Consider the following 55,068-nt stretch of genomic DNA (forward strand, 5'->3'; position numbering starts at 1 on the left):
CGCAAGCTGCTGCGCATTGCCTTTGCCGTGTGGCGATCGGGCAAGCCGTTTGATGCTCATCGCATCACCCCAAGCGCTTGACTCGAACCATAGAACCTTCGCCAGGCCACCGGTGTCGTCCCCCTTCCCGAATCGCGCAGCGATTCGAGAGAAGGGGGAAGCCGCAAAGCGGCTCAGGGGGATGGTCCCTATCTAGGAGCGAGGATCGCCATGGTCAGCCGCGACACGCAGGTCAGCTCGCCCGCGTCGTTGACCATGTCGATGTGCCACACCTGGGTGGTGCGCCCGATGTGGATGGGCCGCGCGGTCGCCGTCACCCAGCCGCTGGTCGCAGAGCGCAGGTGGTTGGCGTTGATGTCCAGGCCCACGGCGTTGTGGCCTTCGGGGCTGGCGTAGTAGGCGCCCACCGATCCCAGCGATTCGGCCAGGACCACGCTCACGCCGCCATGCAGCAGTCCAAACGGCTGCTTGGTGCGCTGGTCCACGGGCACGCGGCCGCGCAGGAAGTCGTCACCCAATTCGATGATCTCGATGCCCAGGTGCGAGGCAGCGGTGTTGTGGTGGTCGGCGTTGAGACGGGCCAGATCGACAGGCTTTTTCCAGATGGGCATGGTGGCTTCGGTCCGCAGTGGGAAGAAACCGTCCATTGTGCCCATCCCGCATCTGCCTGCCACTGCGGCCGGCGCATCCGTGGCCAGCCCGGTCGCCCGCGTAGTCGGCGCTGACCGTGCAGGCGCGTGGCGCCTGCTGGTCTCGGTGATTTATCCCACGAATTTCCCGTTGGCGCCCATCACGCCCAGCTCCAGAAAGCGCGAGCCCACATACGGCGCGCTGCCTGCGTAGTCGATCATCAGGCCACCCATGTCGTTGCTGCGGATGCCCGCCAGTGCGTTGCGCAGCTTGCCGCGGGTCAGCTCACGGCCGGTGCGCTCCAGGCCTTCGGTCAGCACGCGGGCGTTCACATAGCCTTCGAAGCTGCGGGCCGAAAATTCCTGAAAACCTGCGGCCTTCATGGCGCGCTGGTAGTCGCGCACCAGGGCCACGCTGGTGCGGCTCGCGTCGGGCAGCACCATCGACAGGGCCAGGCCGGAAGCCTTGCCGCCCAGCTGGCGCAGGTTGTCGCCCGACAGCGCCACGCTGGTCGCGGCCAGCGGGGTGCTGGGCGACACCTTCTTGAACTCGCTGATCAGCGATGCCGACACATCGCCCGCGGTGCCCAGCAGCACCGTGGTGGGCTTGGCGGCCACGGCCTGCTTGACCACGTCGGCCACCTGGGCGCCCTGTGCGTCGAGCTTGAAGGCCTTGGGTGCAGGCTGCTTGGCGGCCTTCATGGCGTTGTTCACGTCGGCCAGGAATTCGCGGCCGAACGCCGTGTCCTGGTACACGATGGCCAGGTCGGTGATGCCCATGGCCACCAGCTTTTGCGTCAGGCGCTGGGCCTCGTCGGAGTAGCTGGCACGCACGTGGAACACCGAGCGGTAGTCCGCCTTGCGCAGCGACGTCGCGCCGCTTTGCGGGGCCACGTAGGGGATCTGCGCTTCGTCCACCAGCGGCAGGATGCGCTGGTTGTTGGCCGTGCCCATGCACGACAGCAGCGCCACCACGCCGCCGTCGGCGATCAGCTTGCGCGCGTTGGCTTCGGAGCGCGCTGCGTCATAGCCGTCGTCCAAAACCACCAGCTTCAGTTCACGGCCGTGGATGCCGCGGGCGTTCGCCTGGGCGATGCCTGCGTCCAGCCCCTGCTTGAGCTCCTTGCCCAGGCTGGCCAGCGGGCCGGTGAGGCCGATGGAGCAGCCGATGGCCACGCTCTTGGCGTCCATCGGGTCCTGCACGCCCACGGCGCGCGAGGGGTTGGCAAACAGCAGGCCGGTGCTGGCGGCGACAAGGGATTGGGTGAACTGGCGACGTTGCATGGTGAAAAAGCTCGCAGACAAAAAAGAACCAGCCCCGGATGGGGGCTGGTGGGGGCAGACACGGGAGAGGTCCATGGACCTAGGGAAAACCCTTATTTTATCTAGCGATGCTGGCAATTGGCTGTCGAAGGTCCCTGCCGTGCACAGAGCATGCCCCTGATACGCCAACAGGGGCGATGCCGAGTCCTCGCGTTGTGCTGCCTGTGCCCGCGCGCCGGCCACATCGACAGGCCATGGCCAGGCAGACGATGGGAGGGTGATGACAAGGCCCCCCAATTTTTGACGCGGCGACGCTGGCCTGGTCTCGCGTTGGTTTCTGCCTAGAATTCGACGGCGAGCATCGCATAGGGCGCATACAGCGGCCTGCGGTGGTCATCCATCAAGGGGCATGAACACATGACCGGACAACCAGCGGCAGAATTTCGGCGACGTGCATGGCTGTGTATCGCCGCAGCGTCCGCCGCCTTGGCAGGGACCGCACAGCAAGCCCGTGCGCAGGACGTGGCATCCAAACCCTGCGCTGTGATCCTGATGCACGGCAAATGGGGCAGCCCGCAGTTCATCGGGCACTTCGGGCGCCGGTTGGAGCCCTACTGCGCCGTCAACGCCATCGAAATGCCGTGGTCCCAGCGACGCAACTACGACATCCCTTACCCCCAGGCGCTCAAGGAAGTCAGCGCACAGGTGCAGGCCTTGCGCGCCAAGGGCTACCAACGCGTGGTGGTCATGGGGCAAAGTTTTGGCGCCAATGCCGCCATGGCCTACATGGCGCAAGAGGGCGATGCCGATGCCGTGGTGGCGCTGGCGCCTGGGCATGTGCCTGCTTTCACGTATTCCAAAGGCATCGGCAAAGAAGCAGTGGACAAGGCGGGTGAACTGGTGAAGGGGGGCCAGGGCAGTGAAAAACTGGCGATGGAAGACTTCAACCAGGGCAAGCGCCAGAGCATTCGCATGCCGGCCGATGTGCTCTGGAGCTACTTCGATCCCGCAGGGTTGGGACACATGCCGCGCACGGCCGCGGCGTTCAAAAAGCCGGTGCCGTTTCTGTGGGTCATCGGCACCAACGACCCGCTGTATGCCGCCGGCGAAGACTTCGCTTACCGAAAGGCCCCTGAACATCCCGCCAGCAAGCACCTGGTGGTGACTGCGGGCCACATCGACACCCCGGATGTCGCTGCGGCCCAGGTGCTGGACTGGTTGAAAAGCCTGCCCTGAGGCAGGCCCTGCAACCGGCTGCCGTTAACGACTGCTGCCGCGATTGAGCAGCGCGTACAGCAGGATGGCGCCGAATGTGGCGGTACCGATGCCGCCCAGCGCGAACTGGCCGAACTTGAGCGTGAAGTCGCCCGTGCCCAGGATGAGGGTAATGGCCGCCACGATCAGGTTCTTGTTCTGCGAGAAGTCCACCTTGTTGTCCACCCAGATCTTGGCGCCGGCCACTGCGATCAGGCCGAACACCACGATGGAGACACCGCCCATCACCGGCAGCGGAATGGTCTGGATCAGCGCGCCGAACTTGGGGCTGAAACCCAGCACCAGCGCGAACACGCCCGCCAGCAGGAACACGGCGGTCGAGTAGATCTTGGTCGCGGCCATCACGCCGATGTTCTCGGCATAGGTCGTCACGCCCGTGCCGCCCACGCCGCCGCTGACCATGGTGGCCACGCCGTCGCCGATGAACGCGCGGCCCATGTAGCGGTCCAGGTCGCGCCCGGTCATGGCCGTGACGGCCTTGATGTGGCCCAGGTTCTCGGCCACCAGGATGATGGCCACCGGGGCGATCAGCAGCATCGCGTTGCCGTCGAACACGGGCGCGGCGAAGTTGGGCATGCCCACCCACGCCGCGTTCGCCAGGATGGACAGGTCGATGGGCTTGCCCAGGCCCAGGCCGTTGGTCAGCACCGCATAGATGATGCTCGCCACGATCAGCCCCACCAGGATCAGCAGGCGCTGCACCATGCCGCGCGTGAGCACCGCCACCAGGCCCACGCTCACGAAGGTCACCACCTGCATCCAGCTGTCGAAGTTGCTGGCCGCCATGTTCTTGATCGGGATGCCGGCCAGGTTCAGGCCGATCACCGCCACCACCGAGCCCGTGACCACCGGCGGCATGAAGCGCTCGATCCAGCCTGTGCCAATGGCCTGCACCAGCGCGCCGATCAGCGTGTAGAGCAGGCCGCAGGCGATGATGCCGCCCAGCGCCACGGCGATGTTGGCGTTGGGCCCCTTGCCCGCGTAGCCTGTGGCCGCGATCACCACGCCGATGAACGCGAAGCTCGAGCCCAGGTAGCTGGGCACCCGTCCGCCCGTCACGATAAAGAAGATCAGCGTGCCCACGCCGCTCATCAGGATGGCCACGTTGGGGTCAAATCCCATGAGGATGGGCGCCAGCACCGTCGCGCCGAACATGGCGATCACGTGCTGCAAACCCATCACCGCGGTCTGGGGCCAGGGCAGCCGCTCGTCGGGCGCTATCACCCCGCCTTGCTGCAGCACGGCAGCGCTTTTTTCTTGCCAGTTCATGAATCCCATGGATGTTCCTTGTACTTTGTAGTTCGAGGCGCGAATGCTAGTGGATGAATCCACCCGCGGTCCATGGAATGCAGGGAAGACCCGGGCCTGGGGCCGGGGGGCGACAGGGCGCACTGCGGGTGCAGCACAGCGGCACAGCGGCACAGCGTTAGGATGCGGCCATCGGCGGGCGAGGGGGCCCGCCGTCATCACCCACAACGACAACCATGATGCCATCCGCACCGTCCTGCCCATCGTGCCGCCAGCCCATGCAGGCCCACCTGTTCACCAGCAACACCGGGCACGAACTGGAGCTGGATATCTGCTACGGCTGCCAGGGCATCTGGCTCGACCGGTACGAGAACCTCAAGCTATCGCCCCAGGCCGTGGTGGACCTGTTCCGGCTGCTGCACGAACACCGCACCGATGAACACCGCCCGCTGGAGTCGCGCATGTCCTGCCCCCGCTGCAGCTGCTCGCTGGACAAGGGCTTCGACGTGGTGCGCAGCGGCCGCTACATGACCTACCGCTGCGCGCGCCAGCACGGCAGGTTCAGCACGTTCTCGTCGTTCATGGTCGAGAAAGGCTTCGTGCGCCACCTGACGCGCCCCGAGATCGACGACCTGGCCAAGCGCGTAGGCGCCATCTACTGCACCAGCTGCGGCGCGCCGGTGGACATCCGCAAGGACCACGCGTGTCCTTACTGCCGCGCAGCGTTCTCGCTCATCGACCCTGATGCCGTGGTGCGGGCCATGGAAGGCTACGCCCGGGCCAGCGCCCGCCCGGCCCACGCCGCACCCGGCACGCACGCCGCCGCGGTGGACATCGGTGACGCCCTGGTGGCGCTGGAGCGCGACCGCAGCCGGGCCGAGCGGGAGCGGCAAAAAAGCGCGTTCAGCGGCAGGCGCGATAACGACGACGACTCCTTCACCGGTGACCTGCTGGCCGCGGGAATCTCGCTGGTGTGGGACGTCTTGATCAAAAGGGTGTGAACCAACGCGCGCTCTTTTCCAAGTTTTCTTATACCCCTGCGCTGCGGCTCGGAATGGCCGCGTGGCCCCGGGGTTGGCGCCACAATGGGCAAGGCACTGGCCCTTGCGCCCCGGCCGTCCAGGCGGCTCAGCGTCCGCGGTGGCCCGCCACAGCGCGCGGACCGCAGCCCGGGCCGTTGCGGGGCCCACCCGCTTGCTTTCGCCGATGCATCCCGCCCACCGTGGCGCCCCTGCGACCCCAGGAGGAGACGATCTTGCCGCTGCAGCCATCATCCCCCACCCGACGCCGTACCAAAGCATCCGCGCCCCGCACCGTGGCGCCCCGCCGCGCAGTGCCTGGCGCTGCTGCATCCCGCAGCGCGGCCGCCGCCGCCACACCGGGGCACGCAGCGCTGCCCGCCGTGCCCAGCACTTTGCTCATCCCGCTGGCGGCACGGGCGCGGGGCGACCATTATTTTCCGTGGCTGGCGTGCGGCGATGCGGTGGCTGCCGAGCTGCTGGAGCGCCTGGGCGCCGACGTGGAGGCCTACCTCAACGACCTGCCCACGGTGCTCAACGTGCTGTGGCGCACGCGGTTCATTCGCGACACGGCGCAGGGATTCTTCCTGATGCACCCCGGGGCCCAGGGCGTGAACCTGGGCTGCGGCTTGTCGCACCATTTTCAGTGGCTGGACACCGGTGCCAACCACTGGCTGGACGCCGACCTGCCCGAGGTGATGGCGCTGCGCCGCCCCTTGCTGCCTGCGCAGTGCCCGCGCGCCCGCCTGGCCGAGGTGGACATCACCGAGCCCGGCTGGTGGGGCCGCCTGGGCCTGCCGACGCGTGATGCCGCCGCCGGCGAGCCGCCGCCGCAGCCCGTGCTGGTGCTGTGCGAAGGCGTGCTGATGTACCTGGAGCCCGCGCAGGTCGAGGCCGTGCTGACCGAGTTCGCGCAGTGCGCGCCCGCGGGCTCGCGCCTGGTGCTGGATGTGCTGACCCACCGCGCAGTGGGCACGGCGGCCCGCCATGCGAGCGTGGGGCCCACCGGGGCCGAGTTCCGCTGGGGCGTGGCGCGCCTGTCCGACCTGGCCGCCGTGCACCCGCGCCTGGAGCTGCTGCACGAGCACAGCGTGGCGGAATGCTATGGCTGGGCGGGCCTGGCGCTGGAGACGCTGTGGTGGCCCTGGCTGGGCGCGCCGCTGTACGGCATGGTGACGCTGGGGGTGCACGACTCCCCCTGAGTCGCCTTCGGCGCCTTCTCCCGCAGGGGGACGCCACCCGTGGCCTGGCGGAGCCAGTTCCACGGTGGCACTGGCTTTGGGGTGCGCCAGTTGCAACGGCAGCGTGCTATTGAAAATATAGCTGGTGGCACTTGTCGGATTTGGGTTGCAGTGCAAATGCGGCTGCAGGCTAATCCAGGCGGGCGCTGGCGGCTATGTTTTTTGAAGTGGTGCAGGGTTGCGGCCCGCTGCCAGTGCCTGTATCCATCCGGGCGGCTTGCCGGTCAGCTGGCCCACGATGGCGGCTTGCAGGGGAGGCAGGCGGCGTGCGCCTTGCAGCACCAGTTGGCGCAGCAGGCGGGGCAGGGGGCGTGCGTCGGTGTACAGCCGCACGATGGCGTTGGTGCCTTCGTAGATCGGCCATGCATGGTGGTGGTGGGCGCGCGCGTAGGCGGCCAGCACGCGGCTGTCGCCGATGTCGCGGCCCCGGCGGCGCGCGGTCTGCAGGGCGGTGGTCAGGCGCTCCACGCCGGCCAGGCCCAGGTTGTAGCCGTGGGCCGTCACCGGGTGCATGCCCACGGCGGCGTCGCCCAGCAGGGCGCAGCGGTGGGCGGCAAAGCGGTCTGCGTACACGGCCACCAGCGGGTAGGCGTGGCGTTCGCCGTCGAGCTGCATGGGCCCCAGGCGGCCGCGGAACTGCGCCTGCACCTGGGCGGCAAATTCGCAGGCGGGCAAGGCCATCAGAGCGGCTGCATCTGCAGCGCCCGCGGTAACGACGACCGAGCAGAGATGTCGGCTGCCGGCGGAGTCGGTTGCATCCAACGTATCCACCGCATCCGGCAGAGGCAGTATGGCCAGCGTGCGCTCGTAGCCAAAACACTCGTGCGCCACGCCACCGTGGGGCAGGGCATGGTGCATGCGGCAGACGATGACGGTGCGGCCGAAGTCCGTCATGCGCGCGCCGATGCCCAGCTGTCGACGCGTGGCCGAGAAGCGGCTGTCGGCCGCCACCAGCAGCGGTGCCTGCAGCCGCTCGGTCGGCGGTGTCGCGCTGTAGATGCCGGGGCGCGCCGCGGGGTCGGACGGCAGGCGGTATTCCAGCTCGGCATGCGTGGCCAGGGTGGCGACGCGTGTCACCTGCGCGCCGGTCACGATGCGCACTCCAGGCGTTTGCGCAGCCACTGCATGGGCCGTGCGGCGCAGCGCGTGGTTGGGCACGATGAAGCCCAGGGCATCATGGCCCGCGCGCCGGGCATCGAGCTGCAGCGCGCTGTGTTGGCCGAGCGGCCCGTCGTGCACCTGCGCCGTGCGGATGGCACCGGTCTCGTGCGACGCGAGCAGCGCCCAGGTGCCCAGCCGCTGCAGCGTGGCGCGGCTGGGGTGGGTCAGCGCGATCTCGCGGCCGTCGGGCGCGGGGTCCGCCAACGCAGCTTGCGGTTGCTGCTCGACCACGGTGGCGGTGAACCCCGCCTGGGCGAGCGAGATGGCCAGCGACAGGCCCGCAGGCCCCGCGCCGACGATGAGGACGTCGCTGTGAGAAAGGGAGGTGGCGGTGGATGTCATGGCCGAGGAGCGGGTGCACCGCCCGGTACGCAAGCCCCTGCAATCGGAGGGGACCGCCTGCCATTGTGGATGCGCCCGTGGCGGCCGGGTTTGCCCTGCATCAAGCCTGACGAGGTGCTGGCGGCTGGCCGCACATTGGCAACGCACGGGCCATGCGGTGGCGATGGGGATCTGTGGAGGCTGTGGGCAGCATGACGAAGCCACCCAGATGGCCCGTCAAAGTAATTGCTATCAAATAAATAGCTGCTGACGCCCGCCCATCCAGCGGTAGGCCGTCAAAAAACTAAAAAAGTGCCTGATAGAAGCTGTGCTCAGGCGCGTGCCGACTTGCGGGCAGAGGCTTTGGCGGGCTTCTTCTTGCGGGCACCGCCTGCGGGCTTGCCGCGCAGGTGCAGCGCCCAGGTGACCAGCAGCCACAGGTACGCGGCCAGCACACTGTAGGCGGCCACGGCGGCCAGCGACAAGGGCTGCGCTGAGATGGAGCGTGGGTTGGCCATCGTCTCCAGCAACTGGCGGGTGCCCATGCCCAGCACGGCATCGCGGCTGCCCGAGCGGGCCATGCGCGCGGCCATGAAGATGAAGAACTCCATCAGCAATGCACCGATCAGGAAGCACGCCAGCAGCGCCATCAGGTGCGCCAACGCACGCCTGTCTCCCTTGGCCAGAAAGTAGATGGCAGACACCAGCACCAGCGCGGGCAGCAGGTAGGCCAGTGCAGGCCAGGCGGACGTGAGAAAGTGCATGGGAGAAGCGTGGCGGACGGCCGTGGGTTGTCGTGCAGCGCGCGGGGCTGCGGACCGTGAATCATAGAGGAGGGCCCGGCCGGGGCGGCACCGCACGGCAGAGCCCGCCCACGCCGTGGCTACGGCTGTGACGGGACCCCGAAAGCTTCGCCCTGCGGGAGCCCCCGGAAGGCGTTCGGCGTGCAGCCGAGCAGCGCGCGGAACGAAGCGATGTACGCGGCGGGGCTCTCGAACTGCATAGCGTGCGCGATGGCCTTGACCGGCCGGCCCGAGGCCAGCAGGTCCAGCGAGGCAATGATGCGTGCACGCTGGCGCCAGACGCGAAAGCTCACACCTGTCTCTGCCGTGAACCGCCGGGTGAACGTGCGGTCCGACACGGCAGCTTCGGCCGCGAGATCGTGCAGCGGAAGCTGCCACCGGTGGGACTGCAGCAACAGCGCAAGCGCGCGCCGCAGCCCTTCGCTGGCGGGCATCGGCAGGTGGGTGGGCAGGCAAGGGGTGTGCTGCAGCGTGTGCAGCAGCAAAGACACCATCAGCTGCCGCGTGGGGTGGTCGAAGCCGCTGTTGAAGAGCCCCAGCACCAGTTGCTGAATCAGCGGCGACGCGACCACCGCGTGCACCTCGTCCCGGCGCTCAAACGATGCGCACTGCGCCACCAGCGCTGGCTGGCAGTACACGGTGCGCAGGTCGGTGGCAGACAGGACTTCAATCGCATGGGCATGGTGCGCAGGCACCCACAGCGCCCGCTGCGGCGGCACGGTCCAGCGCGCCTGCGGGGTTTCCACCAGCATCACACCCCGCGTAGCAAACACCAGCTGGCCGCTGCGGTGCTGGTGCACGGGCAACCGGGTGCCCGCCGCATGCGTTTTGGCCAGCGTGGCCCACAGCCCGGCGTCTTGGCGTTCTGGCGATGTTTGTTGGCGTTCTGGTGCTGACATGCACTTCTATTATGAAACCGCCTTCTCGCAATACCTCCGTACCTCCGCGCACCTCGCCAACACACTCACGCAGCCTATGCACACCACCACCTTCCTTGTCCATGCAGGCCGCGAGACGGCCCGCGCCGCCCAAGCCATCAACCCGCCGCTGGTGCGGGCCTCGACCGTCGTGTTCGACACCCTGGCCGACTACAAACATGCGCACCACCAGACGGTGTTCGATTCGCCGCGCTACGGCCGCTCGGGCACCGCGACCACGTTCGAGCTGCAGCGCTGCATGGCCGCGTTGGCGGGTGCTGAAACCTGCCTGGCCACTGCCAGCGGGTTGGCGGCCATCGTGGCCGTGCTGAGCGCCCACGCCGGGCCGGGTCGCCACCTGCTGCTGAACCAGGGTGTGTACGGCCCCACGCGCATCTTCTGCGACCAGGAACTGGTGCCGCAGGGCACCGCGGTGGAGTACTTTCCGGAAGGGGCCGACATCACGCCCTACCTGCGGGACAACACGAGCCTGGTCTACATCGAGACCCCCGCGTCGCTGACCATGGAGATGCTGGACGCGCGTGCCGTGTGCGCAGCGGCGCGCCAGCGGCACATTCCGGTGGCGGTGGACGCCACCTGGGGCACGCCGGTTTTCCTGGATGCCCACGCCCTGGGCGTGCACATCGCCATCCATTCGGCCACCAAATACATCAACGGGCACTCCGACCTCATGCTGGGGCTCATCACGGGGTCGCACGCAGACCTGGCCAGCACGCGGCGCTTTTGCGATCGCAGCGGCGCGCATGCGGCGCCCGATGTGTGCTGGCTTGCGCTGCGCGGCCTGCGCACGCTGGCAGTGCGGCTCGAACGACACCAGCGGACCGCCCTGGCGATGTCCCAGTGGCTGCAACAGCAGCCGCAGGTGCGGCGCGTGCTGTTCCCCGCGCTCCCCTCCGACCCGGGCCACGCGCTCTGGCGCGCGCAGTTTTCAGGCGCTGCCGGGCCCTTCACCTTCGAGCTGGCGCCGTGCAGCGAGGTCGCATTCGGCGCGTTCATCGATGCGCTGGAACTCTTCAGCCTGGGCACGAGTTGGGGCGGTTACGAAAGCCTGGTGCTGCCCGCCGTGCCCTACCACCTGCGCACCCTCGCCACGCTGCCCGACGCGGGCCGCCTGGTGCGCCTGCATGTGGGGCTGGAAGACGCCGCGGATCTGCGCGCGGACCTCGCACAAGCGCTCAGCGTTCTGGGTTGACCGCAGCCGATGGGGCCACGAAGTCCACCACGGCCTGCAGCACCTCGGCGTGTTGCAGGATCTTGCGGTGCCCCAGCCCTTCGGTGGGCATCAGCGTGGCGCCCGCAATGCAGTCGCGGTAAGCCTCGCCGTCGGCAAAGCGGTTGATGCGGTCGCCCCGGTCGTGCACCACCAGCGTGGGCAGGGCGATGCGCGGGCCCACGGCGGGGGGCTCGAACTGGCCCATCAGAATGCCTTCGCGCGCCTCGATGCGCCGCTGCATCGCGGCGCGGGTGCGCTCCGACAGGCCGAACACCTGCGCGAACAGGCGCGTGTATTCATGCGGCGATGCGGGCGGCGCCAGCAGCACCAGCCGACCCGTGGCTAGGCCGCGGCTGGCCGCATGGGCGGCTGCGTTGGCCGCCAGCGAATGCGCCACCACCGCGGTGGGCGCCGAGTCCTGCGCGTGCAGGCGGGCCGTGGCGTATTCGATGGCCCGGGCGAACTGCGCCAGGTTGCTCACGCGGCCCCGGCTGCCGCCGTGCGCGGGCAAGTCCACCAGCACCGGGCGCAGGCCCCGCGCGGTCAGTGCGTCGGCCAGCGGCAGCATCTGGCGCGCATGTCCGCCCCAGCCGTGCAGCAGCAGCACAGCGGGGCCGTGGGGCTGCGCCTGGGGCGTGTAGAGCGTGATCTCGGCATCTTCAAACGGCCAGCGCTCGGTGCGCCACGCACCGGTGGGCAGGGCGTTGGTGCCGGGCCTGCGCAGGGGCAAGGGGGTTCCGAACAGGCGGTAGGCCGCGCGCACGGCCAGGGCGGGCCACAGGCGCTCGGCAGCGCCCAGGGCGGTGCGCAGCAGCCGCATGCCGGCATGTCCGCCGTAGAAGTGGGTGGTGGCCTGCAGGGCGTTGGAATGGCTCATGGCGGTGCTCCGGAAAATCAACAACACAGGGGGGATGAGGTGGTTGGCGCGGCGCGGCCTGGGGCCGGGCGCGGGCGTTGAGGGCGGGCCACACAACGGGGCAAAGCGGTTCTGGCCATGCGCTGCGTTGCAGGCAGTGGGGTGGTATGACCAGCGCGCGGCAACGGCGCCAGAAGCGTGTGGGAGCCGCGCTCAGTAAAAAATCCAGTCGCGGTTGCTGCGCGGCAGCCGGGCGAGTGTGTCGCGCAGCGCCTGCACGGCGCGCGCAGCGGCGATGGCAACCGCCAGTATCAGAAAGATCAACATGGCATTTCCTTTCTTCGCACGGTTGTGCGAAATTGGGGCAAAACAAAGCAAGAGATTCCATGGCGCAGCAGTTTTCAGGCAGCCGTCGGCTGGTAGCTCTTGAGGAGGCGCGCCCACGACGCCTCCACGCGTTGCACGGCCTGCGGATCACGCAGAAAGCGCACATCGTGCAAAAGACCCATGATCATCGAGTAGATCTCACCCACCAGCTGGTCCGCGGGCGTGTCGGCCGGCAGGTGTCCGGCCTCGATGGACTGCAGCACCGTGCGCCGCAGGGCAGCGCGCCAGCGCGTGATCTCGCCATGCAGCTGATCGCGCAGCTCGCCGTCGCAGTCGTCCAGCTCGAAGGCACCGGCGGTGTAGATGCAGCCGGTGAAGGCTTCGACATCGCGTGTGCGGGCGATCCAGCGGCGCACGATCTCGTTCAGGCGCGGCAGGCCCTTGGGGTGCTGCATGGACGGCACGAACACATCGGCCAGAAAGCGGCGGCCGAACTCTTCGATCACCGCCTTCTGCAAGGCCTCACGCGAGCCGGCGCGCGAGAACACGCCGCTCTTGGACAAGCCCACGCGGTCGGCCACGGCCTGCAGCGTGATCGATTCCAGCCCCTCGGCCGCAGCCAGATCCAGCGCAGCGCCGACGATGGCGGCACGGGTGAGCTCTGCTTTTTGGGTCTTGGCGTCCATGGATCAGAATTTAGCACACTTGTGCTAAAGATGGGATGACAGTCTGCGTGGCTGCAAAAGCCAGCCATTGCTCTCGCCAGTGCTTGCTGGGAGTCCTTGGAATTGTTAGTGCATGTAAGTCGTCTGCCAATGGCGGGCGGCTCTTGCAACCGAGCTCCAGATCACAGTCGCTGAACTGCCTCGGCGGTTGAAACGCGCCACATGATTGCTTTGCACAGGATCACCGTGATGTCGTTGGCGCTTTGGTCTGCCTCCTGGTGCAGGCCTCGATGCCCGCGGCGACGATACGAACGGTTGCAATCGCGGCCTTCAGCCAAAAAATCGCCGGTAGCTGCATGAAACAATCGCCCGCCATTTGAAACAAGCCGCTGCAGCGGTTGCAAATGCGTCACCAGGCCTGTGCGCCTGCGCCGCCAGAGCGGCGCGTTGCTCCATCGCAAATTCATCCAAAGAGGGAAACCATTCTGTGAAACGACTGACTTACATCGCCATGGCGTGCGCGCTGTGCCTGACCGGCTGTGCAACCACCGACGGTGGCTCCGCCAGCGGACTGTCGTCCGTTTCTTCGGCGCTGGGCTCGACCAATTCCGGCGGTTCCGGCGCCAGCAAGTCAGAGAACAAGGTAGGGGCTGTGCTGGACGTGTTCAAAGCCGCCACTGTGTCGGACGACGAACTCAAGTCCGTGGCGCTGCAATACCGCGCCTATGGCGACCGCACGGAAAAACTCGCACCCCCCGGCAACAAGCATGCAAAGCGCCTGGCCCGCCTGACAGCCAAGCATGTCAATGAAGACGGCATGAAGCTCAACTTCAAGGTGTACCTGAGCAACGAGGTGAACGCCAACGCCACGGCCGACGGCTCAATCCGGGTGTACGCGGGCCTGATGGACATGATGAACGACCAGGAGCTGCTGGGTGTCATCGGTCATGAGATCGGCCACGTCAAGCACGCGCACACCATGAGCGCCATGCGCACCGCCTACATGGCATCGGCCGGCCGCAAGGCCATGGCCGCTTCGGGCGGCGCAGGGGCCAAGCTGGCTGACTCGGACCTGGGCGAGCTGGGCGAGAAGATGCTCAACAGCCAGTTCTCGCAAAGCCAGGAAACCGAGTCGGACGACTACGGCCTGGCCTTCATGCAAAAGCACAAATACAACGTCAAGGCGATGGAAGGCGCTTTCCGCAAGATCGCTTCTTTGAGCGGCAAACAAGGCGGCATGGACCAGATGCTGTCGTCGCACCCCGACCCAGGCGCCCGCGCCGACCGCATGCGTGACAAGGCAGCCGGCAAGAAGTGATGCTATTGAAAGCATAGCTGCTGGCGCTCCGCAGACAAGCGGCAGGGCCAGAAATCATCAAAAAATGGGCGTCGCATTGCGAGGCCCATTTTTTTGATGGGCAGCGTTCTGGGAGCCCATGGCCGTGGTGGATGTCCAACAGGTGACTGTCCGCGGTGGCGCCTGCACGGATGCGCTGCTACCTTGCAGGCGATGGAGACAACAACACCCCCCGTCGGCCCAGGTACCTCGGCCGAGGGCGCACGACCGCCCTACATCCCCCAGATCCGCCTGTACCAGAACTGGCTGCGCGACGAGCGCGGCATCGCGTTCGACAGCTACGACGCGCTGTGGCGCTGGTCCACCACGGAGCTCGACGCCTTTTGGCAAAGCGTGTGGGACTACTTTGATCTGCAGTCGCCCACGCCGCACACCGCCGTGCTGGCACACAACACCATGCCGGGCGCGCAGTGGTTCCCGGGCGCGCAGGTCAACTACGCGCGGCAGGCGCTGCGGCATGTAGATGCCGCGCACGCTGCCGGACTGCCGGCCATCATCAGCCGCAACGAAAAAGGCCACCACCGCGAAATGAGCTGGCCCGAGCTGCGCCGCCAGGTCGCATCCCTGGCGCTGCATCTCAAGGCCCAGGGCATTGAACCCGGCGACCGCGTGGCCGCCTACCTGCCCAACGTGCCCGAGGCGATGGTCGCCTTTCTGGCCACGGTGAGCATCGGCGGCGTGTGGAGCATCTGCGCGCCCGACATGGGCACGCATGCGGTGCTCGACCGGTTCCGGCAGATCGAGCCCAAGGTGCTGATCGGCGTGGACGGCGTGAGCTACGGCGGCCGCGACCACGACCGCACGGCTGTGCTGGCAGAGCTGCGCGCCACGCTGCCCAGCGTGCAGCACGGCATCATGCTGGGCAACCTGGATACATCGGTGTCCATGGCTGGCTGGGAAAGCTGGACGAGCGCTACCGCCCGCAACGATGCTGACACCACTGCCTTCGAGCCCCTGTGGCTGCCCTTCGACCACCCGCTGTGGATCGTCTACTCCAGCGGCACCACCGGCCTGCCCAAACCCATCGTGCACGGCCACGGCGGCACGGTGCTGGTGGCGCTGCAACTCAAGGTGCTGCACAACGACATCGGCTGCAGCTACGAGCCCAACAGCTTCGGCGAGCGCTACCACTGGTACAGCTCCACCGGCTGGGTGATGTGGAATGCGCAGCTCTCGGGGCTGCTGTCGGGCACCACCTGCGTGATCTACGACGGCAACCCGGGCGGCAGCAAGGAGCACCCGGACTGGGGTGTGCTGTGGCGCTTTGCGGCCGATACCGGCGTGACCTTTTTCGGCGCGGGTGCCGCGTTCTTTGCCAATTGCATGAAGGCAGGCATCACGCTTGCGGACTATGGCGACCTGACCCGCATCCGCGCTTTGGGCACCACGGGCTCGCCGTTGTCGCCCGAGGTGCAGGAGTGGGGGACTGCGCAGTTCGAGGCGCTGGGCACATCCGGCATCTGGTGGAACAACATCTCTGGCGGTACCGATTTTTGCGGCGCCTTCATCGGCGGCCACCGCGAACTGCCCCAGGTGCCCGGCGAGATGCAGTGCCGCATGCTGGGCGCGGCGGTGGAGTCCTGGAACGCCGAGGGCCTGCCGGTCATGGACGAGGTGGGCGAGTTGGTGTGCGCGCAGCCGATCCCGTCGATGCCGCTGTACCTGTGGGGCGACGTGAGCACCGCCGGGCCGCCCCAAGGTACGAAGGCCCCCCTGGGGGGCAGCGACCCACACGCAGTGGGGAAGCGTGGGGGCGATCCGTTCGGGTCGAGGTATCTGTCGAGCTACTTCGACATGTACCCCGCAGGCCACGGCCGCAAGCCAGGTGGTGGCGACGGCCCCGCCAGCATGGGCGCGGTGTGGCGCCATGGCGACTGGCTCAAGATCGGCGCCCACGGCGGCTGCGTCATCTACGGCCGCAGCGACGCCACCATCAACCGCCACGGCCTGCGCATGGGCACGAGTGAGATCTACAGCGCAGTCGAGTCCTTGCCCGAGGTGCTCGACAGCCTGGTGGTGGACCTGGAGTACCTGGGCCGCGAGAGCTACATGCCGCTGTTCGTGGTGCTGCGCGCTGGCAGCGTGCTGGACGATGCCCTGCGCAGCCGCATCAACGGTGCGGTGCGCACGGCGCTATCTCCCCGTTTTGTGCCAGACGACATCTTTGTGGTGGCCGAGGTGCCGCGCACCCTGAGCGGCAAGAAGCAGGAGTTGCCGATCAAGAAGCTGCTGCTGGGGCAGCCGATAGAGAAGGTGGTCAACAAGGATGCGATGGCGAACCCGGGGTGTCTGGAATGGTATGTGGCGTTTGCGGCGGAGCGGGCTGCGAAGCTACAAAATGCATAGCTGCTAGGGCAGATGGAGTAAGCGGTAGCGGCCGTTTGGACTTGGTTTTACGCGAGTGCGCGAAGACCTTGTCGACCCCAGATCTACCAAGCATTAGCGGCGCCCGGTTTTAGCTCCCTCTCCCCTCGTGGGAGAGGGTTGGGGAGAGGGGGCTTGTGCGAGGCGCCGTGCCTTATCACCCCTCTCCCCCGCCCTCTCCCGCAAGGGGAGAGGGAGTTTCGGGGCGTTATCGGCGATGTGGTCAGGGCGACAGGCCCCCAGTCATCCACGCCTCAATCCAGCTTCGCCCCAGACGCCTTGATCAACCGCTCCCACACTGGCCGCTCCTTCGCAATCGCGGCGGAAAACAACGCGGGCGAGCTGCTCTGCACGTCGAACCCCATCGCCGCGATGCGCTGGGCCACATCGGGCAGCTGCGTGGCCTTGCGCACTTCGTCGGCGATCCGCTCCAGGATGGCCGGGGGCGTGCCTGCAGGGGCGCCAAAGGCCAGCCAGCCCGCCACGCGGTAGGCCTCGTCGTTCAGGCCCTGCTCGGCCAGCGTGGGCACGTTGGGCAGGGTGCCCATGCGGCGCTCGCCGCTCACGCCGATGGCCTTGAGCTTGCCGGCCTCCAGGTGGGGCTTGACCTGCAGCGCGCTGGCGAATGCGATCTGGATCTGCCCGCCCAGCAGGTCCTGCACCATGGGCGCCTCGCCGCGGTAGGCCACGTGGCTCATGTCGGCGTTCTGCGACTGGCTCATGTACGCGCCGGCCAGGTGCGGGTAGGCGCCCGTGCCGTACGAGCCGTAGGCGACCTTGCCCTTGTTCGCCACCACGTACTTGAGCAGCTCGGGGCCCGTGGCCACGGGCACGCTGGGGTGGGCCACCAGCACCAGCGGCGCGATCGCGATCTGGTAGATGGGCGCGATGTCCCGCTCGGGGCTGTAGGGGAGCTTGGTGTACAGGAACTGGTTGGTGAGCATCGAATTGCTCAGGCCCAGCAGCAGCGTGTAGCCGTCGGGCGGGGCCTTGGCCACCGCGTCGGTGCCGATGATGCCGGCCGCGCCGGGCTTGTTGTCGATGACCATGGGCTGGCCCAGGCCCACGGCCATCTTCTCGGCCAGCACGCGCGCCAGCACGTCGGTGGCGCCGCCTGCGGCGAAGGGTACGACCACCTTGATGGGCTTGCTAGGGTACGGCGCGGCCTGCGCGAACGCAGCCGTGCCGCTGCCGGCGGACAGCGCCAGCGCCGCGGCGCCGAGCCAGGCGCGGCGGTTCATCGCGTTGATGTTCTTCGTTGTCATCGTCGTCTTCGGGGCCGGTGTGGTCATGCGGTGTCTCCTGGAATGGTTATGGACGGAAAAGCAGCAAAGCAGAACGCAGCGAAAACAGCAAGATCAAAAAGGAAGCAACGGGTGGGCGCAACCCGGCTGGTCAGCCGGCCGGATCAGGCCTTGGCCTGCACCACCTGCACCGTGGTGCGCACCGGCAGCGGCGCCAGCATCGCGTCCAGGCGCGCCTGCAGGGCCTCGGCCGCGTCGGGCGTGCCGTCGGTGGCGATCACCACGCGCACGGCGTTGTCCCCGTCGGGCAGCACATCGCGCGCGCCGTCGGCACCCAGCTCCGCGCAGGCTGCATCCACCAGCGCGGCCACCGTGTGGCAGGCCGCTCGCAGGCGCAGCTCGGGCTTGAAGATCTTGCCCACATTGGTCACCGGCATGCTGCCCAGCACCTGCACCCAGCGCGGGCGGGCCACGGCTTCGTCCACGCGCCCGGCGGTGAAGGCGAGCAGCTCGGCCGCGGTGGCCTCGGCGCCCGGCACCAGCGTGGCGTAGACCACGGGCAGCTCGCCCGCATAGGCATCGGGCGCGCCCACGGCGGCGCACAGCTGCACGGCGGGGTGGGCGCCCAGCGCATCTTCGATCACCTTGGGGTCGATGTTGTGGCCGCTGCGGATGATGAGGTCCTTGGAGCGGCCGCTCAGGTGCAGCCGCCCCTCGCCATCCACAAAGCCCAGGTCGCCCGTGGCCAGCCAGCCGTCGTGCGTGAAGGCGCGGGCCGTGTCGGCCGCGTCCAGAAAGCCCGAGAACAGGTTGGGCGACTTGAAGAGCACCATGCCCGCCTCGCCGGGCGGCATGTCCTGGTCCGACGCATTGCCGTGCGCATCCAGCGCCACGATGCGCAGCTGCGTGTACGGCAGCCGCCAGCCCACGCAGCCTGCGGGGGCCTCTACGCCCGGCGGCGTGATGGTGGAGATGCCGGCCATCTCCGTCATGCCCAGGCTCTCGTGCACATGCAGGCCGAACAGCCGCTCGAAGCGCGCCGCCAGTTCGGGCGCCAGGATGGCCGCGCCGGTGCGGCAGTAGCGCAGCGAGCGGATGTCGGCGCCATCCAGCGGCACGTTGGCCAGCGCGGCCAGCACCGTGGGCACGGCCGAGAGGTAGGTGCAGCGGTAGCGCTCGGCCAGGCGCCAGTAGTTGGCGATGACCTCGCGGTTGCGGAACAGGCCGGTGGTGGGGATGATGGTCTCCACCCCCGCAGACAGCGCGGCCAGCGAGCCCGGCAGCACACCCGCCACGTGGAACAGCGGGTAGCCGTTGATGCCCACGTCGCCCGGCGTGATGCCCTGCATCTGCACGCTGCCCCAGGCGGTGAACACCTGCGCGCCGTGGCTGTGGCGCGCGAGCTTGGGCGCACCCGTGGTGCCGCCGGTGTGAAAGTACGCGGCGATGTCGGTGGCCGCGATGCGCCGGCGGCTCACCAGGTGGTCTGCGGGTTGCGCGGTGCGTGCCGCGAAGTCCATCACGCCATCGGGCAGCGCGGGAGTCGCGCCCTTTACGTCGCCCTGCGCCTCGTCATGCGGCGCCACGCGCAGCACGGTGGTCAGCGTCGGCACCTGGCCGCGCAGGCGCAAGGCCTTGGCCCACAGGCCTGCGTCGCCGTCGGTGCGCTCGTCGCCCCAGGCGATCAGTACCTTGGCGCGTGCCAGGGTCATCATGGCCGCGATCTTCTCGTCGGTGAGCATGGGGTTGAGCGGCTGCACGATGCCCGCCGCCTCGCCGCCCCACAGGGCCAGGTGGTATTCCAGGCAGCCGGGCAGCAGCACGGCCACAGCGACCTCGGGACCCACACCCAGCGTGTGCAGCAGGTTGGCCGTCTGGTGGATGCCGGCCAGCAGCTGGTTGAACGACCAGCGCATCGGTGTGTCGTCCGGGTTGGCAGTGGGCAGGAAGGTCAGCGCGGTCTTGTCGCCGAACGCGTGGGCTGCGTTGCAGAAGATCTCGTAGGTGCTTTGCACCGGCAGCGCCTGGGCCAGGGGCCGGGCCTCCAGGCGCTCGACGTCGGCCAGGCTGCGGATGCTCGCCACCCGGGAGAAGGGCGGGTTCAGGGGCGGTGCGGAGGTGGTGGTCATGGGGTCGGCAGTGGACGGATCAGGCATTGTTGGGCCGGCGGGCCGTCCTGACAATCTCGGGGCGTCCCCAGGGGGACCCCCACCGCGCCATGCGCCCGCGGCGGGCGTCGCCGCTCTGCCGGGCGGGCGGTGTGCCTACAGAAAACGCCGCGCACAGCCGCTCATAATGCGGCGTCCTGAGAACGTAACCGCGTTCTTGCCCACCACGGCGTGAACGGAGCCCTCGACATGAACACACCTCAACATCCCAAGCGTTTCTCCATGATCCGCGAATTCCACCTGGCCGACTGGTTCACGCTGGGCAATGCCGTCTGTGGCGTGGGCGCGCTGTTCTCGTCCATGACCTACCTGGAAACCGGCGACGTGGTGCACGTGTACTTCGCCGCCGCCCTGGTGCTGGCCGCGCTGATCTTCGACGTGCTCGATGGCCGCATCGCCCGCTGGCGCCAAAAGAGCTCGGCCATGGGCCGCGAACTCGACTCGCTGGCCGACGTGATCTCGTTCGGCGTGGCGCCCGCCATCATTGCGTATGCCTGCGGCATGCAGGGGCTGTTCGACCGCATCGTGCTGGCGTACTTCGTGGCCTGCGGCGTGTCGCGCCTGGCGCGCTACAACGTCACGGCCGAGACGCTGTCCGAAGGCACGGGCAAGGTGAAGTACTTTGAAGGCACGCCGATCCCCACCTCCATCGTGCTGGTCGCCCTGATGGCCCTGGCCGCCTGGCTGGGCGCGGTGCGTGAGAACCTGTGGTTCGGCAAGATGCTGATTGGCGGCTTCACGCTGCACCCGCTGGTACTGATCTTCGCGGTGTCGGGCTCGCTGATGATCAGCCGCATCCGCATCCCCAAACTCTGATTGCTACTAAAAACATAGCTGCTAGCGCTTGCCAGGCAAGCGGTAGCAGCTTTTTTTATTCAAATCTCAGCGTGCCGCGGGCTTGCGGTTGACCAGCACGATGCCGGCGGCCACCAGCACCAGCGCGGTCACCAGCCCCGGCGTCACCGGCTCACCCAGCCACAGCGCGCCGAACAGCAGGGCGAACACCGGGGTCAGGAACACGAACACCGAGATCTTGGTCGCCGGGTAGTGCGCCAGCATCCACATCCAGGCCAGGTAGCTGGCAAACGCCCCCACCAGCGCCTGCGTCAACAGCGACCCCCAGGCAAAAGCGCTGAACTGCCAGACCCAGGGTTCGCCCAGCACCAGCGAGATCACCGGCAGCACCGCCGTGCTCACGCACACCTGGTAGAGCAGTTGTTTGGCAGGCGGCACGGCGGCAAGCGGCGTGGTGCGGATGACCACGGTGGTCAGGGCCCACATCAGGCCCGCGGCCAGCCCCAGCAGGTCGCCCAGCCAGGCGCGGGGCAGGGCCGCGTTGGCGGGGCCCATCAGCCCGTCGCCCAGTGCCAGCCCCACGCCGACGAACGCCGCCGCCAGGCCCAGCCATTGCCAGCCCTGCAGGCGCTCGCCGGGAATGAAGCGCGGCAGCAGCAGCGCCACCCAGAACGGCGATGCGTACAGGAACACCGTCAGCCGCGAGGCGCTGGTGTACTGCAGGCCCAGGTAGATGCACGCAAACTCCCCCGCGAACAGCGCGCCGGCCAGCAGCCCCCCGCGCGCCGCCCCGGCGGGCTCGGCCGCCGCGGACAGGCGCACGCCGCGCCACAGGCACCAGGCCACCACCGCCGCGGTGGCCAGCGCAAAGCGCACAAAGGCCTGGAACACCGGTGCTACCTCGGCCACGGTGGCTTTGACCAGCACCTGCTGGAAGCCCCAGAACATGCAGCAGGCCAGCAGGATGGCAATGGCCAGGGAGTCGATGTGTGTTTTGCGGGTGGAGGTAGACGGCATCGGGCGATTATGAAAGGGGCTGCGTGGGGGCGCTGACGCGTCTGTTGCACCGCAGATCGCCCTCGCGCCACCGGCATCCACGGTGCGCTGCAAGCGGTCACGGCAGCGCGCGTCCTACACGCGCTGCGGCATTGGCGCACGCCCTGTAACGGTGAGATGTGCGTATGGTGAAGAGCCATGGTGGTGCTCTGCCACCGCCGAACGCCCGCGTCGCCTATGCCACCCTTCCGTACCGTCCTTCGAACCCTGCAACAGAGCCTGCTGCTCGGCGGCGCCGTGCTGGTCTTGGCGGGTAGCCCCGCGCAAGGGCAGTCATCCGCCCCGCTGGCGCATTCGGGTCCCGCGTCGCGCCCACTGACGGGGCAGTCGTCGGTGCAGCCCTCGGCGCACGGGTCGCGCCTCGCGCAGTTCGGGAGCGAAAGCGCCTCGGCCGACGCACGGCGCATTGCCCACTGGGCGTTTCACTCGGGCGACCATCGCCGTCACGCCGTGGTGGTGGTCGACAAGAAAGACGCGAAGGTCTATGTCTTCAGCCCCGATGGCAAGCTGCAGGGCGCCACGCCCGCGCTGATGGGCTCGGCCATCGGCGACCACACGGTGCCCGGCATCGGCGACAAGCCCATCGCCCAAGTGCTGCCGGCCGAGCGCACCACACCGGCAGGCCGCTTCGTGGCAGAGCCTGGAACCAACGCCAGCGGTGAAGACGTGGTGTGGGTGGACTACGACGCGGCAGTGTCCATGCACCGCGTGCGTGCCAACGTGAAGTCCGAGCGCCGGCTTGAGCGGCTGGCGTCCAGCACGCCCAAGGACAACCGCATTTCATACGGCTGCATCAACCTGCCGGTGGTCTTCTACGAGAAGGTGCTGAGCCCCGCGGTGCGCAGCACCGGCGCGGTGGTGTACGTGCTGCCCGAAACGCGCCCTGCCGCCAGCCTGTTTGGTACGTACGACGTGCCGGGCAATGCAGAGCCTGCGCGTCGCTGAGTGCTTGGGGTGGACAGGGGGGTGTGTGCAGGCCCCTGTCCGACACAGGCTGCGGACCCGGGATGACGCTGCGCGCACCAGGACCTTTTAATCTGAATGCAGCTGGCGACGGTGCTGGCAATTTCCATCATTCACAGATCCAAGGAGTCCCCTCATGTCCACATCCAAGAATTCGCTGAAGGCATTGCTCGCAGGGTTGGCCACCGTTGCCGTGGTGGGTACCGCCATCGCTCAAAGCAACCCGCCCGCTCCATCCAACCCTAACCCGGCCACGGGCGCTGGCCAGCAAAGCACCCAGAACACACCCATGGGCAGCACCGGCACCCAGGGCGCTACCGGTGGCACCGGCGCAACTGGCGCCACGGGCGCGGGCACCAGCGGTTCTTCGGGCGCGACGATGGGCTCCGGCAATGCTGCCAGTTCGTCGGGCTCCGGCATGGCCACGGCGCCTGCCCGTCCAGCACGCGCTGACCGCAACTGAGTACGCTCTTTCTGCCAATACAAAAAGCCGGGCTTGCCCGGCTTTTTGTCGTCCTGGTGGCGCAGGTGGTGGCTGCCGGTGCCCGCAGGATGCTGGCCCTGAGGTGGGCCAGAGCGTGCCGTCAACGCCTTCTGCCAGGGCTGGCGTGGCCCCACGGTACACTTTGCGCCTTCCCCAACAGGTTCCTGCGCCCTTTCCACACGTCCATTCATGGCCCTTACGACGGCGGCCCAGTCCCGCACCAGCTTTGATCTCAAAAGCGCCTCGCTGCCCGTGGTGGCCGTGGTGCTCAAGACCACCGACGCCGCGCAGTTCGCGGCCGACCTGGCCGACCGCGTGGCCGATGCACCGGGCTTCTTCGACTTCGACCCCGTGCTGATCGATCTGGCTGCCGTCAAGGATGCCGAGGACCCCATCGATTTCGCAGCCCTGGTGGCCACCTTGCGCAGCCACAGCACGCTGCCCGTGGCCGTGCGCGGCGGCAGCGCCGCCCAGATGGACGCCGCCCGCGCCGCCGGCCTGGCTGCCGCGCCCGATGCCGCCCCGCTGCGTGCTGAACCCGCTCCGGCGGCCGCGCCCGAAGTGCGCGAGGTGATCCGCGAGGTCGAAGTGGTGCGCGAGGTGCAGGTCGAAGTGCCTGTGGCGGGCCCCGGCACCGTGGTCATCGACAAGCCCCTGCGCTCGGGCCAGCAGGTGTATGCCCGCGGCGCCGACCTGGTGGTGATGGCCGTGGTGAGCTTTGGCGCCGAGGTCATTGCCGATGGCAACATCCACGTCTACGCACCGCTGCGTGGCCGGGCCATTGCCGGCGCGCGGGGCAACACCGAAGCCCGCATCTTTTCCACCTGCATGGAGCCGCAGCTGGTGTCCATCGCAGGCATCTACCGCACCACCGAGACCGCGCTGCCCGACGAAGTCGCCGGCCGGCCCGCCCAGGTGCGCCTGGAAGGCGAAAAGCTCCTCATCGAGCCGCTGCGAAATCCTGTACGTATCAACCCCAGAGAGACTCAATAAACCCATGGCCAAAATCGTCGTCGTGACTTCCGGCAAGGGTGGTGTGGGCAAGACCACCACCAGCGCCAGCTTCGCCACCGGCCTCGCCCTGCGCGGCCACAAGACCGCCGTGATCGACTTCGACGTCGGCCTGCGCAACCTGGACCTGATCATGGGCTGCGAGCGCCGCGTGGTGTACGACCTGATCAACGTGATCCAGGGCGAGGCCAACCTGAACCAGGCGCTCATCAAGGACAAGCAGTGCGACAACCTGTTCGTGCTGGCCGCCAGCCAGACGCGCGACAAGGATGCGCTCACGCAGGACGGCGTGGAGAAGGTGCTCAAGGACCTGGCCGCGATGGACTTCGAGTACATCGTTTGCGACTCCCCCGCCGGCATCGAAAGCGGCGCGCTCATGGCGATGCACTTCGCCGACGAGGCGCTGCTGGTGACCAATCCCGAGGTGTCGTCGGTGCGCGACTCCGACCGTATCCTGGGCATGCTGGGCAGCAAGACCCAACGCGCCATCGACGGCGGCGAGCCCATCAAGGAGCACCTGCTCATCACGCGCTACAACCCGAGCCGCGTCGAAGACGGCCAGATGCTGAGCCTGGAAGACATCCAGGACATCCTGCGCATCAAGCTGATCGGCGTGATTCCGGAGTCCGAAGTGGTGCTGCAGTCGTCCAACCAGGGCACGCCGGCCATCCACGCGCAGGGCACCGATGTGTCCGAGGCCTACAAGGACGTGATCGACCGCTTCCTGGGCGCCACCGACAAGCCGCTGCGCTTCATCGAGGCGGAAAAGCCCGGCTTCTTCAAACGCCTGTTCGGGAGCAAATAAGCCATGGCTTCTTTCCTGTCCTTTCTGCTCGGCGAAAAGAAGAAGACGGCCAGCGTCGCCAAGGAGCGCCTGCAGATCATCCTCGCGCACGAGCGCAACGGCCGCAACGCCTCCGAGCCCGACTACCTGCCTGCCCTGCAGCGCGAGCTGGTGGCCGTGATCTCCAAGTACGTGAAGATCAACCCCGAAGACCTCAAGGTGCACCTGGAGCGCCAGGACAACCTGGAAGTGCTGGAAGTCAAGATCGAGCTGCCGGACACAGTGCGCTGAGCGCTGCACGCCGGTGCGGCCGACGCGTCCCTGCCGGGGCCCGGGGCCGCGCCCCTGACGACAGGACCCCCAGCATGCTGTCCCATGTATTCATCGGCGTGAACGATTTCGAGCGCGCCATGGCGTTCTACCGCCCGGTGATGGAGCGCCTGGGCCTGGCGCTGCGGTTTGCAGAGCCTGAACGGCCATGGGCCGGCTGGCAGACGCCCGGCGTGGCGCGGCCGCTGTTCCTCATCGGCCGGCCTTTTGACGAGCAGGCCGCCCAGCCCGGCAACGGTGCCATGAACGCGCTGCTGGCTGCCGACCGGGCCACGGTGGACGCCGTCCACGCGCTGGCCCTGCGCCACGGCGGCAGCTGCGACGGGCCGCCGGGCCTGCGCCCGCACTACCACGCGAACTATTACGGTGCGTATTTCCGAGACCCGGACGGCAACAAGCTGTGCGTGTGCTGCCACGGGGCGGGCTGACCGCAGGATCTTCCGTCCGTACCGCCTGGGTTGAGGCTGGCAGGTCGCCGGCATGGCCGGCTTATTGCTTAACATCAGGGTAATCCCTAATGCGAGGCAGTCCTGTGGACGAATCCTGGAAACTCAGCTGGCAGCGCGCCCGCCACCACGAAGGCTTCACACGCGGCGCGCGGGCCTTTTTCGCCCTGGCGGCGGTGCTCGCCTGCGGTTGGTGGGCCGACTGGCAGGCCGAGCTCACGCCCGTGCTGCTGGGCGTGATCGCCAGCGCGCTCACCGAGACCGATGACAGCTGGCGGGGGCGCCTGCGGGCGCAGCTGCTGGCGCTGGGGTGCTTTGGCCTCATGGCGCTGGCGGTGTGGGCCACGGTGTCCTGGCCCTGGGCGCTGATGGGGGCCATGGTAATGTCGGCCTGGGCGCTCACCCTGCTGGGCGCGCTCAGCGAGCGCTACCGCGCCATCGCGTTCGGCTCGCTCATCCTGTTCATCTATGCGGCCCTGGCCGCCGACGCCAGCCGCGCCGCGGCCGAGCAGGCCACGCCGCTGATGCTGGCCGGGGCTGCCTGGTACGGCGTGGTCTCGGTGGTCTGGAGCCTGGCCATGCCCCGGGCCCCGGTGCGCTTTCGAATGGCCAGGCTGTATGCGGTGCTGGGCGAATACCTGCGGCTGAAGGCCCTGCTGCTCGAGCCCGTGCGCGACGTGGACCTGGAGCGCCGCCGCATGGCGCTGGCCCTGCACAACGGCCGCGTGGTGGATGCGCTCAATGCTGCCAAGGAAAGCCTCATGAGCCGCATGGGCCGCGGCGCGCCGCCGCCGTGGCTGCAGACGGCCATGCACCAGTACCTGGCCGCGCAGGATGTGCACGAGCGCGTGAGCTCGTCGCACGAGCACTACGACCTGCTGGCGCAGTCGTTCTTTCACAGCGACGTGCTGTACCGCTGCCAGCGCGTGCTCACGCTGCTGGGCGAGCAGGCGCTCAAGCTGTCGGTGGCGATGCAGGAGCAGTCGCGGCCGCAGCACTGGGGTGCCACGGCCCGCGCCATCGAGGACATGCAGGCGGCCATCGCCCACCAGGACGCGGCTGCGGCTGCGGCGCTCGATGGATCTGATGCCGCCAATGCCCCGCTGCCCGCCATGGCCCGCCCGCTGCGCTCGCTGCATGCGCTGGGCCACAACCTCACTGCCATGGCCGGCGTGTTTGCGGGCGCACTCGCGCTGCCGGCAGACCCGCAGGCCGACAGCGCGGTGGACCACACCCTGTTCGACCGCGAGCCCCGCAGCCTGCGCGATGCCGGGTCGCGCCTGCGAGCGCAGCTCAGCGCCCGCTCTGCCTGGCTGCGGCACAGCGTGCGCCTGAGCTTGTCGCTGGCCGTGGGTTTTGCCGTCATGCAGGCCACGGCCGACCCGCACGGCTACTGGATCCTGCTGACCATCGTGTTCGTGAGCCAGCCGCAGTACGCGGCCACCCAGACGCGGCTGCTGCAGCGCGCCAAGGGCACGGCCATGGGGCTGGCGCTGGGCTGGGCGGCGATCCAGCTCTTTCCGGGGGCGCTGGTGCAGGCGGCGTTGCTGGTGTTCGCCGGGGCGCTGTTCTTCGGCGCGCGGCACACGCGCTACACGCTGGCCACTGCGGCGGTCACCATGCTGCTGCTGCTGAGCTTTCAGCAGATGGGCACCTCGCAGGGCGTCATCGCGGCGCGCCTGCTCGACACCGCCGTGGGGTGCCTGATCGCGGCTGCGGCGTCGTGGCTGGTGTGGCCGCACTGGCAGTCGCGCCAGTGGCCGCAGCTGGCCGCCCAGGTGCTGCAGACGCAGGCGCTGTACCTGCGCGCAATCCTCGCGCAGTACCACAGCGGCAAGTGCGACCACCTCGAATACCGCCTGGCCCGGCGCAACGCCCACAACGCGGACGCAGCGCTGTCCAACTCGTACAGTGCCATGCTCAAGGAGCCGTTGCGCGTGCGCGGCAATGCCGCGGTGATGGCGAGCTTTCTGTGCCTGTCGCACACGCAGCTCAACTACCTGTCGGCCCTCGGTGCGCAGCGCGGCGCGCAAGGCACGCAGCCGGTGGACGACGCCACACAGGCGCTGGCGCGCACGCTGCTGGTGTCGCTGCAGCAACTGTCGCAGGAGCTCGAGCGGGCGCAGCAGCAGTCGGGCGTGCGCCGGCGCCATGCGGTGGCAGCCCCTGCCGTCGAGCAGGTGCTGCGCGAGTTCGGCACGCCGCCGCACGCCGCCATGCCGCAGCCCCCAGCGACCGCGCACAGCCTGATGGCGGCGCAGCTGCTGCTGGTGGGCAAGGTGTTTCCGCAGCTGCAGGCGCATGCGCGGCAGCTGGTCGAGCCGGACACCGGGGCTGCAGGGCGGGCCTGATCGGAACCAGGTGCAGGGGGCTGCGCGGCCTGGCGGCCGGTCAGCGGATGTGCTTGGCGAACTTGGCCGCAAAGGCCTGCGCAATGCTCAGGCCGCGCTGCCCGGGCACCAGTGTGGCCGTCTGGCCTGCGGCAAGCGTGCCCGGCTGGTCTACCGCCAGGTAGTAGCCGCAGCAGCCGGCCATCGCCATCGCGCGCCCGGCCTGTGCAAAGCCCATCACGGCGTTGAACTTGGAGCAGGGCTCGCGCGGCGCTGTCACGCGCAGCACGCAGTCCGGAAAGTGCAGCTCGTCGCCCACGAAGATCTCGTGCTCCAGCGGTCCGTCCACCGTGAGGTTCTCCCCCACGAACCCTGGCGGCAGCGCTTCGTCGAACAGGCTCACGCCGCGCTCCAGGCGCTGGGCCTGCCAGAACGCGTAGTGCACGGCCGGGTAGGCGTACACGGCCTTTTGCAGGCCGCCATGGATGCTCAGTTCCACTTGCTCGTCGCCGTGCAGTCCCAGCGGGCCGGCAGGGACCGCGCCCTGCACAGGCGACTTGCCGATGCCGGTGAGCAAGCTGCGCTCGCCCACCCGCAGGCGGCGCGCGGTGCCGATGTTGATGCTGCGGATGTGCATGAAGAAGACGGGACGGTAGCAGGTGGCGTGCGTGGGTGGCCAACGCAAAAACGCCGCGGCCGGGGGCCGTGCGCTACAGCGGGTGCTCGGTGTAGAACCGGCCGCCGTGGTACAGCAGCGGCGGCACGCCCGCGCGGTGGCTGCAGCGCTCGACCTCGCCCACGAAGATCACGTGGTCGCCTTCTTCGTAGCGGCTGCGGTTGAAGCACTCGAAGGTCGCGGCGGCACCTGCCAGCACCGGCGCGTTGCTGATGCCCGGGCTGTGGTCCACGCCGGTCCAGCGGTCCACGCCTTTGGAGGCGAAGCGCTCGGCCAGCGACTTCTGGTCGGCCGCCAGCACGTTGATGGCGTAGTGCGAGCCGTTGGCAAAGGCCGGCATCGACGCGGCGGCGCGCGACAGGCTCCAGAGCACCAGGGGCGGGTCGAGCGAGACAGAATTGAAGGAGCTCGCGGTGAGCCCCACCAGGGCACCATCGCCGTTGCGCGCGGTGACGATGGTGACGCCGGTGGCGAACATGCCCAGCGCATCGCGGAATTCGCGGACGGAAAAGCTGGGAGGGCGGGCGAGGGCAGGGCGGGGCAAGGGCAGGTTCACAACAGCAGCGGCACGGCGAAGGCGCAAGGGCCAGAGCAGCCATTATGAAACGTGCCCTGTAACCGTGCCGTGCCGAGGGCTGCGCAGCCGCCGCTGCACCCGCCGCTGCAGCTGCCCACGCTGGCGGCTCGAAGGGCCTTGCACCGCGTATCGGGGCCCTGTCGGGCTGACTGCCGATAATCAGGGCATCCCCGCGGCGGTGCCCCTTTGGCTGCCCCGGGCGCCGTCCTCTTCTTTTCTGGATTCCGACCGCATGGCCCTTCTTCCCACCTTCACCACCCTGGGCTCCGGGCCCACCGTGCTGATGCTGCACGACGCCGACGGCGACCACGTCACCTTCGCCCCGCAGGTCGAGGCCCTCGCGACCGCCGGGTACCGCGCCGTGGCCTGGAACATGCCGGGCTACGGCCGCAGCGCGCCCATCGAGCCCTACAGCTTCAAGGGCCTGGCCGAGAGCTGCCTGTTGCTGATCGATGCCTTGAAGTGCAGCTCGGTGTCGTTGGTGGGCCATGGCATGGGCGCCATGGTGGCGCTGGAAGTGGCGGTGCGCAAACCGGCGGCAGTGCGGCGTCTGGTGCTGTGCGCCGGTGGCCCGGCCCTGGATGCGCAGGCCACGCAGGACTGGGTGGAGCCCCGGCTGGCGGCGCTGCAGGCGCTGGAGCAGGGCGGCAGCATGGAGCAGCTGGCGCACACGTTGGTGCCGCGGTTCATCGGTACCGGTGCGCTGCCCGAGGGCGCGCGGCTGGCCACCCATGCGCTGTCGCAGGTGTACCCCGGCGCCTACCGGCGCGCACTGCAGGCGCTGGGCACCTTCGACCGGGGCGCTGCGGCGCTCCAGTCGTTGAGCGTGCCGACCTTGCTGGTGGGGGGCGGCCAGGACCGCTGCACCCCGCCCGAAGCCTTGCAGGCGCTGGCCCAGGTGATGCCGGATGCCGAGCACCTGAACCTGCCGCATGTGGGCCACTGGCCGCAGCTGGAAGACCCGGAGAACTTTGACGGCGCGTTGCTGGAGTTTCTGGTGCGCCCGCGGGTACTGCATTGACCTGAAGCCGGGTGAACGCCCGCCCGGGCTGCGTGGCCACGGTGGCGCTTGTGCGTCACCGTGCGGCGTGCGTCCGGGCACCGGGTGTGCACTGGCATGATGGCCGCCCTCTACCTATGTGGTTCCTGCTCAAGAAAATCCTGTCCGCGGTGCTGATGCCCCCGGTGCTCAGCATCCTGCTGGCCTTCGTGGGCCTGTGGATTGCGCGGCGCCACCGTCGCACGGGCCTGCTGATCGCGGTGCTGTCGCTGCTGTCCGTGCTGGCGCTTTCCTGGCCGCCGGTGTCGGGCGCGCTGGTGCGCAGCCTGGAGCGTTATCCGCCCATCGTGCAGGCCGACCTGGCCCGTGCCCAGGCCATCGTGGTGCTGGGCGGCGGGCCCGACGCCACGGCGCCCGACAACGGCACCGATGTGCTCAGCCGCGGCGCGCGCGAGCGGCTGCGCTACGCCGTGGCGCTGCAGCGCCAGACCGGGCTGCCCCTGCTGATCACGGGCGGCTCGTTCGGCGGCGCGCGGGCCGAGGCGCTGGTCATGAAGGACGTGGCCGAGCATGAGCTGCGCGGCCGCGTGCGCTGGACCGAAGTGCATTCGCTCGACACGCAGGGCAATGCGGCGAATTCCACGCCCGTGCTCAAGGCCGCGGGCATCGAGCGCATCGCGCTGGTGACCCACGGCTGGCACATGGTGCGTGCGGCCGATCTGTTTCGGCGCCAGGGGCTCGACGTGCTGCCCGCGCCCATGGGGTTCACGTACACATCGTCCCACCGTCTGCAGCGGCTGTTGCCGCGCGCATCGGCGCTGGCGGACAGCAGCCTGGCGCTGCACGAGTGGCTGGGCATCCTGGCCCAGCGCGGCGGCGCGTGGGTCCGCAGGGTGGCGGGTTCGGCCTGAACCTGCGGTCTAGGTGAGTGGCGTGGGTGGCGTCGGCGGCAAGGTCCAGCCACGGGCCAGGAGCTGCTGCTGCAAAACGGCCAGTGCGTCCGCTGCGCCGGCGTGGTCCTCCAGTTCGATGTGGATTTTGTTCTGCAGCTTCTCTGGCTCCCACAAGTCGCCGCGCACCCGGCAGATGGCCTGGCCCAGGGCCGCACCGCCATGCGCCTGCCAGTAGAAGTCGTAGCTCTGGTTGGCGCCATGCCGCTCGATGAAGTGCGGTGCGTGTGCGCCCAGCGTGTCGAACACCCGCTGCGCCGCGGGCTGCAGCGCCAGCCCGGGCGGTGGCGGCAACAACAGCAGCGTGAGGGTGGTCACCAGGTCACCATATCGTCATGCGGCAGGGGCTGTGCCCGCGTGGCCTGCGCTTCAGGCCGCGGCCAGGAACGTCGCTGCAGCGGCCACGGCCTGCGCATCTGCCTGCACCGCATTCGGCGGCCCGCCCTTGCCCCAGAGTGCGCCGCCCCAGGTCATCGACAGGAACTTGGCGCACAACTCCACGGAGTCGATCATCGGCTGGGCCTTGGCCCGGTCGCCGCTGGTGGTGATGAGTGCCAGCGTCTTGGCGCCCATGGGCTCCTTGAACGCCAGGCCCGGCACGCGCATCCAGGCGCTCCAGTGGTCGAGGTAGGTCTTGAGCGGCGACGGAATGCTGTACCAGTACACGGGGGCCACGAAGACGATGTGCGTGGCCGCGAGCGTGGCGTCCAGCAGGGTCTTCATGTCGCCTTCGGGCGGCGCGTAGGTGCCCGAGGTGTGGCGCTGGTCCACGAAGGGCGGCAGGTCCATGCGCGCCAGGTGGTGCCAGGTTTGCGCGGTACCGGCGGGCAGCGCGGCGGCCGCCTGGCGGGCCAGCCACTCGGTGTTGCCGGTGTGGCCGGGCTCGCGGGTGGAGGTGGTGAGAAAGAGGTAGTGCGGTGCTGAAGACATGGCGGGCATCGTAGCGAAACCCGCCTGTCTCTGCAGGCTCAGGCCGCAACCACGGCGCGGGGCGCGCGTGCTGCCTCGGTCCCCAGAAAGCCGAAGTTCATCGCGGGTCGTTCGCCGCAGATGAGTTCGGCCAGCGCCTTGCCGGAGCCTGCGCCGTGCGTCCAGCCCAGCGTGCCGTGGCCGGCGTTGACCCAGAGCTTGCCCACGCGGGTCTGGCCGATGAAGGGGATGTTGGTGGGCGTGGCGGGACGCAGGCCCGTCCAGTACTGCGGGTTGCCGCCTTCTTCGGGCGTGCGGGTGTCGCACACGCCCGGCAGGATGGTCTCGATACGGCGCGACAGCATGTGGCAGCGGGCGCGTGCCAGGGTGCTGTCCAGCGACAGGTCGTAGCCGTTGAGCTCGATGGTGCCCGCCACGCGCAGGTGGTTGCCCAGCCGGCTCATGGCGATCTTCTTGCCGTCGTCGATGGTCGACACCATGGGCGCGCCCTCGGGCTTGAGCAGCGGGAACGTGGCGCTGTAGCCCTTGCCGGGGTAGATGGGCAGGTCCACACCCACGGTGCGCAGCAGCGGCGCGCTGTAGGAGCCGCAGGCCACCACCACGGCATCGCCCTTCACTATGAAGTCTTTTTTGCCGCCACCGCTTGTCTGGCGTGCCATGACAGCTACTGAATCGATAGCATCGCCGATCTTGTTGAGCCGCAGCACGTCGTGGCCGTACAGGAACTGCGCGCCACGCTCCAAGCAGCGGCGGGCCAGCTCCTGCGTGAACACGCGGGCATCGCCGCTCTCGTCGGTGCTGGTGTAGGTGCCGCCGGTGATCTTGTCGCCGTAGGCCTTGAAAGCAGGCTCGATCTGCAGCAGCTCGTCGCGGCTGACCAGGCGGCGCTGCACGCCGTGCTTGCGCATCAGCTCCACCGCGTGGCCTGCGGCGTCGAACGATTTCTGGTCGGTGTAGAAGTGGGCAATGCCGCGCTCCAGGCGGTTGTATTCGATGCCCGTGGTGCTGACCAGGTCCTTCAGCGCCGCGTGGCTGTACGCGCCCAGCGCCACGATCTGCTGCACATTGCGCTCGAACGCGGCATCGTTGCACTGCGCGAGGAACTGCAGGCCCCAGCGCCACTGGTGCCAGTCCAGGTGCGGGCGAAACAGCAGCGGCGCCTCGTTGTCGAACATCCACTTGAGCGCCTTGAGTGGGGCATCGCGGTTGGCCCACGGCTCGCAGTAGCTCACCGAGATCTGCGCTGCGTTGGCAAAACTGGTCTCCAGCGCCGCATCGGGCTGGCGATCGACCACGACGACCTCGTGGCCCCGCTCGAGCAAATGCCAGGCCGTGCTGATGCCGATGATGCCGGCGCCCAGGATGATGGTTTTCATGGGGCGCAGTGTGATCCACATTGCGTTCCACTAAAAGCAAAATTAAACTTACTCCAAAAACATCAGCGGGCCTAATAAAGCGGGCAGCGCTTTCACCAGTTCATACACCGCCAGATCATGAGCACCTACGACCCCGCCGCCCTGGAATGCCTTGCCGCCATCGTCGAAGAGGGCGGCTTCGAGCGGGCGGCACAGCGCCTGAACGTGACCCAGTCCGCCGTCTCGCAGCGCTTGCGCGCGCTGGAGGCGCAGGTGGGCTCGGTGCTCATCGTGCGCAGCCGGCCGCTGCGGCCGACGTCGGCAGGGCAGTTGCTGCTCAAGCACACCAAGCAGCTGCGCCTCTTGCGCGCCGACCTGGAGCGCGACCTGCACGAACTGGCACCCAGCGCGCCCGGAGGCACGCGCGAAGACGAGCGCATCTCCATCGCCATCAATGCCGACAGCATTGCCACCTGGGCCATGGGTGCGCTGCACGACTTGGTGTGCCAGCGCCTGCCGCTCGAGATCATCGTGGACGACCAGGACTTCACGCAGGAGTGGCTGCGCTCGGGCCAGGTGCTGGGCTGCGTGACCACACTCAAGCAAGCGCTGCGTGGCTGCAAGATGGTGCCGCTGGGCGCCATGCCCTATGTGGCGGTGGCGGCCACCCGGTATGCCGAGCAGCACCTGCCGCAGGGTCTCACGCCGCACAACTTCCGCGACGTGTCGTTCCTGGCCTTCAACCGCAAGGACGACATGGCTGCGGAGTTCGTGGCCAGGGCCTTCGGCTTGAAGCGGGTGGCCTTGAACCACCTTTTCGTGCCAGGGTCGGAGGCACAGTTGCGTGCCGTGGCAGCAGGCTGGGCCGTGGGGGTGATCCCCGAGCTGCTCGCACGCCCCGCCATTGCGGACGGCAGCCTGGTGAACGTGGCGCCGGGGCGGTCGTTGCCTATCCAGCTGTACTGGCACTGCTGGAACCTGGAATCGGAATTGCTTGACGCATTGACCGCCGCCTTGACAGGTGCTGCGGCGCATTCGCTGGTGTCCTGAAGGCAGGCGGTGCGCCGGTCAGCCTGTCCGGCACAACCCCGGCGACGAAATCTGCCATGCGGGTAAACACCGTGAACGATGTAGTTGCATTGCAACTGGGTCATTTATTTTTCTACCGCAATGTATAAAATGGACGCCATGCAAACGCAGCCCACCAAACCGTCCTTCAAGGAGCAGATGCACCAGGCCCGCGAGGAAGCCATCCTGCGCTCCACCTGCCAACTGCTCGGCGAAAAAGCCTTCGACGCCATGACCATGGACGACGTGGCCAACGCCGTGGGCATCGCCAAGGCCAGCCTGTACAAGCATTTCTGCAGCAAGGAAGAGTTGTGCAGCGCCGCCATGGTGCAGATCCTGGGGCGGGTGAAGGCCTACCTTGCCAGCCTGCCGCAGGAGATGCCACCGGTGGAAAAGCTGCAGTCCCTGGTGCGCTGGTCACTGGAGCGCCTGCTGACCAACGAGATGCCGCTGCTGCCCAGCCGCAATTCCACGCTGCGCGCGGTGCTGATGGCCAACAAGGACTACCTCGACGGCCTGGTCACCGTGAGCGACCAGATCGGCGAGTGGATCACGGTGGCCCAGTCGCAGGGCCTGATCAACCCCACGCTGCCGCCGCTGGTGGTGCTCTACACGCTGTACGCCCGCGCCTGCGACCCGGTGGTGAGCTTCCTCAAGGAAGGCGGGCAGTATTCGGACGCCGAGATCATCGACCTGGTGGTGCGCACCTGCTTCGAGGGGCTGGCGGCGCGCTAGTCCTGGCGCAGATCACGCCCTCACGCAAAAAGCCTTGCATGCCGGGCTTTTTGCATGGCGAGCGGCACGGGCCGCGCCGCTTTAGTGCATCAGCGCACCAGCAGCACCGGCACTTTGCTGTGTGCCAGCACCTGGGTGGTCACCGAGCCCATGACCAGCGTGGCCAGCGCTCCGTGGCCGTGGGAGCCCATCACCAGCAGGTCGAACTTGCCCGAGTCCGCCACCTTGGCGATGGACTCGCCCACCGCGCCCACCTTGATGCTGCGCTTGGCGTCGATGCCGTGGCGGCCGAGGAACTTGCACACGGGGGCGAGGACCTTCTCGGCTTCTTCGGCGTGGTAGTTGTCCACCACGTCCTTGCCCAGCGCAGAGCGTGCGCGGGCGGGCAGCGGGGCCTGCACGGTGAGCACGGTGTACTGGTGGTTGCCGCTGAGCAGTTCCTCGTGGGTGGCGAGGTAGGCCAGCATTTTCTTGGTGTACGCGCTGCCGTCGACAGCAAGCAGGATGTTCATGAGGTGCTCCAGAAAAAGGGATGGGGTCAGACTACTGCGCGGGGACTTCTGTTGTCTTGACCTGGGTCATGCTTTTTCTCCTGCGCCTGCGGCGCCGTGGGGCACCCGCAAGCCCATCATACGGTGACGCAAAAATGCGGCTCGAACGCAGCCTGCTCGCCCTTGCGGGCATAGCCCAGCGGGTTGGCCACTACGCGGCACTGCCAGGGCACACCGTTGGCGTGCACGCCGCGCACCACATAGTCGCTGGGGGCGTGCAGGTGGCCGTGCAGCCAGAGCTGGGCCTGGGGCAACAGGGCATCGAGCGCATTGCAAAAACCCGCGGTGCCGGGCACCAGGCCGTAGCGCGGGTCGGCGCTCAGGAGGCTGGGCGCGAAGTGCGTGACCACCACCGTGGGGCCGTCGAACGGCGTCGCCAGCGCTGCGGAGAGCCAGGCCTGGCTGGCCAGGGCTTCCTCGCGCATCGGCTCTGCCAGAAAGGGCTCGCCCTGGCGCGTGCCGCCCGTCTTGCGCAGGTAGAAGTTCGCGGCGCGGAAGGCCTTGTCGCGGTGCTTCAGGCGGCGGGTGATGTCGGTGGCGCCTTCATGCTCAGCCAGGGCGTCGAAGTCGCTCCAGAGCGTGGCACCGACAAAGCGCACGCCGTGCAGCTGCAGCGTTTCACGCTCCAGCCACGCAATGCCCAGCCGCTCGCAGGTGCGGCGCAGGCGGGCATGGGCTTCGTCGAAGTCCTGCGCGTCGTACTCGTGGTTGCCGGGCACGAAGAGCACGGGGGTGGGCCAGCCCGCGTATTGGGGCAGGGGTGAAAAGCGCGCCAGGCCGAAGTCGTCGTCGGCCAGCAGTGAGCCCGTCTGGTAGGAGCCCACGTCCCCGGCCAGCACCAGCACGTCGGCACCCGGCGCAGGTTCGGGCTTGAAATGGGGGTGGACTTCCAGGTGCAGGTCGGACAGCAGTTGAATCTTCATGGACCGGGCAGTCTACGTCCTCGCGCAAATCCTCAGGTTTCGGGAAAGGTCCGCCGGGCCGACCGCGCCAAGGCCTGCAGCAGCCACGTCATGGCGGTCTGCTGGGCGCTGCGGCGGCGCCACAGGGCATCCACGTGCACGGGCGGCACGTCCAGCGGCAGGGTGCGTTGCACCAGCGCATCGGCGATCCCGGTCACCGGAACGAAGTGGCGTGGCAGCACGGTGAGCAGGTCCGAGCCCGAGACCACCCGTCCGGCCGTGAAGAACTGGTTGACGGTGATCACGACCTTGCGCTCGCGCCCCAGCGACGCCAAGGCCTCGTCGATGAAGCCGAAGGGCCGGCCCGAGAAGCTCACCAGCATGTGGCGGGCCTCGCAGTACACGTCCAGCGTCAGGGGCGCGGTGGCCAGTGGATGGCCCTGGCGCATCACGCACACGTATTCGCCGTCGTACAGGCGCCGGCTCTCGAAAGCCACCGCATCGCCCGACTGGGCGCGCGCCGTCAGGTCGGCCAGCACGGCAGGGAAGTAGCCCACGGCCATGTCGGCCGCCTCGTCATCGAGCAGGCGGCGGGGGTCGCGGGTGGTCAGCGGCAGCACGCGGATGGCGATGCCGGGCGCCTCGCGCTCGATGATCTCGACCAGCGCTGGCACCAGCGTGGCCGCAGTGGCGTCGGCCATGGCCAGCACAAAGGTGGATTCGGCCGTGGCAGGGTCGAACCGCCCGGGCGCGAAGGAGTCCTGCAACTGCGCCAGCGCTTCGCGCACCGGTGGCCACAGGGCCAGCGCGCGGGCGGTGGGCTCCACACCCTGGCCGCTGCGCACCACCAGCTCGTCGCCCACCACGTCCCGCAGGCGGCGCATCGCGTTGCTCACGGCGGGTTGGGTGATGGACAGCTTGTGGGCCGCGCGCGTCAGGCTGCGCTCTGCCATCACCTCGTCGAAAACACGCAACAAGTTGAGGTCCAGGGAGCGGAAGTTCAAAGGTGTCATGGCTGTGCCTGCCAGCAATTATCACCAATGTGAATATCCATGATTCAAAATATAAACTTGAATGCTGAAAGGGTAAACCCTAATATCACCCCATCGCCCGGCAATCACGCCACAAGCGTTAGAAAAGGGAAACCGAAATGACCACCTTCGCACACGTTGACTACCCCACCGAACACCTTGGCGTTGTACGCGCCGAAAACGCCGCCGCTGCCCTGAAGCGCGCCGCCACCCAATTTGACGGCGCCCGTGGCGCTGCCACCCTCCTGCTGGCTGCCGTGGTGTCCGCACTGCTGGTGGTGGCCCACCAAGTGGTCGACACCTGGACCGAAGGCCACCTGCTGGCCGCGTGGATGGTGTTGTGGCTCGTCGCCTTCGCCGCCCTGGCCCTGCTGACCTCGCCAGCACGCCGTGCCAGCGCTGTCCTGCGCGTGGCTGGCAAGGCCTTCACCGAAAACCGCCGCCGCGCTGCCGAAGACGAGCGCACCTGGCAAGTCGCCATGAAGGACCCCCGCATCATGGCCGAACTGAACCACGCCATGGGCATCGCCACGGTGAGCGACATTCGCAAGTACTACTGAGATGGACGGTGCGGCCAGACCGCACGATCCGCTGAACTTTAAAAGCCGTGGCGTTCTCGCCACGGCTTTTTTTGTGGCCTGCAGATTGGCACGGCATCGGCCATAGGTCGAAGGCAGGCATTAAAAAACCGCCCGGTCATCAGACGGGGCGGTTCTTCTTGGTCGTGGGGATGGGCCGACCTTACGGTCCAACCCAAAGCGTCAGGCAGCCAAGCGCTTTTCCAATGCTGCCTTGGTATCGAGCAGTGCCTTGGGCAGGTGGTACGCCAGCTGTTCGAAGTGCGCATCGTGCAGCTTGAACTCTTCTGCCCACGCGGCCTTGTCGATGCGGGTCACGGCCTCGAACTGCTGGGCGTTGAAGTCGATGCCCGTCCAGTTGATCTCTGCGTACTGGGGAGCCACGCCGAACATCGTCTCCGTTCCCTGGGCGGTGCCTTCCAGGCGGTCGATCATCCACTTGAGCACGCGCATGTTGTCGCCGTAGCCGGGCCAGACGAACTTGCCGGCCTCGTCCTTGCGGAACCAGTTCACGCAGAAGACCTTGGGCAGCGCCTTGCCGGTGGCGGCGATCTTGCCTTCCATGTCGAGCCAGTGCTGGAAGTAGTCGCTCATGTTGTAGCCGCAGAATGGCAGCATGGCGAACGGGTCGCGGCGCACCACGCCCTGGGCGCCGAAGGCGGCGGCGGTGGTTTCCGAGCCCATGGTCGCGGCCATGTACACGCCTTCCGTCCAGGTGCGGGCTTCGGTCACCAGGGGCACGGTGGTCGAGCGGCGGCCGCCGAAGATGAACGCGTCGATCGCCACACCGTTGGCGTCGTCCCACTGCGCATCGAGCGCGGGGTTGTTGGCGGCAGCCACGGTGAAGCGCGAGTTGGGGTGAGCGGCCTTCGCGCCGGTTTCCTTGGCGATCTGGGGCGTCCAGTCCTTGCCTTGCCAGTCGATCAGGTGGTCGGGCAGCTTGCCGGTGTCCTTTTCCATGCCTTCCCACCACACGTCGCCGTCGTCCGTCAGGGCCACGTTGGTGAAGATCACGTCCCGGCCCAGCGACAGCATGCAGTTGGGGTTGGTGTGCATGTTGGTGCCGGGGGCCACGCCGAAGTAGCCGGCTTCGGGGTTGATGGCGACCATCTTGCCGTCGGCGTTGGGCTTGATCCAGGCGATGTCGTCACCGATGGTGGTGATCTTCCAGCCGGCAAAGCCGGCCTCGGGCGGCACCAGCATCGAGAAATTGGTCTTGCCACAGGCACTGGGGAAGGCCGCTGCCACGTGGTACTTCTTGCCAGCGGGGTTGGTCACGCCCAGGATGAGCATGTGCTCGGCCAGCCAGCCCTGATCGCGGCCCATGGTCGATGCGATGCGCAGGGCCAGGCACTTCTTGCCCAGCAGCGCGTTGCCGCCGTAGCCCGAGCCGTACGACCAGATCTCGCGCGTCTCGGGATAGTGGACGATGTACTTGACCTTCGGGTTGCAGGGCCAGCTCGTGGTGTCCTTCTCGCCATCGGCCAGGGGGGCGCCCACGGTGTGCATGCAGGGCACGAACTCGCCTTCCACGCCCAGCACGTCGTACACGGCCTTGCCCATGCGGGTCATCAGGCGCTGGTTCACGGCCACGTAGGCGCTGTCGGTCAGCTCCACGCCGATGTGGGCGATGTGGCTACCCAGCGGGCCCATGCTGAAAGGCACCACGTACATGGTGCGGCCCTTCATGCAGCCGTCGAACAGGGGCTGCAGCGTGGCGCGCATCTCGGCGGGCGCCATCCAGTTGTTGGTGGGGCCGGCGTCTTCCTTGGCGGCCGAGCAGATGTAGGTGCGGTCTTCCACGCGGGCCACGTCCGACGGGTCGGACCAGGCCAGGAAGCTGTCGGGGCGCTTGGCGGGGTTGAGCTTCTTGAAGGTGCCGGCGTCGACCAGCTGCTGGCACAGGCGGTCGTACTCTTCCTTCGTGCCATCGCACCAGTAGATGCTTTCGGGCTTGCACAGGGCGGCCATGTCGGCCACCCAGGCGAGCAGCCGGGCGTTCTTGACGTACGTGGGGGCGTTGAGATTCAGGCCCTGCATGGTGGGTGCGTTCATCGGGAGCTTCCTAAGTTAAAAAACAGTTTTTTCAAAGGAAGCGAACCGAGGGGTACGCGAAAAGGCCTGGCGCAGGTGCGATGCTGAGCGCTGCCTTTGAAAAAACGGCTTTCGTGCTCAGTCGGCGGGCGGGCGCAGGGGTCAGCCCCACGGTGTGGCGGCTATTCCACGGAGTCCGCGGGTCGGCTGGGATGTCAATTTTATGAATCTGCTGCCGACTTGTCTGTCAGACTCGCCCCAAAATTATGCAAAAGATGCATGAGGTTATGTGGGGTTGAGGGTGGCATGGCGACCCGTTTGAGCAGCGGCACTGCCCTCCGAAACCGGCGCGCCCTGAGACCCGTGCACCCGTGGAACTGGCTCCGCCAGGCCACCGGGTGCGTCCCCCTTCAGGGGCTGAGGCCTGCGGCTCCAAGCCTGCCTGCGCAGGCTTGGACAGGCCGAAGAGGCCGCGAGTCTGGCGCGCGCTACCGAGGCGCCGCAGGCGACTCAGGGGGTTTTCCTGCCCTTCCAGCGCTCGTACCCGGCCTTGCGCAATTCGCAGGCGGGGCAGGTGCCGCAGCCATGGCCCCAGGCATGCAGCGTGCCGCGCACGCCGTGGTAGCAGGTGTGCGACTCCTGGATGATCAGGTCCACCAGCGCGTCGCCGCCCAGGGTGCGGGCCAGCTCCCAGGTGTCGGCCTTGTCCAGCCACATGAGCGGCGTGTCGAAAGTGAAGCGTTGCCCCATGCCCAGCGACACGGCCACCTGCAGGGCCTTGAGCGTGTCGTCGCGGCAGTCGGGGTAGCCCGAAAAATCGGTCTCGCACATGCCGCCCACCAGCGTGTGCAGGCCACGCCGGTAGCCCACTGCGGCCGCCAGGTTGAAGAACAGCAGGTTGCGGCCGGGCACGAAGGTGTTGGGCAGGCCGGCGGCAGTCATCTGGATCTCGGTGTCGCTGGTCAGCGCGGTGTCGCTGATGCGGCCCAGCACCGCCAGGTCGAGCATGTGGTCCTCGCCCAGCCGCTCGCGCCACTGCGGAAAACGCTCGCGCATCTGCGCCAGCACCGTCTGGCGCGCCTGCAGTTCCACATGGTGGCGCTGACCGTAGTCGAAGCCGATGGTCTCCACATGGGCGAAGTGCGTGAGCGCCCAGGCCAGGCAGGTGGTGGAGTCCTGGCCACCGGAGAAAAGAACGAGGGCGTGTCCGGGTCGCATGGCAAGGCTCCTGGCGTGGGGTGGGGCGATGAGGGCAGGGGGGAAGGCTTGGCGTGGGCAAAAAAAAGCCCCGCAGCGCGGGGCTTTTTATGGTGCCCGGTGGCTCAGGCCATGTACACGGCGATGAAGGCCAGCAGGAAGATCAGCACGCCGCCCACCACAGGCAGCACGACCGGGGCCACGTGGACCACGTTCTCCACGGGGTCGTGGGGGTGGGATTCGGCGGGGGCGTGTGCAGTGTTGTGTTCGGACATGGGGCGGCTCCAGATGCTTAAAACTTGCGCAATTCTAGCCGCGAGCGGCGCACTCTCCAAACGGCAGTACCGGTTCGCCGCGCCGCAGACGATCACGCCAGCGCAAACCCTGCCCATCGCCGGCCGGTTCTCAGATCAGCGCCGCCTCCATGCCCGCCTCGCGCAGGCGGCCCAGCACGTCGTCGATGTGCGTCTTGCCCCGGGTCTGCAGCACCAGTTCGATCTCCACGTTCTGCGCCGCCAGCATGGTGAAGGCGCGCTGGTGGTGCACCTCTTCGATGTTGGCGCCCGCGTCGGCCACGGTGGCCGTGATGCGCGCCAGCACGCCGGGCACGTCGCGCGCGCTGACCTTGATGCGGGCCAGGCGGCCGGACCGTACCATGCCGCGCTCGATGATCGCGGCCAGCAGCAGCGGGTCGATGTTGCCGCCGCACAGCACCAGGCCCACGCGCTTGCCCTTGAAGCGCTCGGGGTAGCGCAACAATGCGGCCAAGCCCGCAGCGCCCGCGCCTTCGACCAGGGTCTTCTCGATCTCCAGCAGCATCAGCACGGCCTGCTCGATGTCGCCCTCATCCACCAGCACCAGGTCGTCCACCAGGCGCTTGACGATCTCCTGCGTGATCTTGCCGGGCGTGCCCACGGCGATGCCTTCGGCGATGGTCGAGGTGCCCTGCGGGTGGCGGGTGCCCTGGACCGCATTCACCATGGCCGGAAAGCGCGTGGTCTGCACGCCCACGATCTCGATGCCGGGCTGGATGGCCTTGGCCGCCGTCGCCACGCCCGAGATCAGCCCGCCGCCGCCCACCGCGATCACCAGCGTGTCCAGGTCGGGCACGGCCTGCAGCATCTCCAGGCCCAGCGTGCCCTGGCCGGCCGCCACGCCTTCATCGTCGTAGGGGTGCACGAAGGTCAGCCCCTGCGCATCGGCCAGCGCATAGGCATGGGCGCGGGCTTCTTCCAGCGTATCGCCATGCAGCACGACCTCGGCGCCGAAGCCGCGGGTGCGCTCCACCTTCACGCCGGGCGTGAAGCGCGGCATCACGATCACGGCGCGCAGACCCAGGCGCTGTGCGTGGTAGGCCACGCCCTGCGCGTGGTTGCCGGCGCTCATGGCCACCACGCCGCGGGCGCGCTCTTCGTCGGACAGCAGCGTGAGCCGGTTGCACGCACCGCGCTCCTTGAAGGACGCCGTGAACTGCAGGTTCTCGAACTTGAGGAACACCTGCGCCCCCACGATCTGCGAGAGCGTCTTGGACTCCACGCAAGGGGTATCGAGCACATGGCCCTGCAGGCGGGTGGCGGCGTCGCGGATGTCTTGGAGGGTCAGCATGGCGCCATTGTGGCGCAGTGCGTGGGGCGGTGGCCGCAGGGCACCGGCTGCCTCACACGTTGACCGCATCCATGCTGGTGGCCCTGGCCCGCAGCCTCGCCATGCACCCCGCATCCGGGAACTCGACCACCTCATACCGCGGCAGCACATACGGCAGCCGCTTGGCACCGGAACCTGAGATTTCCAAAAAGTCCGCCATGGTGACGATCAGCGGATCCTCGCCTTCCTCTTCACTCAGCAGGACCAGATCCGCCGTGGGCAGCCAGGTGTGGACGTCCCGGGGCAGTACGGCGTAGCTGATGAGCTGCCCATCTGCAGACCTTTCCACCAGCGTGTGCGTGGCAACGAACACATCCGTGCCCGCCTGCTCCTGCGCGATGTCCATCGCCTGCTTCTGCTCGGCGTAGCCGCTGGCCAGAAGCTCGCGCTGCAAACGCCCCAGCGCCCGCCCCGGCTCGCCGGGTGGCGTCCACGGAGCCCAGGTTTTGTCGGTCAGCACGAACATGTCGGCAGACAACGGCCGGGATTCCTCGAAGAGGATACGGCGGGCCTGGCCGACCATTTCGATCAAGGCGGCTTCGTTGTCTGCGCCGCACACCAGCAGGCAACTGCGGTTGGGCACCATGGCCACGGGCTGTGCGCCGACCGGCAACTGCCAGATCAGCTCGTGCACCAGGATGCGTGCGGCATCGTAGTAGTCGCCGTAGTGCGACGCGAACAGCCCGCGGCTGACCTCATGGAATGCTGGCGCGGCCTGGTGGCGAAGGTTGTCGACGGCGACCTGAAGCACGTCGTCGAAGGTCTTGTTCCAACGCTTCAACACATCGTCGCCAATCTGCTTGATGTTCAGCTCGCTGTCGATGGCCAAGGCAATGCCCAGGTCGTCCGACAAGGGGCAGTAGGACATGATGTCCGTCAGGGCCTTCTCGTCGGCGGCCTCGATGCGCATGAGGTCCACGCCCGAGAGGTTTCGCAGCACCGGCAGCAGACGGCCTTGGACCTCTTCGTACACATCCTCCGAACTGCCGGCGGACACCATGCCCCGCACGAAGCGGTCCAGCTGCTGCCGCCTCATCGCCGGGTCGGCACGGCGATAGTCTGCGTAGATGTTGTGCAGGTTGATCAGCAGCCCGCCGGACTGCTGGATCTGGAATTTTTCCCGCTCCAGCGTGAAGGTGTGCTCGGGCCAGGCGCGTCGCAGTGCATCGAGCACCATGTCGGCAAAATTTTCCGCAGTGGGCGGGCGGTGAAAGATATTCTTGAGAAAGGTGAGCACGGCGGCTGGCGGTGGGAGTGGCAATAGAGGCGCCTGGCGGCATGCCAGGCGCCGATGCATCGGCTGACGCTCCGCAGCGTGCTAGCGGATCACGAACTGCTCGCGGTCCTTGCCGGCGATCCACTTCGGCGGCTTTCCGCGGCCAGTCCAGGTGGCGCCGGTCTGGGGGTCGTGGTACTTGGCGGGCACTTTCTTGGTATCGGGTGTCCACGGAAACACCTGCTGCGCCGTGAAGTCGAATTCCTTGATCAGGTGCTTCACGGTCTCCAGCGCAGCTGCCCCTTCGGCCTTGCGCGCTTTGCTGATCTGTTCATCAAGGTGGCGCTTTTGCGCCAGGAGTTCTGCGTAGGTAGTCATCGAACGAATGGGTTTCGGTTGGGATGGTCTTTGAAAAGCCCAGCGGTGGGCCACGGCGCTGTCGAAGGCACCTACCGCAGATTGTGCCGTTGCGCCGGGCGCTCCACACCCCATGTCCATGACTTTTGGTCGCCGCGGTGCGGGTGGCCTGAGCGGCGCCCGTACCGAAGATGCCCGTGTTTACTGGGGCAGACCGAACCGGGAGAGGTGCTCGATGTGCTGCAGCAGGGCAGAAGCGTCGCCCGTGCGCAGCTCCGCGTCCTTGTAGAGCAGGCCGGTACCCACACCCTTGGGCGTGGTCAGGCGGCGGATGTACAGCGACTGCTGGGAGCTGCTGGCAGACCCCACCGAGTAGCCTTCGCCTTCATTCACGCTGTAGACGAAGACGTAGGAGCGTACGAGCTGGTTGCTGGAATTGATCTTAACGCACACCACATTGCCGCTCAGCGCGCCACGCACCTGTTGCTCACAACCAAAAGTCTGGGCGGTGTTGGACATCAGGCCGTTGCCGTTGGCGGTCGGAGCAAGGCTGGTGTTGAACTCCACCAGGTCCGACTGCAGGCCTTCGCTACCGATCGAGTTCAGCGTCCAGAAGCCGCGCAGGCTTTCCGCCACCGCGCCGTAGCCAAAGTTGAAGCGGGAAATCGCCACTTCGGGCTCGTTCGGGAATGTGATGAACCCGGTGGTGCCGGTTGTGAAACGCACGGACACATTGCCCGCGCTTCCCGTCGCGGTGCCGGAGCGGGCGCCACTGCCAAAGAAGCGGCCGCCGCTGTATTTGTTCAAAGGTGCGGTCACCTTGTTGTCGACCACATCGCCCACCGCCAGGTAGAACGTGGGCTGGCCGCTGCTCTCATACGCGTACATCTGCATCACCAAAGTGGTGTTCTGCACGTCGATCCCGAAGCCTCGGCCGGGTTTGCCATCCATCTCCGACGTCACGATCCACGTGCCGGCTTGGGGAGAAAAAGCATGCACGAGGCCTGCGCCCATCAGTGCGGCCACTGCCAGAATTTTCTTGAACATCCGCGTCTTTCTCATTGGTTGTTGAACCTCCCTGTGAGGCGAGAGAGGTTATAGCCGATCAAGCCCCGTAGGAACCTGCGATTTCGCAAGCTGCAGCCGCATGCCATGCTCGTGTGTGAGAGCGACAGAAGTACGGTTCCCCTGGCTGGTCAGAAACATCAGGAACGCATCCGACACGCGTCCGGCACGCATCAGGCGTTCGTGCACACCCTCAACACCTCGGCCCCGTAGGCATCGAGCTTCTTCGCACCCATGCCGCTGATGCCCTGCAGGTCGTCCAGCGTGGTCGGGTTGCGCTCGGCAATTGCCGCCAGCGTGGCGTCGTGAAAGATCACGTACGCCGGCAGGTTGTGCTCGCGCGCCACTTCGGCGCGCCAGGACTTGAGGTTGATGAAGCGCACCTGGGCGTCCGGGCCCAGGTTGGCTGCGGCGGCCGGGGGGGCGCTGCCCTTGCGGGTGCGCTTGGCCGGTGCGGACGAGACCGATTCGCGCAGCTGCACCGGCACCTCGCCTTTGAGCACGCCGCGCGAGCCCTCGGTAAGGCACAGGGTGTCAAAGCTGTGGCCGCTGTCCAGCATGACCTTCTGCAGGCCCAAAGCGCCGGTAGCGATCAGCTGGCGCAGCACACCGCGCAGCTGGGGCTCGGTCAGGTCGGCGCCGATGCCGAAGGTGGAGATCTTCTCGTGTCCGAACTGCGCGACCTTCTCGGTCTTCTTGCCGCGCAGGATGTCCATGATGTGCCCGGTGCCAAAGCTGATCCCGCTAGCCTGGTTCACGCGGTAGATGGTGGACAGCAGCTTGCGCGCGGCATCGGTCGCATCCCACACTGCGGGCGGGCTGATGCAGTTGTCGCAGTTGCCGCACGGCGTGGAGGCTTCGCCGAAGTAGGCCAGCAGCCGCACGCGGCGGCAGTCGGTGGCCTCGGCCAGTGCCAGCAGCGCGTCGAGCTTGCCGCGCAGCGCCTGCTTGAACTCCTCGCCCGCGGGGCTCTCGTCGATCATGCGGCGCTGGTTGACCACGTCGTTCAGGCCGTAGGCCATCCAGGCATCGGCGTTCAGGCCGTCGCGGCCCGCGCGGCCGGTCTCCTGGTAGTAGCCCTCGATGTTCTTGGGCATGTCCACGTGCGCCACGAAGCGCACGTCGGGCTTGTCGATACCCATGCCAAACGCGATGGTGGCGACCATCACGATGCCCTCTTCGCGCAGGAAGCGGTCCTGGTTCTTCTGGCGCACCTTGGTGTCCAGCCCCGCGTGGTAGGGCAGGGCGTTGACGCCCGCGTCGCTCAGCGTGGCCGCCAGCTCTTCCACGCGCTTTCTGGACTGGCAGTACACCACGCCGGCCTCGCCCGCATGCTCGCGCTCGATGAAGCGCAGCAGCTGCGTGGTGACGTCCTTTTTTTCCTCGATGCGGTAGCGGATGTTGGGCCGGTCGAAGCTGCTGATGAACAGCCGCGCGTCTTCCAGCTGCAGCCGCTCGATGATGTCGGCGCGCGTGAGGTCGTCGGCCGTGGCCGTGAGCGCGATGCGCGGCACGCCCGCATAGCGCTCGTGCAGCACCGTGAGCGCCCGGTACTCGGGGCGGAAGTCGTGGCCCCACTGGCTCACGCAGTGCGCCTCGTCGATGGCAAACAAGCTCAGCACGCCCTGCTGGTACAGGTCGTCCAGCAGACCGAGGAAGCGCGGCGTGTTCAGCCGTTCGGGCGCGGCATACAGCAGCGTGATGGCGCCCGTCTGCAGGCGAAACTCCACGTCCTGCGCTTCGTCGTAGCTCAGCGTGGAGTTGAGGAACGCCGCCTCCACGCCCGCCTCGTGCAGCGCGCCCACTTGGTCGTGCATCAGCGCGATCAGTGGCGAGATCACGATGGTCACCCCGCGCCCCTGCTGCTGGCGCACGATGGCCGGCACCTGGTAGCACAGGCTCTTGCCGCCCCCGGTGGGCATCAGCACCAGCGCATCGCCCCCGCCGATCACATGCTCGACGATGGCCTGCTGCGGGCCGCGGAACTGCTCGTAGCCGAAGACGTCCTGCAGGACGGTGTGGGCGGGGGATGCGGAGGGGGCGGAGGACAGGCGGGAGGACGACAACGGATACTCTGAATTTGATAGCTGCCAGCGCTTGCCTGGCAAGCGGTAGAGGCCAATTGGATCAATATTTCGCGGCAGGCGCGCCCGCAGGCGAAGGGGCTATTGTGCGCCGGGCACCGCGTACGTCCCCACAGCCGGCATCAGGACCGCCGCGGCCAAGCCCCGCAAGGGCCCCGGCCGCGGCACAGCGGCTGGCGGGGCGCCGTGGCCGGGGCGAAAAAAAACCGGCTCCACAGAGCCGGTTTTCAGGACACGGGAAGACCCGGTTCAGTAGCGGCCGCCGCCGAAGCCGCCATTGCCGTAGCCCACGTCCGAGCGCTTGCCGGCGTTGTAGCCTGCGTCGCTGTAGCCACCCGAGCTGCGGTTGTCTTCGCGTGGGCGGGCCAGGTTCACGACGATGGAGCGGCCGTCGACCGACATGCCGTGCAGCGCGGTGATGGCGGCCTGGGCGACTTCGGCGTTGGCCATTTCGACAAAGCCGAAGCCCTTGGAGCGGCCGGTTTCGCGGTCCATCATGACCTTGGCGGAAGACACGCCGCCGAACTCGGCGAAGTTGCTTTCCAGGCTGGAATCGGTCACGGAGTAGGGCAGGTTGCCCACATAGATCTTGGTGCTCATGGGAGAGTCTTTCTAAAGGATGGCGCGCAGCGAAGGGCGTACCGTTGGGGTGGGTGTGCGGACCGGGAGGAGCCCGCAACCACGGGGGAGGCGGATGGAATCTGCAGCGTGCAGACCATCAGCACATCGGAGGGTGCGGCATGCACGCCTGCAGCCAGCCCTGGGTGACTGCGAACAGCCGGGCGGCTTCGCGCGATGCAAAGACCTTGTCAAAACGGAACACGCGGCAGTAGCTGCCCTTGCTCTCTGAACGATGGACCGAGAAAGAGGCGCGGAAGCGGCCGCAGTCGGTCGGGTGTGTCGCGGGCGAAACGACGTACTTGCCCATGGAAATGGCGGTCTGTGAAATCTGGTTCATTCAATATCGCAGGCGGAACATTGGCCTGCGTGAGCATCAAGGGGCTCGGCGGGCTGCAGCTCTAGCAGGCCCACTGGGGCGACACATGTCGCACAACGCACCTGCAGTGGCAAAGACGTGTTGCTAGCGGTCTTTGAGCAGGCGTTGCTGCGGCGGCGCGGCTCGGAAGCCGTGACTGCAGCAAGGCAAATTATATCCCATTGGAATTTAAAAGTCGATCAATATTCTTGGCGGTTCTAAAACGCCAGTGTGCCGCCCTGTCAGTAGGCCCCTCACCGCCGTCAGCACTTGGCATACGCAAACAGCCCTGCATGCGGCCTGCAGGCCCCGGCTTTCTACAATACGGGGCTATGCAAGCCCTTCACTACACCCGCGCCGCGCAGCTGCCCGACATCCTTGCCCAACGCATCGTCATCCTCGACGGCGCCATGGGCACCATGATCCAGCGCTTCAAGCTGGGCGAGGCGCAGTACCGGGGCGAGGGCTACAGCGGCCCCGGCGGGGCGGGCGACCGGTTCACAGACTTTGCGTACGACGTCAAGGGCAACAACGAGCTGCTCTCGCTCACCCGGCCCGACGTGATCAGCGACATCCACGAGCGGTACCTCGCCGCCGGCGCCGACCTCATCGAGACCAACACCTTCGGCGCGACCACCATCGCGCAGGACGACTACCACATGGCCGGGCTGGCGCGCGAGATGAACCTGCGCTCCGCCCAGCTCGCCCGCGCCGCCTGCGACAAGTACAGCACGCCCGACAAGCCCCGTTTCGTGGCCGGCGCCCTGGGCCCCACGCCCAAGACGGCCAGCATCAGCCCTGACGTGAACGACCCGGGCGCGCGCAATGTCGACTTCGAGCAGCTGCGCGCCGCGTACTACGAGCAGACCGAGGCGCTGGTCGAGGGCGGCTCCGACGTGCTGCTGGTCGAGACGATCTTCGACACGCTCAACGCCAAGGCCGCGCTGTTCGCCATCGACGAGTACTTCGAGAACAGCGGCCAGCGCCTGCCGCTCATCATCAGCGGCACGGTCACCGACGCGTCGGGCCGCATCCTGAGCGGCCAGACCGTGACCGCCTTCTGGCACAGCGTGCGCCATTCGCGCCCGCTGGCCATCGGCCTGAACTGCGCCCTGGGCGCTACGCTGATGCGCCCCTACATCCAGGAGCTCAACCGCGTGGCCGAGGACACCTTCATCAGCTGCTACCCCAACGCCGGCCTGCCCAACCCCATGAGCGACACCGGCTTCGACGAAACCCCCGAGATCACCAGCCGCCTGGTGCACGAGTTCGCGGCCGAGGGGCTGGTCAACATCCTGGGCGGCTGCTGCGGCACCACGCCGGACCACATCGGCGCCATCGCCAAGGCGGTGGAGACCGTGCCCACGCGCAAGATGTTCTACCCCGCCGAAGCCTGATTTTTGGATGAAATAGGCTGCTACCGCTTGTTCATCCAGCGGCAGCAGCTATAAAAAAAGTAGCAACTGATAAGTGCTGCCGTGCGGTAGCGCATTGCCGGGCGACCGACTCTGCGGCACATTCAACAGGCTCTGACGCCTTCGGCTGAACTTTGTCTTCCCTTGCCCCACACCCCGGCCTGCTTTTCCATGTCCGAACCCGCCACCCTCCTTGAAACGCCTGCGGTCCCCAGCGCAGAAGACAGTGCAGCCGCCGCCGAGAAAGCCGCCGCCCACGCCGCGCTCAAGCTCGAAAAGCGCCTGGTCCGCCAGGTCGCCCAGGCCATCGGCGACTTCGGCCTCATCGAAGACGGCGACAAAGTCATGGTGTGCGTCTCCGGCGGCAAGGACAGCTACGCGATGCTCGACGTGCTGCGCATGCTGCAGCAGCGCAACGGCCACAAGTTCGAGCTGATCGCCGTCAACCTCGACCAGAAGCAGCCCGGCTTCCCGGCACACGTACTGCCCGAATATTTGACGCAGGTCGGCGTGCCCTTTCACATCGAAACGCAGGACACCTACAGCGTCGTCAAGGAGCACATCCCCGAAGGCAAGACCATGTGCAGCCTGTGCAGCCGCCTGCGCCGGGGCATCCTGTACCGCGTGGCCGACGAACTGGGGTGCACCAAGATCGCGCTCGGCCACCACCGCGACGACATGCTGCAGACGTTCTTTTTGAACATGTTCTTCGGCGGCAAGCTCAAGGGCATGCCGCCCAAGGTGCAGAGCGACCGCGGCGACCACCTCATCATCCGCCCGCTGGCCTATGTGGCCGAAGACGACCTCAGCCGCTGGGCGGACATCCGCGCCTTCCCCATCATCCCGTGCACGCTGTGCGGCAGCCAGGAGAACCTGCAGCGCAAGCAGATCGGCCAGATGCTGCGCGACTGGCAGCAGCTGTACCCCGGCCGCATAGAGAACATGGCCGTGGCCCTGCGCAACCTGGTGCCGTCGCACTTCATGGACCCGCGCCAGTTCGACTTCAAGGGCATGGTGCCCAATGGCGTGCAGGATGCCGATGGCGACAAGGCGTTCGACCCGCCAGAGTTTCCGGCGCAGGCTGTGGGCACGCTGGCGGGCCTGTCGGTGATGCCGCGCTGACCCCTTCCCGATGCACTCCATCGCCATGGCTTTATCGACAGCGTTCGCATCCCCTTCACCGTTCGGGCTGAGCTTGTCGAAGCCGGGGCCCAGCCTTCGACAGGCTCAGGCCGAACGGGTGGGGTGTGAACTGGCAAATCCGCACCCGTCCGTCCTCATCCGCCCTCACCACGCATCCAGAGGCACCCCATGACCCCCCTCCTCAAAGCCCCCGAACTCCTCCTGCCCGCCGGCTCGCTCGACAAGATGCGCGCCGCCTACGACTTTGGCGCCGACGCCGTGTACGCCGGCCAGCCGCGCTACTCCCTGCGCGCGCGCAACAACGAGTTCAAGCTTGAGCAGATCCGCCAAGGCATCAGCGAGGCCCATGCGCGCGGCAAGAAGTTCTTCGTCACCAGCAACCTCATTGCGCACAACGACAAGATCCGCACCTACCTGCGCGACATCGAGCCCGTGATCGACTGCCGGCCCGACGCCCTCATCATGGCCGACGCGGGCCTGATCATGATGGTCAAGGAGAAGTGGCCCGAGCAGGTGGTGCACCTCTCGGTGCAGGCCAACACCACCAACTGGGCGGCGGTGAAGTTCTGGCAGAAGATGGGCGTGGAGCGCGTCATCCTCTCGCGCGAACTCAGCCTCGACGAGATCGAGAAAGTCCGCCAGGAATGCCCCGACATGGAGCTGGAGGTCTTCGTGCACGGCGCGCTGTGCATCGCGTACTCGGGCCGCTGCCTGCTCAGCGGCTATTTCAACCACCGCGACCCCAACCAGGGTACCTGCACCAACGCCTGCCGCTGGAACTACGCCACCCACGACGCCGACATCGACGCCACCACGGGCGAAGCCATCGCCCAGAAGATGGAGGGCGACTTCAACTTCGAGGCCGCGCAGCAGAAGGCCGAACAGGCATTTGCATCGACCACCGGCAACGGCGAGCGCCACCCCAAGGCCGACAAGGTCTACCTCATCGAAGAAGCCGGCCGCCCCGGGCAGATGATGCCCATCATGGAAGACGAGCACGGCACGTACATCATGAACAGCAGGGACCTGCGCGCCGTGGAGCACGTGGCGCGCCTGGCGCAGATCGGCGTCGATTCGCTCAAGATCGAGGGCCGCACCAAGAGCCTGTACTACGTGGCCCGCACCGCCCAGGTCTACCGCCGCGCCATCGACGACGCCGTGGCCGGCCGCCCGTTCAACCCCGAGCTGCTCATCGAGCTCGAAGGCCTGTCCAACCGCGGCTACACCGGCGGCCTGCTGGAGCGCCGCCCCAGCAACGACTATCAGAACTACATCAACGGCCACTCGGCCACGCAGCGCAGCCAGTTCGTGGGCGAAGTGCTGGGCGCCGAGGGCCTGGCTGCAGCGGGCCTGAGCGGTGACTGGGTGCAGGTCGAAACCAAGAACCACTTTGCCGTGGGCGACCTGCTGGAGGTGGTGCACCCGAGCGGCAACCTCACGCTGCGGCTCGAGCAGATGCGCAACGTGGACGGCCAGAGCATCGCCGTGGCGCAGGGCAACCCGGTGCGTGTGTGGATACCGCTGCCTGCGCGCTACGCAGGCGCGCTGCTGGCGCGGGTGGTCGAGGCGCAGCCGCCGGCTGCAGCGCCGGAGCCTGCATTGGCAGTCTGACGCGGGGCGCGCCACCCCATCCGTTCACGCTGAGCCTGTCGAAGCGCCGCGCGAAGTTTCGATACGCTCAGCCCGAACGGATGTTTCAAGTGCGGCAATGTTGATCAGTCAGTTGTATCGGTCCATTGGATCAGTCAGTCACGAGGGCGTGGGCACATGAAGACGATTTCTGATGGCCTGCACCGCCTTCGCTGGGCCGCTGCGGCGGCGGCAATCATGCTGGCGGGTGGCAGCGCAGGGGCGCAGACCCCCACCGTTGCGCCTGCCAAAGCACGCTACGTGCAAGGCTCCTGGGTCAACCTGCGTGACGCCGCCCAGCCCCAGGCCCGCGTGGTGGCCCAGGTGCCCGCCAACACGGCGCTGGAGCAGCTGACCGAGCGCGACGGCTGGTGCGCCGTGCTGTACCGCGGCGACCCGCGCCTGGGCGCTGCGCTGGCGGCGCCGGTGCAAGCCCATGTGTCGTGCCAGCTGCTGGTCGACCAGCCCCTCACACTGTCCCAGGCGGGCAAAGACGCTGCCCGCGCCTTCTGGGTGGCACCGTCGCCCAACCGCCTGCGGGCCTACGGCAACGCCCTGCCACGCCCCGCATCGCTGCAGATCGCGGCGCTGGCCAAAACCCATGCGCTGGACGCACCGGTGGTGTACCCCCAGCGCCCCGAATGGGACGCGGCCAAAAAGTTGATGCGCACCGGCGTGCTGCTGCGGCCCGAGCAGGAAATCGACCGGGGCGCGCCCGTCAACCCGCTCGCCGATGTCAAGCTCGCCACCCGCGCGGTGGACAACCTGCCGGCCGTAGCGCCCCTGGCCACACGGCCGGTACTGCCCGCCATCGCCCCGTCGTACTTTCGCCGCCACGACGGCGTGGCCTTGCTGCACGAGACCGATGCCGACGGCCTGGCCGCCGTGGCCGGCACCCGCATCAGCGTCATTCCCACCGGCACACCCGTGGGCCGTTTTGCCCGCCACAGCGGGCCCGAGATCGAGTACGTCACGGGCTTCTGGGACGTGGGCACCGCAGACCAGGCATTCGCCCCGCCACTCACCGTGTACGCCATCGCCCAGCAGGGCCTGGTGGGCGCGCACGCCGTGCGCAAGCGCATGTGGGACATCAGCAACGACGCCCACTACTGCGGCGGCCACTACCCCGGCCGCGCGTTCAACGACCCCGGCGAAGAAGCCCAGCCCGTGCGCGGCTACGCCAAACTGTCCGACACCGCCGACGTGCTGGCCCGCCTGGTCTTGCCTGGCAAGCTGCCGCCTGAGGCTGTAAAGGTGCGCTCCACGCGCTACGCCACGAGCTGGACGATGCCCGCCGACCCGCCCATCCGCGACAAGCCCCAGCGCAAGAACACCGCCGTGACAGTGCACGAGATCGACCTGGACCGCGACGGCGTGGCGGACATCCTGCGCATCGACATACCCGCGCCGGGCAGCATGAGCTATGAGCCGGTCTTTGAATGGCGGTGGTACCTGAACATCAACGGGCAGTGGTTCAGGGCGGGGTATTGGGTGGATCAGGAGTGCACGTGAGGTTGCGTTTGGAAACCGGGTCGCTCAACCCGCCAGCGGCACCCTGGGCCACTACTGCTCGGCAACCGGCGATGTAGCGGTGGCTGTTGCAGCGGAAAACTGTTGAACGAAGTTTTCCCCGAACATCTTGTCTACTTTGGCAATTGCTTCGA

Annotated in this window: 54 protein-coding genes (1 of these 54 only partly in view); 23 read left to right on the forward strand and 31 right to left on the reverse strand. The window is 67.7% G+C overall.

The window, feature by feature from the left end:
- Positions 1 to 188 precede the first annotated feature (188 nt).
- Both ASF16_RS03880 and ASF16_RS03885 read right to left on the reverse strand, forming a co-directional pair.
- Positions 189 to 611: a hotdog fold thioesterase gene (locus tag ASF16_RS03880; protein WP_056163384.1), complete on the reverse strand. Its 423-nt coding sequence runs from the start codon at positions 609 to 611 to the stop codon at positions 189 to 191.
- 150 nt (positions 612 to 761) lie between these two features.
- A complete protein-coding gene (locus tag ASF16_RS03885; protein WP_056163387.1) occupies positions 762 to 1,913 on the reverse strand; it encodes an ABC transporter substrate-binding protein in 1,152 nt (383 codons plus the stop codon).
- Positions 1,914 to 2,309: 396 nt separating this feature from the next.
- Here ASF16_RS03885 and ASF16_RS03890 point away from each other — a divergent pair, with 396 nt between their 5' ends.
- The gene (locus tag ASF16_RS03890; RefSeq protein ID WP_235507247.1) at positions 2,310 to 3,128 is read left to right on the forward strand and encodes an alpha/beta fold hydrolase; all 819 of its coding nucleotides are present in this window, start codon (positions 2,310 to 2,312) and stop codon (positions 3,126 to 3,128) included.
- A 24-nt stretch (positions 3,129 to 3,152) separates the two neighbouring features.
- Here ASF16_RS03890 and ASF16_RS03895 read toward each other — a convergent pair whose 3' ends face one another.
- A complete protein-coding gene (locus tag ASF16_RS03895; protein ID WP_056163040.1) occupies positions 3,153 to 4,445 on the reverse strand; it encodes a solute carrier family 23 protein in 1,293 nt (430 codons plus the stop codon).
- A gap of 209 nt (positions 4,446 to 4,654) precedes the next feature.
- On the opposite strand from ASF16_RS03895, the gene ASF16_RS03900 reads away from it, so the two are divergent.
- Complete coding sequence (locus tag ASF16_RS03900) at positions 4,655 to 5,416, forward strand: zf-TFIIB domain-containing protein (RefSeq protein WP_056163394.1); 762 nt, start codon at positions 4,655 to 4,657, stop codon at positions 5,414 to 5,416.
- 254 nt (positions 5,417 to 5,670) lie between these two features.
- Positions 5,671 to 6,636, forward strand: a complete 966-nt coding sequence (locus tag ASF16_RS03905) for a class I SAM-dependent methyltransferase (protein ID WP_235507248.1) — start codon at positions 5,671 to 5,673, stop codon at positions 6,634 to 6,636.
- A gap of 192 nt (positions 6,637 to 6,828) precedes the next feature.
- Here the strand turns inward: ASF16_RS03905 and ubiM are convergent, their stop codons facing one another.
- The 3 genes from ubiM to ASF16_RS03920 form a co-directional block, all read right to left on the reverse strand.
- Complete coding sequence (ubiM, locus tag ASF16_RS03910; protein WP_056163046.1) at positions 6,829 to 8,178, reverse strand: 5-demethoxyubiquinol-8 5-hydroxylase UbiM; 1,350 nt, start codon at positions 8,176 to 8,178, stop codon at positions 6,829 to 6,831.
- A 311-nt stretch (positions 8,179 to 8,489) separates the two neighbouring features.
- Positions 8,490 to 8,921 carry a hypothetical protein gene (locus ASF16_RS03915; protein WP_056163049.1) on the reverse strand — a complete coding sequence of 144 codons (432 nt, stop codon included), beginning with the start codon at positions 8,919 to 8,921 and terminating at the stop codon, positions 8,490 to 8,492.
- Between the two features lie 119 nt (positions 8,922 to 9,040).
- The gene (locus ASF16_RS03920) at positions 9,041 to 9,859 is read right to left on the reverse strand and encodes a helix-turn-helix transcriptional regulator (protein WP_056163052.1); all 819 of its coding nucleotides are present in this window, start codon (positions 9,857 to 9,859) and stop codon (positions 9,041 to 9,043) included.
- 76 nt (positions 9,860 to 9,935) lie between these two features.
- Between ASF16_RS03920 and ASF16_RS03925 the strand changes: the two genes are divergently transcribed.
- Positions 9,936 to 11,090, forward strand: a complete 1,155-nt coding sequence (locus ASF16_RS03925) for a PLP-dependent aspartate aminotransferase family protein (protein ID WP_156371932.1) — start codon at positions 9,936 to 9,938, stop codon at positions 11,088 to 11,090.
- Here ASF16_RS03925 and ASF16_RS03930 read toward each other — a convergent pair.
- From ASF16_RS03930 to ASF16_RS25895, 3 genes are all read right to left on the reverse strand, one after another.
- Positions 11,074 to 11,988 (reverse strand): alpha/beta fold hydrolase, encoded by a 915-nt coding sequence (locus tag ASF16_RS03930; RefSeq protein ID WP_056163056.1) that lies wholly within the window; start codon positions 11,986 to 11,988, stop codon positions 11,074 to 11,076. The genes ASF16_RS03925 and ASF16_RS03930 overlap by 17 nt on opposite strands.
- A gap of 380 nt (positions 11,989 to 12,368) precedes the next feature.
- Positions 12,369 to 12,980 (reverse strand): TetR/AcrR family transcriptional regulator, encoded by a 612-nt coding sequence (locus ASF16_RS03935; RefSeq protein WP_056163059.1) that lies wholly within the window; start codon positions 12,978 to 12,980, stop codon positions 12,369 to 12,371.
- Between the two features lie 161 nt (positions 12,981 to 13,141).
- Complete coding sequence (locus tag ASF16_RS25895; protein WP_156371933.1) at positions 13,142 to 13,372, reverse strand: hypothetical protein; 231 nt, start codon at positions 13,370 to 13,372, stop codon at positions 13,142 to 13,144.
- Between the two features lie 74 nt (positions 13,373 to 13,446).
- Here ASF16_RS25895 and ASF16_RS03940 point away from each other — a divergent pair, with 74 nt between their 5' ends.
- Positions 13,447 to 14,277: a M48 family metallopeptidase gene (locus tag ASF16_RS03940; RefSeq protein WP_235507249.1), complete on the forward strand. Its 831-nt coding sequence runs from the start codon at positions 13,447 to 13,449 to the stop codon at positions 14,275 to 14,277.
- A gap of 192 nt (positions 14,278 to 14,469) precedes the next feature.
- Positions 14,470 to 16,662 carry an acetoacetate--CoA ligase gene (locus ASF16_RS03945; protein WP_056163063.1) on the forward strand — a complete coding sequence of 731 codons (2,193 nt, stop codon included), beginning with the start codon at positions 14,470 to 14,472 and terminating at the stop codon, positions 16,660 to 16,662.
- 272 nt (positions 16,663 to 16,934) lie between these two features.
- Here the strand turns inward: ASF16_RS03945 and ASF16_RS03950 are convergent, their stop codons facing one another.
- Both ASF16_RS03950 and ASF16_RS03955 read right to left on the reverse strand, forming a co-directional pair.
- The gene (locus ASF16_RS03950; protein ID WP_235507250.1) at positions 16,935 to 17,972 is read right to left on the reverse strand and encodes a tripartite tricarboxylate transporter substrate binding protein; all 1,038 of its coding nucleotides are present in this window, start codon (positions 17,970 to 17,972) and stop codon (positions 16,935 to 16,937) included.
- Between the two features lie 116 nt (positions 17,973 to 18,088).
- A complete protein-coding gene (locus ASF16_RS03955; protein WP_056163400.1) occupies positions 18,089 to 20,053 on the reverse strand; it encodes an acyl-CoA synthetase in 1,965 nt (654 codons plus the stop codon).
- Between the two features lie 228 nt (positions 20,054 to 20,281).
- Between ASF16_RS03955 and pssA the strand changes: the two genes are divergently transcribed.
- On the forward strand, positions 20,282 to 20,908 hold the full coding sequence (gene pssA / locus ASF16_RS03960) for a CDP-diacylglycerol--serine O-phosphatidyltransferase (protein WP_056163067.1): 627 nt from the start codon (positions 20,282 to 20,284) through the stop codon (positions 20,906 to 20,908).
- A 66-nt stretch (positions 20,909 to 20,974) separates the two neighbouring features.
- Here the strand turns inward: pssA and ASF16_RS03965 are convergent, their stop codons facing one another.
- Positions 20,975 to 21,904 (reverse strand): DMT family transporter, encoded by a 930-nt coding sequence (locus tag ASF16_RS03965; RefSeq protein ID WP_056163070.1) that lies wholly within the window; start codon positions 21,902 to 21,904, stop codon positions 20,975 to 20,977.
- Between the two features lie 216 nt (positions 21,905 to 22,120).
- Here ASF16_RS03965 and ASF16_RS03970 point away from each other — a divergent pair, with 216 nt between their 5' ends.
- The 7 genes from ASF16_RS03970 to yccS all read left to right on the forward strand — a co-directional run bounded on the left by ASF16_RS03970 (position 22,121) and on the right by yccS (position 28,312).
- Positions 22,121 to 22,888 carry a hypothetical protein gene (locus ASF16_RS03970; RefSeq protein ID WP_235507251.1) on the forward strand — a complete coding sequence of 256 codons (768 nt, stop codon included), beginning with the start codon at positions 22,121 to 22,123 and terminating at the stop codon, positions 22,886 to 22,888.
- A gap of 154 nt (positions 22,889 to 23,042) precedes the next feature.
- On the forward strand, positions 23,043 to 23,369 hold the full coding sequence (locus ASF16_RS03975; RefSeq protein WP_056163073.1) for a hypothetical protein: 327 nt from the start codon (positions 23,043 to 23,045) through the stop codon (positions 23,367 to 23,369).
- Between the two features lie 210 nt (positions 23,370 to 23,579).
- A complete protein-coding gene (minC, locus tag ASF16_RS03980) occupies positions 23,580 to 24,383 on the forward strand; it encodes a septum site-determining protein MinC (protein ID WP_056163076.1) in 804 nt (267 codons plus the stop codon).
- A 4-nt stretch (positions 24,384 to 24,387) separates the two neighbouring features.
- Positions 24,388 to 25,206, forward strand: a complete 819-nt coding sequence (minD, locus tag ASF16_RS03985) for a septum site-determining protein MinD (RefSeq protein ID WP_056163081.1) — start codon at positions 24,388 to 24,390, stop codon at positions 25,204 to 25,206.
- Positions 25,207 to 25,209: 3 nt separating this feature from the next.
- Positions 25,210 to 25,476, forward strand: coding sequence for a cell division topological specificity factor MinE (gene minE, locus ASF16_RS03990; protein WP_056163087.1), 267 nt, complete (start codon positions 25,210 to 25,212; stop codon positions 25,474 to 25,476).
- Positions 25,477 to 25,550: 74 nt separating this feature from the next.
- Complete coding sequence (locus ASF16_RS03995; RefSeq protein ID WP_056163091.1) at positions 25,551 to 25,943, forward strand: VOC family protein; 393 nt, start codon at positions 25,551 to 25,553, stop codon at positions 25,941 to 25,943.
- A gap of 89 nt (positions 25,944 to 26,032) precedes the next feature.
- Positions 26,033 to 28,312 carry a YccS family putative transporter gene (gene yccS / locus ASF16_RS04000; protein ID WP_235507252.1) on the forward strand — a complete coding sequence of 760 codons (2,280 nt, stop codon included), beginning with the start codon at positions 26,033 to 26,035 and terminating at the stop codon, positions 28,310 to 28,312.
- Between the two features lie 40 nt (positions 28,313 to 28,352).
- Here the strand turns inward: yccS and ASF16_RS04005 are convergent, their stop codons facing one another.
- Both ASF16_RS04005 and ASF16_RS04010 read right to left on the reverse strand, forming a co-directional pair.
- Positions 28,353 to 28,928 (reverse strand): MOSC domain-containing protein, encoded by a 576-nt coding sequence (locus ASF16_RS04005; RefSeq protein ID WP_056163097.1) that lies wholly within the window; start codon positions 28,926 to 28,928, stop codon positions 28,353 to 28,355.
- A 73-nt stretch (positions 28,929 to 29,001) separates the two neighbouring features.
- Positions 29,002 to 29,523, reverse strand: coding sequence for a flavin reductase family protein (locus ASF16_RS04010; protein WP_056163102.1), 522 nt, complete (start codon positions 29,521 to 29,523; stop codon positions 29,002 to 29,004).
- Positions 29,524 to 29,776: 253 nt separating this feature from the next.
- Here ASF16_RS04010 and ASF16_RS04015 point away from each other — a divergent pair, with 253 nt between their 5' ends.
- A complete protein-coding gene (locus ASF16_RS04015) occupies positions 29,777 to 30,565 on the forward strand; it encodes an alpha/beta fold hydrolase (protein WP_056163105.1) in 789 nt (262 codons plus the stop codon).
- Positions 30,566 to 30,681: 116 nt separating this feature from the next.
- A complete protein-coding gene (locus ASF16_RS04020; RefSeq protein WP_056163108.1) occupies positions 30,682 to 31,455 on the forward strand; it encodes a YdcF family protein in 774 nt (257 codons plus the stop codon).
- Between the two features lie 9 nt (positions 31,456 to 31,464).
- On the opposite strand, the gene ASF16_RS04025 is transcribed toward ASF16_RS04020, so the two are convergent.
- From ASF16_RS04025 to ASF16_RS04035, 3 genes are read right to left on the reverse strand one after another with little or no spacing between them, the layout of a single operon-like run.
- Entirely contained in the window at positions 31,465 to 31,812 is a 348-nt protein-coding gene (locus tag ASF16_RS04025) for a hypothetical protein (RefSeq protein WP_056163111.1), read from the reverse strand.
- A 51-nt stretch (positions 31,813 to 31,863) separates the two neighbouring features.
- Positions 31,864 to 32,424, reverse strand: a complete 561-nt coding sequence (locus tag ASF16_RS04030) for an NAD(P)H-dependent oxidoreductase (RefSeq protein ID WP_056163407.1) — start codon at positions 32,422 to 32,424, stop codon at positions 31,864 to 31,866.
- 38 nt (positions 32,425 to 32,462) lie between these two features.
- The gene (locus ASF16_RS04035; RefSeq protein WP_056163410.1) at positions 32,463 to 33,800 is read right to left on the reverse strand and encodes a D-amino acid dehydrogenase; all 1,338 of its coding nucleotides are present in this window, start codon (positions 33,798 to 33,800) and stop codon (positions 32,463 to 32,465) included.
- A 117-nt stretch (positions 33,801 to 33,917) separates the two neighbouring features.
- Here ASF16_RS04035 and ASF16_RS04040 point away from each other — a divergent pair, with 117 nt between their 5' ends.
- Both ASF16_RS04040 and ASF16_RS04045 read left to right on the forward strand, forming a co-directional pair.
- On the forward strand, positions 33,918 to 34,829 hold the full coding sequence (locus ASF16_RS04040; protein ID WP_056163114.1) for a LysR family transcriptional regulator ArgP: 912 nt from the start codon (positions 33,918 to 33,920) through the stop codon (positions 34,827 to 34,829).
- Positions 34,830 to 34,958: 129 nt separating this feature from the next.
- On the forward strand, positions 34,959 to 35,582 hold the full coding sequence (locus tag ASF16_RS04045; protein WP_156371934.1) for a TetR/AcrR family transcriptional regulator: 624 nt from the start codon (positions 34,959 to 34,961) through the stop codon (positions 35,580 to 35,582).
- Between the two features lie 89 nt (positions 35,583 to 35,671).
- Here ASF16_RS04045 and ASF16_RS04050 read toward each other — a convergent pair whose 3' ends face one another.
- The 3 genes from ASF16_RS04050 to ASF16_RS04060 all read right to left on the reverse strand — a co-directional run bounded on the left by ASF16_RS04050 (position 35,672) and on the right by ASF16_RS04060 (position 38,048).
- Complete coding sequence (locus tag ASF16_RS04050) at positions 35,672 to 36,094, reverse strand: universal stress protein (protein WP_056163117.1); 423 nt, start codon at positions 36,092 to 36,094, stop codon at positions 35,672 to 35,674.
- A gap of 116 nt (positions 36,095 to 36,210) precedes the next feature.
- Positions 36,211 to 37,056 carry a metallophosphoesterase gene (locus ASF16_RS04055; protein ID WP_056163119.1) on the reverse strand — a complete coding sequence of 282 codons (846 nt, stop codon included), beginning with the start codon at positions 37,054 to 37,056 and terminating at the stop codon, positions 36,211 to 36,213.
- 32 nt (positions 37,057 to 37,088) lie between these two features.
- Positions 37,089 to 38,048: a LysR family transcriptional regulator gene (locus tag ASF16_RS04060; protein ID WP_056163417.1), complete on the reverse strand. Its 960-nt coding sequence runs from the start codon at positions 38,046 to 38,048 to the stop codon at positions 37,089 to 37,091.
- A 137-nt stretch (positions 38,049 to 38,185) separates the two neighbouring features.
- On the opposite strand from ASF16_RS04060, the gene ASF16_RS04065 reads away from it, so the two are divergent.
- Entirely contained in the window at positions 38,186 to 38,626 is a 441-nt protein-coding gene (locus ASF16_RS04065) for a hypothetical protein (protein ID WP_056163122.1), read from the forward strand.
- Between the two features lie 201 nt (positions 38,627 to 38,827).
- Here the strand turns inward: ASF16_RS04065 and ASF16_RS04070 are convergent, their stop codons facing one another.
- The 10 genes from ASF16_RS04070 to ASF16_RS04110 all read right to left on the reverse strand — a co-directional run bounded on the left by ASF16_RS04070 (position 38,828) and on the right by ASF16_RS04110 (position 49,199).
- Positions 38,828 to 40,699: a phosphoenolpyruvate carboxykinase (GTP) gene (locus ASF16_RS04070; protein WP_056163124.1), complete on the reverse strand. Its 1,872-nt coding sequence runs from the start codon at positions 40,697 to 40,699 to the stop codon at positions 38,828 to 38,830.
- 489 nt (positions 40,700 to 41,188) lie between these two features.
- Complete coding sequence (queC, locus tag ASF16_RS04075) at positions 41,189 to 41,896, reverse strand: 7-cyano-7-deazaguanine synthase QueC (RefSeq protein WP_056163127.1); 708 nt, start codon at positions 41,894 to 41,896, stop codon at positions 41,189 to 41,191.
- 104 nt (positions 41,897 to 42,000) lie between these two features.
- Positions 42,001 to 42,150 (reverse strand): hypothetical protein, encoded by a 150-nt coding sequence (locus ASF16_RS26515; RefSeq protein ID WP_200912360.1) that lies wholly within the window; start codon positions 42,148 to 42,150, stop codon positions 42,001 to 42,003.
- A gap of 130 nt (positions 42,151 to 42,280) precedes the next feature.
- Complete coding sequence (locus ASF16_RS04080; RefSeq protein ID WP_056163130.1) at positions 42,281 to 43,480, reverse strand: threonine ammonia-lyase; 1,200 nt, start codon at positions 43,478 to 43,480, stop codon at positions 42,281 to 42,283.
- 52 nt (positions 43,481 to 43,532) lie between these two features.
- On the reverse strand, positions 43,533 to 44,756 hold the full coding sequence (locus tag ASF16_RS04085) for a hypothetical protein (protein WP_056163133.1): 1,224 nt from the start codon (positions 44,754 to 44,756) through the stop codon (positions 43,533 to 43,535).
- 81 nt (positions 44,757 to 44,837) lie between these two features.
- A complete protein-coding gene (locus tag ASF16_RS04090) occupies positions 44,838 to 45,113 on the reverse strand; it encodes an H-NS family nucleoid-associated regulatory protein (protein WP_056163136.1) in 276 nt (91 codons plus the stop codon).
- A gap of 180 nt (positions 45,114 to 45,293) precedes the next feature.
- On the reverse strand, positions 45,294 to 46,139 hold the full coding sequence (locus ASF16_RS04095; protein WP_056163139.1) for a hypothetical protein: 846 nt from the start codon (positions 46,137 to 46,139) through the stop codon (positions 45,294 to 45,296).
- A 191-nt stretch (positions 46,140 to 46,330) separates the two neighbouring features.
- Positions 46,331 to 48,223 carry a DNA helicase RecQ gene (recQ, locus tag ASF16_RS04100; protein ID WP_235507253.1) on the reverse strand — a complete coding sequence of 631 codons (1,893 nt, stop codon included), beginning with the start codon at positions 48,221 to 48,223 and terminating at the stop codon, positions 46,331 to 46,333.
- 267 nt (positions 48,224 to 48,490) lie between these two features.
- Entirely contained in the window at positions 48,491 to 48,841 is a 351-nt protein-coding gene (locus tag ASF16_RS04105) for an RNA-binding protein (protein WP_056163143.1), read from the reverse strand.
- 118 nt (positions 48,842 to 48,959) lie between these two features.
- On the reverse strand, positions 48,960 to 49,199 hold the full coding sequence (locus tag ASF16_RS04110) for a hypothetical protein (RefSeq protein ID WP_200912359.1): 240 nt from the start codon (positions 49,197 to 49,199) through the stop codon (positions 48,960 to 48,962).
- A 350-nt stretch (positions 49,200 to 49,549) separates the two neighbouring features.
- Between ASF16_RS04110 and ASF16_RS04115 the strand changes: the two genes are divergently transcribed.
- The 4 genes from ASF16_RS04115 (at position 49,550) to ASF16_RS04130 (ending at position 54,916) form a co-directional block, all read left to right on the forward strand.
- A complete protein-coding gene (locus ASF16_RS04115) occupies positions 49,550 to 50,614 on the forward strand; it encodes a homocysteine S-methyltransferase family protein (protein WP_056163146.1) in 1,065 nt (354 codons plus the stop codon).
- 189 nt (positions 50,615 to 50,803) lie between these two features.
- On the forward strand, positions 50,804 to 51,754 hold the full coding sequence (gene ttcA, locus ASF16_RS04120; RefSeq protein ID WP_056163150.1) for a tRNA 2-thiocytidine(32) synthetase TtcA: 951 nt from the start codon (positions 50,804 to 50,806) through the stop codon (positions 51,752 to 51,754).
- A gap of 189 nt (positions 51,755 to 51,943) precedes the next feature.
- Positions 51,944 to 53,386 (forward strand): tRNA 5-hydroxyuridine modification protein YegQ, encoded by a 1,443-nt coding sequence (gene yegQ, locus ASF16_RS04125; RefSeq protein WP_056163154.1) that lies wholly within the window; start codon positions 51,944 to 51,946, stop codon positions 53,384 to 53,386.
- A gap of 156 nt (positions 53,387 to 53,542) precedes the next feature.
- Positions 53,543 to 54,916: a hypothetical protein gene (locus tag ASF16_RS04130; protein ID WP_056163156.1), complete on the forward strand. Its 1,374-nt coding sequence runs from the start codon at positions 53,543 to 53,545 to the stop codon at positions 54,914 to 54,916.
- A gap of 51 nt (positions 54,917 to 54,967) precedes the next feature.
- Here the strand turns inward: ASF16_RS04130 and ASF16_RS04135 are convergent, their stop codons facing one another.
- Positions 54,968 to 55,068, reverse strand: the 3' portion of a protein-coding gene (locus ASF16_RS04135; RefSeq protein WP_056163159.1) for a hypothetical protein. The gene runs 193 nt beyond the window's last position; the window shows 101 of its 294 coding nt (coding positions 194-294); its start codon lies beyond the right edge, outside the window; it ends in the stop codon at positions 54,968 to 54,970.

Source organism: Acidovorax sp. Leaf78 (genome assembly GCF_001422735.1).
GTDB lineage: Bacteria > Pseudomonadota > Gammaproteobacteria > Burkholderiales > Burkholderiaceae_C > Acidovorax.

What these genes read in the sequence shown, in the direction of transcription:
- ASF16_RS03880 (WP_056163384.1), bottom strand. Translation starts at nt 611, where the DNA reads ATGCCCATCTGGAAAAAGCCTGTCGATCTGGCCCGTCTCAACGCCGAC.
- ASF16_RS03885 (WP_056163387.1), bottom strand. Translation starts at nt 1,913, where the DNA reads ATGCAACGTCGCCAGTTCACCCAATCCCTTGTCGCCGCCAGCACCGGC.
- ASF16_RS03890 (WP_235507247.1), top strand. Translation starts at nt 2,310, where the DNA reads ATGACCGGACAACCAGCGGCAGAATTTCGGCGACGTGCATGGCTGTGT.
- ASF16_RS03895 (WP_056163040.1), bottom strand. Translation starts at nt 4,445, where the DNA reads ATGGGATTCATGAACTGGCAAGAAAAAAGCGCTGCCGTGCTGCAGCAA.
- ASF16_RS03900 (WP_056163394.1), top strand. Translation starts at nt 4,655, where the DNA reads ATGCCATCCGCACCGTCCTGCCCATCGTGCCGCCAGCCCATGCAGGCC.
- ubiM (WP_056163046.1), bottom strand. Translation starts at nt 8,178, where the DNA reads ATGACATCCACCGCCACCTCCCTTTCTCACAGCGACGTCCTCATCGTC.
- ASF16_RS03915 (WP_056163049.1), bottom strand. Translation starts at nt 8,921, where the DNA reads ATGCACTTTCTCACGTCCGCCTGGCCTGCACTGGCCTACCTGCTGCCC.
- ASF16_RS03920 (WP_056163052.1), bottom strand. Translation starts at nt 9,859, where the DNA reads ATGTCAGCACCAGAACGCCAACAAACATCGCCAGAACGCCAAGACGCC.
- ASF16_RS03925 (WP_156371932.1), top strand. Translation starts at nt 9,936, where the DNA reads ATGCACACCACCACCTTCCTTGTCCATGCAGGCCGCGAGACGGCCCGC.
- ASF16_RS03930 (WP_056163056.1), bottom strand. Translation starts at nt 11,988, where the DNA reads ATGAGCCATTCCAACGCCCTGCAGGCCACCACCCACTTCTACGGCGGA.
- ASF16_RS03935 (WP_056163059.1), bottom strand. Translation starts at nt 12,980, where the DNA reads ATGGACGCCAAGACCCAAAAAGCAGAGCTCACCCGTGCCGCCATCGTC.
- ASF16_RS03945 (WP_056163063.1), top strand. Translation starts at nt 14,470, where the DNA reads ATGGAGACAACAACACCCCCCGTCGGCCCAGGTACCTCGGCCGAGGGC.
- ASF16_RS03950 (WP_235507250.1), bottom strand. Translation starts at nt 17,972, where the DNA reads ATGACCACACCGGCCCCGAAGACGACGATGACAACGAAGAACATCAAC.
- ASF16_RS03955 (WP_056163400.1), bottom strand. Translation starts at nt 20,053, where the DNA reads ATGACCACCACCTCCGCACCGCCCCTGAACCCGCCCTTCTCCCGGGTG.
- pssA (WP_056163067.1), top strand. Translation starts at nt 20,282, where the DNA reads ATGAACACACCTCAACATCCCAAGCGTTTCTCCATGATCCGCGAATTC.
- ASF16_RS03965 (WP_056163070.1), bottom strand. Translation starts at nt 21,904, where the DNA reads ATGCCGTCTACCTCCACCCGCAAAACACACATCGACTCCCTGGCCATT.
- ASF16_RS03970 (WP_235507251.1), top strand. Translation starts at nt 22,121, where the DNA reads ATGCCACCCTTCCGTACCGTCCTTCGAACCCTGCAACAGAGCCTGCTG.
- ASF16_RS03975 (WP_056163073.1), top strand. Translation starts at nt 23,043, where the DNA reads ATGTCCACATCCAAGAATTCGCTGAAGGCATTGCTCGCAGGGTTGGCC.
- minC (WP_056163076.1), top strand. Translation starts at nt 23,580, where the DNA reads ATGGCCCTTACGACGGCGGCCCAGTCCCGCACCAGCTTTGATCTCAAA.
- minD (WP_056163081.1), top strand. Translation starts at nt 24,388, where the DNA reads ATGGCCAAAATCGTCGTCGTGACTTCCGGCAAGGGTGGTGTGGGCAAG.
- minE (WP_056163087.1), top strand. Translation starts at nt 25,210, where the DNA reads ATGGCTTCTTTCCTGTCCTTTCTGCTCGGCGAAAAGAAGAAGACGGCC.
- ASF16_RS03995 (WP_056163091.1), top strand. Translation starts at nt 25,551, where the DNA reads ATGCTGTCCCATGTATTCATCGGCGTGAACGATTTCGAGCGCGCCATG.
- yccS (WP_235507252.1), top strand. Translation starts at nt 26,033, where the DNA reads ATGCGAGGCAGTCCTGTGGACGAATCCTGGAAACTCAGCTGGCAGCGC.
- ASF16_RS04005 (WP_056163097.1), bottom strand. Translation starts at nt 28,928, where the DNA reads ATGCACATCCGCAGCATCAACATCGGCACCGCGCGCCGCCTGCGGGTG.
- ASF16_RS04015 (WP_056163105.1), top strand. Translation starts at nt 29,777, where the DNA reads ATGGCCCTTCTTCCCACCTTCACCACCCTGGGCTCCGGGCCCACCGTG.
- ASF16_RS04020 (WP_056163108.1), top strand. Translation starts at nt 30,682, where the DNA reads ATGTGGTTCCTGCTCAAGAAAATCCTGTCCGCGGTGCTGATGCCCCCG.
- ASF16_RS04030 (WP_056163407.1), bottom strand. Translation starts at nt 32,424, where the DNA reads ATGTCTTCAGCACCGCACTACCTCTTTCTCACCACCTCCACCCGCGAG.
- ASF16_RS04035 (WP_056163410.1), bottom strand. Translation starts at nt 33,800, where the DNA reads ATGAAAACCATCATCCTGGGCGCCGGCATCATCGGCATCAGCACGGCC.
- ASF16_RS04040 (WP_056163114.1), top strand. Translation starts at nt 33,918, where the DNA reads ATGAGCACCTACGACCCCGCCGCCCTGGAATGCCTTGCCGCCATCGTC.
- ASF16_RS04045 (WP_156371934.1), top strand. Translation starts at nt 34,959, where the DNA reads ATGGACGCCATGCAAACGCAGCCCACCAAACCGTCCTTCAAGGAGCAG.
- ASF16_RS04050 (WP_056163117.1), bottom strand. Translation starts at nt 36,094, where the DNA reads ATGAACATCCTGCTTGCTGTCGACGGCAGCGCGTACACCAAGAAAATG.
- ASF16_RS04055 (WP_056163119.1), bottom strand. Translation starts at nt 37,056, where the DNA reads ATGAAGATTCAACTGCTGTCCGACCTGCACCTGGAAGTCCACCCCCAT.
- ASF16_RS04060 (WP_056163417.1), bottom strand. Translation starts at nt 38,048, where the DNA reads ATGACACCTTTGAACTTCCGCTCCCTGGACCTCAACTTGTTGCGTGTT.
- ASF16_RS04065 (WP_056163122.1), top strand. Translation starts at nt 38,186, where the DNA reads ATGACCACCTTCGCACACGTTGACTACCCCACCGAACACCTTGGCGTT.
- ASF16_RS04070 (WP_056163124.1), bottom strand. Translation starts at nt 40,699, where the DNA reads ATGAACGCACCCACCATGCAGGGCCTGAATCTCAACGCCCCCACGTAC.
- queC (WP_056163127.1), bottom strand. Translation starts at nt 41,896, where the DNA reads ATGCGACCCGGACACGCCCTCGTTCTTTTCTCCGGTGGCCAGGACTCC.
- ASF16_RS26515 (WP_200912360.1), bottom strand. Translation starts at nt 42,150, where the DNA reads ATGTCCGAACACAACACTGCACACGCCCCCGCCGAATCCCACCCCCAC.
- ASF16_RS04080 (WP_056163130.1), bottom strand. Translation starts at nt 43,480, where the DNA reads ATGCTGACCCTCCAAGACATCCGCGACGCCGCCACCCGCCTGCAGGGC.
- ASF16_RS04090 (WP_056163136.1), bottom strand. Translation starts at nt 45,113, where the DNA reads ATGACTACCTACGCAGAACTCCTGGCGCAAAAGCGCCACCTTGATGAA.
- ASF16_RS04095 (WP_056163139.1), bottom strand. Translation starts at nt 46,139, where the DNA reads ATGTTCAAGAAAATTCTGGCAGTGGCCGCACTGATGGGCGCAGGCCTC.
- ASF16_RS04105 (WP_056163143.1), bottom strand. Translation starts at nt 48,841, where the DNA reads ATGAGCACCAAGATCTATGTGGGCAACCTGCCCTACTCCGTGACCGAT.
- ASF16_RS04110 (WP_200912359.1), bottom strand. Translation starts at nt 49,199, where the DNA reads ATGAACCAGATTTCACAGACCGCCATTTCCATGGGCAAGTACGTCGTT.
- ASF16_RS04115 (WP_056163146.1), top strand. Translation starts at nt 49,550, where the DNA reads ATGCAAGCCCTTCACTACACCCGCGCCGCGCAGCTGCCCGACATCCTT.
- ttcA (WP_056163150.1), top strand. Translation starts at nt 50,804, where the DNA reads ATGTCCGAACCCGCCACCCTCCTTGAAACGCCTGCGGTCCCCAGCGCA.
- yegQ (WP_056163154.1), top strand. Translation starts at nt 51,944, where the DNA reads ATGACCCCCCTCCTCAAAGCCCCCGAACTCCTCCTGCCCGCCGGCTCG.
- ASF16_RS04130 (WP_056163156.1), top strand. Translation starts at nt 53,543, where the DNA reads ATGAAGACGATTTCTGATGGCCTGCACCGCCTTCGCTGGGCCGCTGCG.